The following is a 54,091-nucleotide window of genomic DNA, read 5'->3' on the forward strand; positions in this document are numbered from 1 at the left end:
GGGCAAAAGGGAGGGGGGGGGGGGGGGGGGAAGGGGGGGGCGGGGGGGGAAAACCCCCCCCCCCCCCCCCCCCGACGCGTCCGCCGAAAGAAGAGGTTTATGCCCCCTGCCGCATCCCGTCCCGTCGACAACCTCGACGACGACAACTACCCGGCTTACACCATGGGCCGGGCAGCCGAGATACTCGGCACCACCCCCGCCTTCCTCCGCTCCCTCGGTGAACACCGCCTGATCACCCCCCTGCGCTCCGAAGGCGGCCACCGCCGCTACTCCCGCTACCAACTGCGCATCGCGGCCCGCGCCCGCGAACTCGTCGACCAGGGCACCCCCATCGAGGCCGCCTGCCGCATCGTCGTCCTTGAAGACCAGCTCGAAGAAGCCCAGCGCATCAACGAGCAACTGCGCGCACAAAGCCGCGAGAGCCAATCGAAGACCTCAACCTGACAGGACGCCTTGTCCGAGTTGGACACCGACCGCCAGCGGACGAGGCCGCCATTACAGGTCGCAGGCCCGGACCGGGCGCGCGTTCAGAACGTGCCGGGTCTGACCGCGACCGACCAGCAGGACGGCACCCACGAGTTCTTCTTCCACGAGGGCCCCGGCCACCCGCGCAGCGATCCTGCCGTGCGCAAGGCCCTGCTCGCGGCAACCTGACTGACCTGGGCGCCGTGGTGACAAGCGGCACCGGACGGCCGCCCACCGGACTGGTCACCCAGCCCCGGCCCTGCCGCGGCGACACCGTCACCGGCCACTTGCCCCGCTACGACCCCCACGCGGCCGCCGAGCAGCTCGACGCCGCCGGTTGGAAGCAGCCCTCGCCGGGTGCGACCCGGGTCAAGGACGGAATGAAGCTGACGATCCGCTTCATCTACTCCTCCTCCGGGGGCGAGACCATGGCGGCCGCGGCCGAGTACCTGGCACACGCCTGGAAGCAGGTCGGTGTGGACGTGAGGCTGCGCGCCGTCTCCGACGCCGCCTACTTCCAGGTCGAGGACGTCGAACAGAACCGGGACCTGAACTGGGCCCCGCTCGGTGTCACCCTGCCCTCTCCGCTGACCGGTCTGATCGCCGGCCCCTTCACACCCGACGGCAACAACTTCGCCCACCTCAGGTACACGGCCTACAACCGCCTGACGGCGAAGGCCGCCGCCCTTCCGGGTGCGGCCGGCTGCCCCCTGTGGAACAACGCCGAGACCGCCCTGTTCGACAACGCCGACCTCGTCCCGGTCGTGGACAAGACAAAGACCGTGGCCGCCTACAGCGCCACATTCAGGATCTCCCTCGGCATGTTCTCCCCGAACACGATCCGCATGACGGGAGGCTCCAGATGACCCTGAGCGCCTGGGACTAGCGGAGAGAGCGGGTCGGGGAAGGGCTGGCATTCAGCTTCGCCTGGTGAATACATGGATCCTCCCGGCGAGTGCAATCGCAAAGTAGGCGCACCCTGGAAGCGAGACAGGACACGGACCGCATGAGGTGCCGGCCGCATCGTGCGGCCAGCGCAGCTGATCTCACGACAAAGCCGCACCGGAGCATTCCGATGCGGCTTCGTCGCCTCACGGCTCCGCGCAGAGGTCCCGTCAGGAGGGGGCCCGGCGGGGCCTCGCCGTATCACTCGCCTATCACGCCGCGATCACCAACTGGGCAGCCCCTTACGGACCAGGAGGCGCTGACCTGCCATTTCATGCCCGCGCTGCACTGATGTAGACGCCCCTGGACGGTCTCTACAACCTGTGCCATGTGGTACCCAGGGAGGGACCGAGCATCAGGACAGGGGCGTCCTCTGGCCCGTCAAAGCGGTATTGCAGGGTGTTCGGTGGTGTCTCGCTCACCCGTCAGACCCTCTCATCTCTCACGGACGCCCCTATGACTGGGGCGCTGGATACCGGCCTGACCAGGTTGAAGACCTCCCGGGCGGCATATCGCCCGAGGCATCGAATGATCTCACGTCGGGTCTTGCCCTCCTGAGTGCGGCGTTGGTAGTACGCCTGGGTAAGGGAATTGAAGCGCAGCCGGGTGAACACGATGCGGTACAGGGTGGCGTCGGCCTGGCGGTCGCCGCCATGGTTGAGCCGACGCGAGCTCCGGCGGCCCGAGGAGTACTCGATGGGACTGACTCCGCACAAAGCGGCGCAGGACACCTCGGTGTTCAGCCGCTCGGGGTTGTCTCCCATGGTGATCAGGAGAGTGACGGCGCTGTCCCGGCCGATGCCCACACCGGTATGGGCAGTGGCGGGGCGTGGCGTTCGACGAGCCGGGTCAGGCGCTGATTCAGCTCATCGAGCAGGAAACGCCGCCGTCCGCGCTCTCGGCCTCAGCGGAGGCCGCGCCCTCGCCACCTCCTCCGCCATCAACGCCGTCGTGGGAGCCGGATTCTCCTGGGCCGTCAACGAAGCACACTGCCAGCCCACCACCCCGTGGGACCTGCTGTTCGGCGCTGCCGGGGGCGCCGGCAGCAACCTCGCCGGTCCGGCCTTCAACTGGCTGCGGGGGGAAGCTGGGCAGGACGACGCCTCCTCCGCGGTTCGGCCCCGGGGCAGCGCACGCCGATGACCCCGCTGTTGCCCCGGTCGAAGAGCCCGGACCGCACCTGGCCCGCGGCATCCGCGACATCCGTGGTGGTGAGCGAGGCATCCTGCAGAAGTTCGCCCAGGAAATGGGAGCGATTGTCCACACCGACCCGCTGTTCAACCTCCCGGGCGGCGGGGCCACTACGACTCCGAAACACATCGACCGCAGACTCACCCGGCTACGAGACGTCCACGCCACCATGCAGCCCCACCTCGGCACCGGCGGCTACACCAACGGCATGGACCCCGAACTCACCGGTAGCCCTGTTGCAGGTCTACGAAGACGGTAACGGGGAGGCCGGCGGCGCAGGCGATCACCACGCCAGGGCAGAGGAGACGGCTCACACGGAGCGCGCGGCGTCCAGCGGCTCCTGCATGCCGGCCACCACGCAGGCGAAGCCGGTGCCCCGCCAACCGGCACACCGCGTCACTCCGAAGGGATGCGAAACTCGAATTCGGGACGGTCCCACGGCACGGCGGGCGGGTTCGCGAACGCGGTCCCGGTCCGCACCGCACCGACGCGGTGGTAGAAGTCCTCGGCGGGAAGGTGCGACACGACCCTGAGACGGTCGATCCCGGCGGCACGGGCCTCGGACTGCATGTGCGCGACGAGTAGCCGTCCAATACCCCGTCCTTGCACTTCGTCGGCGACGAACAGCAGGTCGAGCTCCGGTGGCGCGAGGACGAGCGAGTAGAACCCGAGGACCCGGCCTCCGTGCTCGTCGGCATCGACGGCCACGAAGGCGCGGTGGGCCTCGATGTAATCAGGGCCGACCCGGTAGCCCGCGACTGCGGCTGCGTACTTGCCCTCGTAGGCGCCTGAGCCACGCACGAGCCGCGTAAGCCGTTTGGCATCCCGCGCGACGGCCCTCCGTATCGTGATCCGCTGGCTGATCGGGGAAGTGCGTGAACTCATCGGGAGAGTATTTCGCACCGGGGAGTGCCCTCGTGCGGCGGGTCGGCTGCTCGGGCAGGCGTTCTGCACCGCTCCCGGAAACCGCTCGCCCGGGCCCCGATCGGCCACAGCACGACCTGTTCGACGTCGTCGTTCTCTCGGAGCGGGAAGGCGTGCGCAAGCCCGACCCGGAGATCTACCGCCGCACCGTCGGCCGCACCGGACTCGCCGCGCGGCGCTGCGTGTTCGTGGACGACCGCGCGATCAACCTGCCGCCCGCCGAGTCTCTCGGCATCCACCCCCTTGCTGCACACCGACCCCACCCGCACCGCGTCCCTGCTCTCCGAGTGGTTCGGCTCGGAGACAGGATGAGAACGTGCCGGCCGCGGCCCTTGCTCAGAGGTCGTCGGGCGTGCCCAGTCCCGTCAGCGCGCCCACCGGGTCCAGGTCCGGTGTGCCCCGCGGCCACCAGTCGTCGTGGCCCGGCTCCGACTCGTAGGCGTACCACAGGCCGTCGCGGCCCAGGCGCAGCTGGACGTGGCCGCGGGGATGGGTGAGGTGGTTGCGCCAGGGGCGGAACGCCGGGAGGTCGGCGGCGAGCAGCAGCGGGCGGGCCCGGTCGAAACGGCCGGCCGGCGGGTCCCACGGCTCCTCCAGCACGGCCAGCCCCTCGAGTCCCCCCTGCCGCCAGGCGGCCACCGCGCGGGCCAGATCGGCCGGGCTGCGGCCGGCGGCCTCGGCGAGCGTGGCGTACAGGGCGCGGGTGGTCGCGGTCAGTCCGGAGCCGGGCCGGGCGGCGGCGAGGCGTACGGCGTCCTGCCAGAGGGTCAGTTCGCCGACCGGGTCACGGCCGGTGGCGAGCATCGCGTGCGCGCGGGCGGCCGCGTCGGTCGCCAGCTGGTCCAGCGCGAAGGGGTCGGGACCGCCGGGCGCCGCCGGGTACACCGGGGGCTGCTCGGGATGCGGCGGCACCGCCAAGGGGGACGGCAGCGGCGGGAGTCGGCGTGGGGCGAGCGCGGTCGCGGCGCGCACGCCGGGCAGGGTCCGCGGTGTTCCCTCCTGGGCGGCGCGCGCCGCGCGGGCGGCGCTGCGCCGGGACAGCGCGTCGAGCAGGTCCTTCTCGCCCCGGCCGCGCAGCAGGAGCAGTACGAACGGGTCGGCGTCGAGCAGGCGTGCCGTCTGGTAGCAGAGGGCGGCCGCGTGCTTGCAGGGGTAGCCGGAGTCGGGGCAGCTGCAGCGCGGGGCGAGGTCCCCCGGCCCGGGCAGCAGGGGGACACCGCAGTCGGCGAGGGACTGGGGCAGCTCCTTGTCCAGCAGTGCCGCGATGTGCCCCGGCCGGTCGGCCGCGCTGTCCAGGAACCGCTCCCAGTCCTCGTCCTCCAGCGTGCGCAGCCGCACCTGGACCCGGTACGGGCGCGGTCGGCTGCCGCGCACGTACGCCAGCACCGTCCCCGGGGTCACGGTGATCGCGTCCACGTTCCCCTGGTCCGCGTAACCCCGGCCGCGGGCCAGCCGCTTGATGTCCAGCGCGCCCCGCTCCAGCGCGTCGATCCAGGCGTTGCCCCACCAGGTCTCGGCGAACGCCGGGTCTTGCGGAGACGCCGGCCGGGGCGGGAACGCCGGGAAGGTGCGGCGCAGTTCGGTGTCGCGGTGCGGGGTGGCCATGGTGACGGGGAGCAGCGCGGGTGCCGGGGCCGAGGGGCGGGGCTCGGGGGCACCGTGGTGGGCGCCCGGGGTCGGCCGCTCGGGCTCCGGCGTGGGATCGGCCGCGGACGGGTGCCCGGCGACGCCGGTGTCGCCATCGGGGGCGTCCGTGCCGGTGTCGTCCGTGCCGGTGTCGTCCGTGCCGGTGTCGTCCGTCTCCTCCGGGGCGTCGGCCCAGGAGGGCATGCGGAAGGCGTTCGTCAGGAACTGCCGCATGTCGTGAGCGGCCTGGACACGTACGGTCCGCGCCTCGTCTCCGGTGCGCTCGGGGCCGGGCCGGGTGACGGCGGGCCGCCCCGGTGTCCGCGGCCCGCGCCGGGAGCCCGCCTCCACGGCCTCGGCACGCAGCGCCTCACGGCGGGCGGAGCGGAGCGCTTCTCTGGCCGCGTCGGCCGGTCGCCCCGCGGGCCGCGCGGTGCGGGCGGCCTCCGGCACGTCCCGGTCACCGCGGCCGCCGGACTCCTCCCCGACAGCGGCTCCGTGGGAGTCGCCGGTCCCGCCGCCGACACCGCTCCTGCCGCCGTCGCTGCACTCGCCGCTCCTGCCGCCCCCAATGCCCTCGCCGAACTCGCCAGTCCTGCCGCCGTCACCGGTACCGCCGTACCTGCCGCCGTCACCGCCCTCGCCGAAGTCTCCGCGCCTGCCGGCTTCGCCGACATCGCCGCTCCTGCCGCCGTCGCCGCTCCCGTCCGTCGTGGTGCCCTCGTCCCGCCGGGCGGGCACGGCCGACCGGAGGGCGGCGCGCACGGCATCCGCCGGCCTCGGTCCCCCGGTGCCGGTCTCCCCGGACGCCCGCTCGGGCGCCTCCCAGGGCTCTCCCCGCTCGGTCCCCTCCCGCTCGGCCTCCGCCCGCTCGCGTGCCGCGCGCAAGGCACGCCGGGCGGCGTCGCCCGGCCGCTGTTCCCCGGCGGTCACGACGTCCTCCGCAGCGAGACCAGGTCGGACAGTTCACGGTCGGTCAGTTCGGTCAGTGCCGCCTCGCCGGACCCCAGAATGGCGTCGGCCAGGGCGCGCTTGGACTCCAGCATCTCGGCGATGCGGTCCTCGACCGTGCCCTCGGTGACCAGGCGGTGGACCTGGACGGGCTGGGTCTGGCCGATGCGGTAGGCGCGGTCGGTGGCCTGTTCCTCGACGGCCGGGTTCCACCAGCGGTCGAAGTGGACGACATGGCCCGCGCGGGTGAGGTTCAGTCCCGTGCCGGCCGCCTTCAGCGAGAGCACCAGGACGGGGGTCTCGCCGTTCTGGAAGCGGTCGACCATGCGCTCGCGCTCCGGCACCGGTGTGCCGCCGTGCAGGAGGTCGACGGGGATCGCCCGGGTGGACAGGTGGGCGGTGATGAGGCGGGCCATGCCGACGTACTGCGTGAAGACGAGGGCGGAGCCGTCCTCGGCGAGCAGGGTGTCCAACAGCTCGTCCAGGAGGGCGAGTTTGCCGGAGCGGGCGGCGAGCCGGTCGGCCCGCGGGTCCTCCTTCAGATACAGCGCCGGGTGGTCGCAGATCTGCTTCAGGGCGCCGAGCAGCTTCAGGACCAGACCCCGGCGGGCGATGCCCCCCGCGGTCTCGATGGCCAGCATCGACTCGCGCACCACGGCTTCGTACAACGCGGCCTGTTCCCGGGTGAGCGGGACCGGGTGGTCGGTCTCCGTCTTGGGGGGCAGCTCGGGGACGATGCCGGGGTCGGACTTCTTGCGGCGCAGCAGGAACGGCCGTACCAGCCGGGCCAGGCGCTCCACCGCCTGTTGGTCCTCGCCGTTCTCCACCGCGCGCGCGTGCCGGGCGCGGAAGGACTTCAGGGGACCGAGGAGTCCGGGGGTGGTCCAGTCGAGCAGGGCCCACAGTTCGGAGAGGTTGTTCTCCACCGGGGTTCCGGTGAGGGCGACGCGCGCGGGGGCCGGGATGGTGCGCAGAGCCTTGGCGGTCGCGGAGTACGGGTTCTTCACGTGCTGGGCCTCGTCGGCGACGACCATGCCCCAGGGCCGCTCGGCGAGCAGGCCCGCCGTGGAGCGCATCGTGCCGTACGTGGTGAGGACGAAGCCCCCTGCGGACAGGTCCTCCAGGGTGCGGTCGGGGCCGTGGAAGCGGCGGACCGGGACCCCGGGTGCGAACCGGGTGATCTCCCGCTGCCAGTTGCCCAGCAGCGACGCCGGACACACCACGAGCGTGGGCTCGGTGCGGGCTCGCTTCAGGTGCAGCGCGATGAGGGTGATCGTCTTGCCGAGGCCCATGTCGTCGGCGAGGCAGCCGCCGAGTCCGAGGGATGTCATCAGGTCGAGCCAGGCCAGGCCGCGGAGCTGGTAGTCGCGGAGGGTGGCGGCGAGGCCGGCGGGCGGCTCGGCCGGACGCGGGCCGTCCGTCAGGCGGTCGCGCAGCGCGGCCAGCGCGCCGACGGGGACGGCCTCGACGGTCTCGCCGTCGACCTCGGCGGTGCCGGTGAGCGCGACGGACAGGGCGTCGACCGGGTCGAGCAGGCCCAGTTCCCGCTTGCGGGCCTTGCGGACCAGGGCCGGGTCGACCAGCACCCAGCGGTCGCGGAGCCGTACGACCGGCCGGTGGGCCTCGGCGAGCGTGTCCATCTCGGCCTCGCTGAGCGGGTCCCCGCCGAGCGCCAGCTGCCAGCGGAACCGCAGCAGGTCCTCGCTCTCGAAGAACCCGGTGCCGTCGGTCGCCGAGCCGGGCGCGGGCCGGACCACCGCGGCGGCGGTGAGGTCGCGCGCCAGGTCCCGGGGCCAGTGCACGGCCACCCCGGCGGCGGCGAGCCGGCCGGCCGCCACGCCGAGCAGGTCCCCCAGCTCCTCCTCGGTGAGCGCGAGGACGTCCGGGACCTCCTGCTCGGCGAGCCGGTCCAGGGGCGGCCACACCCGGGCCGCGCGCCGTACGGCGAGGGCGGCGTCCACGCGCGCGCGTGGCCCGAAGGCCGCGTCCGCCTCCCCCGCCCACAGCGCGGCCGCGTCGGCCACCAGGGTCGGGTCGGCGAGGCTGTGCACCTGGACGATCGCCGCCCCCGCGGCGCGCGCGCCTTCGGCGGCGCCGGCGTCGAAGACGTCGTAGGCGGACAGGTCGAGGCGCAGTGAGATCCGGACGCCCGCGTCCATGCCGGCGGCGACCTCCGCGGCCCAGTCGTGGGCGGCTGGCAGCGCCTGGGCCTGGCGGGCGGCGAAGGGACGGCCGGAGGTGAGGGGGGCGGCCGGGGTGCGGGGCAGGGTGTCGGCGACCGCGTCCAGGAAGGAGCGGATCAGGGCCTCCGGCTCGGGCAGTTGGAGCGGGCCGGGGTCCGGCAGCGGCACGGCGTGGCCCTCCGGGGGCAGGGCGGCGGCCACCGCGCGCAGATGGGCGATGTCGTCGGGTTCCAGCGGGCCGGCCCGCCAGGCGTCGTGGCCGCTCGGGGTCAGTCCGGGCAGCAGGCGGCCGCGGGCGACGAGCCGCAGCGCGTGCAGCGCGGCGGCGCCCCAGCAGGCCGTGGACGGGTGGGCGGCCGGGTCGCGGCGGGCGCCGACCAGCAGCGGCAGGGCCTCGGCGAGCGGCAGGGTCAGCGCGGGCACCTGCCGGCGGCGCACGCCCGCCCCATGGCGTCGTACGACGGTCAGCTCGTCGGTGCCGCGGCCGTCCGGCAGCGGGCCGCCGTCGGGATCCCAGAAGGCGATACGGCCCTCGCGCGGGAGTGGCGCGGGCAGGTAGACGGACGCGAGGCGCACCGGAACCGGGCTACCGGCCTCCGGGGAACCTCCCGTGCGCTCGGCCACCGCCGCCGTGCCGCCGCTCATACGTCCTGCCACCTCCCGCCCGTCGCCTCGGATCAGACGTCTTCGACTCTACGGGCGGGGTCTGACAATCGGCTCCGGCGACCGGCCGCGGCCCCGGTCACGGAACCGTGCGGGAGACGACGTACACCATCGGATAGTTCGGGTCGGACATGTTGACGACCACGTCCTGGGTGGGCGCCGGGTTCTTCTGCTTGTGGGTGAGCCCGGACCAGGGGCCGGGGCCGGTGAAGTTCCAGCCGGAGACCTTCCGGTCGCGGGCGCCGATGGTGATGTCGTCCTTCTTCAGCTCGTCCCGGCGCAGGCCAATGGCGCCGAGGAAGCTGTCCAGACCGGCGCTGTTGGTGCGGAACTGCACGTACAGGCGGCTGGTCTTCCAGTTGTTGGTCTCGTAGTAGGCGATGTAGTCGGCGGGGTGCGGGACGGCCACCCGGTAGAGGCGCCGCTGCACCTTGGACGGCCAGCCCGGGGCGAGGCCGGTCGCCGAGTACTTCGCCTCCTTGTCCTTGCCGCTGTTGCGGCTCTGGTTGGCGGAGATCACCAGGTAGCCCGCCGGGACGCCGATGAGCAGCCCGATGAGCAGCAGGGTCAGCGCCCTGCGCTTGGCCTTGTGGCGCGGGTCCTCGGCCGGCCGGCGCGGCTCGTCCGGGGGCGCGGCCTGATGGGGAAGCGACGCGGTCATGCGGTGTCCCGGTCTCGGCGGGCCTGGGCGTACCGCTCGTAGCGCTCGTACCGCTCCACCCGGCGCCGCTTGGCGCGCCGGAACCGCCGGGCGACCAGCCGGGCCAGATCTGCGGCGCCGACCATGCCGGCCTCGGGGCCGAGCTGGGCGCGGGTGATGCGGGCCTCGGGGCGGTAGCCGCGGCCGGTGAGGTGGCGCTTGAAGGCGTCCCGGGCGGGGCCGATGAGCAGGTCGTCAGCGGCGCTGACGCCGCCGCCGATGACGAAGCAGGACGGGTCGAGGGCGGCGGCCAGGTTCGCGATGCCGACGCCGAGCCACTGGCCGATGTCCTGGAGCAGCTCCACGCACATGGCGTCGCCCTCGCGGGCCAGCTCGGTGATCATCGGGCCGGTGATGTCATTGATGCTGCCCTTGACGTGCTCGATGATCCCGTAGGCGACGGGCGAGTCGGCCGCGGCCAGCTCCTTGGCCTCGCGCACCAGCGCGTTGCCGGAGCTGTACTGCTCCCAGCAGCCGCGATTGCCGCAGGGGCAGCGGTGGCCGCCGGGCACGACCTGCATATGACCGAACTCACCCGCGACGCCGAACTTGCCGCGCTTGACCTGGCCGTCCTCCAGGATCGCGCCACCGATGCCGGTGCCCAGCGTGATCATGACCAGGTGGTCCTCGCCACGGCCCGCACCGAACCGCCACTCCGCCCAGGCGGCGGTGTTGGCGTCGTTGTCCACGAGGACCGGCACGGACAGCCGGCCGGCGAGGCGGTCGCGGAGCGGCTCGTTGCGCCAGGACAGGTGGGGTGCGAACAGGACGCGGTTGCGGTCGGCGTCGACCCAGCCGGCGGCGCCGATGCCGACCGCGTGCACGTCGTGCCGGTCGGAGAGGTCCAGGACCAGTTCGACGATGGTGTCCTCGACGACCTTGGGGCTCTTGGACTTGTCCGGGGTCTCCGCGCGGAGCTTCTCCAGGATGTTGCCGTCCGCGTCCACGACGCCGGCCATGACCTTGGTGCCGCCGATGTCGATGCCGACGGTGGGGACACGGGGGGCGGTCAGATGTGACCGGCGCTCCCTGGTGCCGACCGTACGGAGCACTGGGGCTCGGCGGGAGCCGATGGGTGCGGTGAGGTCGCGATAGGTGCTCATCGTTTGTCGATTCTGCCTCACCGCGGGGGTGGGTGCGGTGCGGGGCAGGAGAGGAGGGTGTGCGATCCGTGCCGGGTGCGGGCGCCCAGTGGCTTGTCGCGCCCACGCGGTGGAGCCGCGGGCCGACACGGCCCGGCGTCCCTCAGGTTCGCTCCAGTTCGTGGACCAGAGCGTCCAGGTCGGCTCCGCCCGCCATCTGCTTCGTCAGCTCGTCCAGGGTGATGTCGTCCCGTGTGTGATTGCCCACCATCGTGCCGCGGCGCAGGAGTACGAATCTGTCGCCGACCAGGTACGCGTGGTGCGGGTTGTGGGTGATCAGGACGACACCCAGGCCCTCGTCGCGGGCTGCCGCCACGTACTTCAGGACCACGCCGGACTGCTTCACGCCCAGTGCCGCCGTCGGCTCGTCCAGGACCAGGACCTTGGCGCCGAAGTGGACCGCCCTGGCGATCGCCACGCACTGGCGTTCGCCGCCGGAGAGGGTGCCGATGGGCTGGTCGACGTCGCGGAGGTCGATGCCCATGCGCAGGAGTCCGGCCCGGGTCGTCTCGCGCATGAAGTCGATGTCCAGGCGCTTGAAGGGTCCCTTGCCCTTGCGGGGCTCGGAGCCGAGGAAGAAGTTGCGCCACACCGGCATGAGGGGGACCACCGCCAGGTCCTGGTAGACCGTGGCGATACCGCGGTCCAGGGCCTCCCGCGGGGACGCCAGGGTCGTCTCCTCACCCTCGATGCTCAGGGTGCCGCCGTCGTGCCGGTGCAGGCCCGCGATGATCTTGATCAGGGTGGACTTGCCGGCTCCGTTGTCACCGAGGACGCAGGTGATCCTGCCGGGGTCGACCTCCAGCGAGACGCCTTCGAGGGCGCGGACGCTGCCGTAGTGCTTGCTGACGTCGGCCAGCTTCACGAGAGTCACTTGTTCGCCTCCGCGCGCTTGCGGACCCAGGCGTTGAGCAGGGTCGCGAGGAGCAGCATCGCTCCGAGGAAGAACTTGAACCAGTCGGGGTTCCACTCGGCGAAGACGATGCCCTTGCTGGTCATGCCGAACAGGAGCGCGCCGACGGCCGAGCCGACCGCGCTGCCGTAGCCGCCGGTGATCAGGCAGCCGCCGATGACGGCCGCGATGATGTAGATCAGCTCGTTGCCGACGCCCTCGCCGGACTGGACGGCGTCGAAGGAGAAGAGCAGGTGCTGGCCGGAGATCCAGGCACCGAACGCCACGCCCGTGTAGAGGCCGATCTTGGTCCTGGTGACCGGGACGCCGACCGCGCGGGCCGCGTCCTGGTTGCCGCCGACCGCGAAGATCCAGTTGCCGGCGCGGGTGCGCAGCAGGATCCAGGAGGCCAGGGCGACCAGGGCGAGCCACCACAGGACGGTGACCTTGAGGTCGACGCCGCGGACGGTGAGGGTCGAGGCGAAGACGGCGTGGGCGCTCGGGAAGCCCTCCATGTCGGCGATGGTCTTGGTGGAGACCGTGCCGTCGATCAGCTTGGTGAAGCCGAGGTTCATGCCGGTCAGCATCAGGAAGGTGCCCAGGGTGACGATGAAGCTGGGCAGTTTCGTGCGGGTGAGCACGAAGCCGTTGAAGGCGCCGACGGCGAGGGTGACCAGCAGCGAGACACCCACGCCGACCCAGGTGTTGGCCGTCATCTGGTAGCTGAACATCGAGGAGACCAGCGCGGAGGACGTCACGAGGACTCCGGCCGACAGGTCGAACTCGCCGCCGATCATCAGCAACGCGACCGGTACGGCCATGATGCCGATGGTCGAGGAGGCGTACAGGACCGTGCTGAGGCTGGCGGCGCGCAGGAAGCCGTCGGCGGCCACGGCGAAGACGACGAAGACGGCCAGCGCGCCGACCACCGAGCCCAGCTCGGGCCGGGCGAGCAGCTTCCGCAGCGGCGAGGTCTGCAGAATCCTTTCATCGAGCGGTTTCTCGTCCGTGATCGCGGTCATCGGGTGCCCCGCTCGGTGTAGTCCGCCAGCGCGGCCGCCTGGTCCTTGGTGATGATCTGCGGGCCGGTGAGGACCGGCTTGCCGCCGCCGAGGACATCGCCGTTGTACTTGTACAGCCACAGCAGATCGACGGCCTGGTAGCCCTGGAGGTACGGCTGCTGGTCCACGGCGAAGCCGAGGGTGCCGTTCTTCAGCGAGGCCGCGACCTTGGCGTTGAGGTCGAAGGTGTCGATCTCGGCCCCGCTGCCCGCGTCCCCCTTGGCCTTCACGGCGGTGTCGGCGTAGGGCGCACCGAGGGTGACGACGGCGTCGACGGACTTGTCGGCCTGCAGCTTCGCCTCGATCGCGGACTGGACGTCGGGCATGTTGGTGCCGTTGACGTAGAGCTTCTGCAGCGTGCCGTGGAAGGTCCTGGCGACGCCGTCGCAGCGCTGCTCGTGGCCGACGTTGCCCTGTTCGTGCAGCACGCACAGGGCCTTCTTCTTCCCGCGCCTGTTCAGCTCGTCGCCGACGGCCTCGCCGGCGATCGTCTCGTCCTGGCCGATGTGGGTGAGGGCGCCGAAGGCCTTGGACTCCTCGGAGCCGGAGTTCACCGTGACCACCGGGATGCCGGCCTTCTCGGCGCGGGCCACGGCGGCCTTGAGGGCGTCGGGCTTGGCGAGGGTGACGATGATCCCGTCGACCTTCTTGTCGACCGCCGCGTCCACCAGCTGCGCCTGCTGCTGGGCCTCGTCGTCGTGCGAGTAGAGGAAGTTGATGTTGTCCTTGACGGCGGCCTGCTTGGCGCCGCTCTGCACGATGTCCCAGAAGGTGTCGCCGTCTCCCGAGTGAGTGATCATCGCGAAGGTCCAGCGGGGGGTGTTCACCGCCGCCCTGCCCTGGGCGGCGGCGGCCTCGCGGGCGTCCTCGGCCCGCTTGCCGCCGGTGCTGCTGCAGGCGGCGAGGGAGACGCTCAGCGCCCCCGCCACCGCGATGCCTACCCAGGTCCGAAACCGTGCCACGAGGCCGTGCCCTTCTTGCCGTGTTGCCGACTGTGCTCCGACGTGCGCGAGGGGCGGGCGATCTCACCGTCGGTGTGTCCCGGCGGCGGTCTCACCAGCCCCAAACACTTCAGTATCGAACACAGGGAACACGCATGACATGACCGGGGAGCGGCCGGCGGTCGCATTGTCCGGACATTGCGACGAACCGGCGGCGATCCTCAGGGGCGCACGAGCAGCTGGAACTCGAAGGAGTAGCGCGTCGGGCGGTAGGTGTGGTCGCCGAACTCCACCGCGCGGCCGGTGTCGTCGAAGGTGGTGCGCTGCATGGTGAGCAGCGGGGCGCCCTCCGCCTCGGCGAGCCGCTCGGCCTCGGCGGCCGTGGCGCCACGGGCGCCGATGGACTGGCGCGCGCTGTGCAGGGTGATCCCGGCGGAGCGCATCAGCCGGTACAGGCCGGTGGCCTCCAGCTGGCGGGTGTCCAGGTCGAGCAGGCCGGGCGGCAGGTGGTTGATCAGGTAGGCCATCGGTTCGCCGTGCGCGAGGCGCAGCCGCTCGATGCGGTGGACGTCACCGTCCTCGGCGACACCGAGCGCGGCGGCGACCTCGGCGGAGGCGGGCACGACCGTGTTGACGAGGACCTTGGTGGCGGGGCGCTGGCCGGCCGCCTCCAGGTCGTCGTAGAGGCTGCTCAGCTCCAGGGGGCGCTTGACCTGGCTGTGCACGACCTGGGTGCCCACACCGCGGCGGCGGACGAGAAGACCCTTGTCCACGAGGGACTGGATGGCCTGGCGGACCGTGGGCCGGGACAGGCCGAGCCGCGCGGCCAGCTCGATCTCGTTGCCCAGCAGGCTGCCGGGCGTGAGACTGCCGTGCTCGATGGCGGCCTCCAACTGCTGGGAGAGCTGGAAGTACAACGGCACCGGGGAGCTACGGTCCACACGGAGGTCGAGTGACACGGTCGGGTCCACATCTGGTTTCGGCACGGGCCCGAGCGTAGCCGCGTGCATGGTTGACGGGAAGTTGTGTAGACAGGTTGTCCGGACATTTGCATTGACAGCGTACGGGGTCGGCCCTCACTTTGTTTCCATGCGCATCGGGGTCATCGGTACGGGCCGCATCGGCACCATTCATGCGAACACTCTGAGCCGCCACCGTGAGGTCGGATCGCTGATCCTGACGGACGCGGAACCGGCGCGGGCCCAGGAGCTGGCACACCGCCTGGGCGAGACGGCGGCACCGGGAGTGGACGAGATCTTCAAGTGGGGCGTGGACGCCGTGGTGATCACCACGGCGACGGCGGCGCACGCCGAACTGATCGGTCGGGCAGCACGCTCGGGCCTGCCGGTCTTCTGCGAGAAGCCGATCGCCCTCGACCTGCCGGGCACGCTTCAGGCGCTCGCCGAGGTGGAAGCCGCCGGAACGGTTCTCCAGATGGGCTTCCAGCGGCGCTTCGACACCGGCTACGCGGGTGCCCGGGAGGCGGTGCGCTCGGGACGGCTCGGGCGGCTGCACACCGTGCGGGCGACCACCTCCGACCAGTCCCCTCCCCCGCCGGAGTGGCTGCCGCTGTCGGGCGGGCTGTTCCGGGACACCCTGATCCACGACTTCGACGTGCTGCGCTGGGTGACGGGCCGTGAGGTGGTGGACGTGTACGCGACCGGCTCGGACGCCGGGCCCGCCATGTTCCGCGAGGCGGGCGACGTCGACACCGGCGCCGCCCTGCTCACGCTGGACGACGGCACGCTTGCCACGGCGACGGCGACCCGGCTGAACGGCGCGGGCTACGACGTCCGCATGGAGCTGGCCGGGGAGCGGGACACCGTCGTGGTGGGCCTGGACGACCGGACGCCGGTGGCGTCCACCGAGCCGACCGGGCCGCCCGCGGCGGACAAGCCGTGGACCAGCTTCCTGGAGCGGTTCGGACCCGCCTACGAGGCCGAGCTGTGCGCCTTCGTCGAGGTGCTGAACGGTGGGCGGCCCAACCCGTGCGACGGCCGCGAGGCCCTGCAGGCGCTGCGGATCGCCGAGGCCTGCGAGGTGTCCCGCCGCGAGCGACGGCCGGTACGGCTGGCGGAGATCCAGGGCCGGATCCAGCCGTCGTAGACGGAGCGCCGGGGCCGGATCCAGCCGTCGTGGAGGGACGGCCGGAGCCGGATCCAGCCGTCGTGGAGGGAGAGCCGAGGTCGGATCCAGCCGTCGCAGGAGAGGCCCGGGCGGTGTTCAGCCGCCATAGGCGGAGGCCTCGGATGCGGTCCAGCCTTCATAGGGGAAGGCCGCGGACAGCGGCCAGCCTCCTTAGGCGGTGGTCCCGGGCGGTGTCCAGCCGCAGTAGGCGCAGGCCTCGGACGGGGTCCAGCCTTCCTAGGGGAAGGCCGCGGACAGGGTTCAGCCGTCGTAGGCGGTGGTCCCGGGCGGTGACCAGCCGTCGCAGGCGCAGGCCCCGGACAGGGATCAGCCGTGGCAGGGGCAGGCCCCGGCGGGGTCCAGCCTCCGTAGGCGCAGGCCCCGGACGGGGTCCAGCCTGTGCGGGGCTGGACCCGTGCCGCTTACCAGCGCACCGGAAGGCTGCGCATCCCCCGCATCAGCAGGCCCGGCAGCCACTCGCCCGGTGAGCCGTCGAGCGCCAGGCCGGGGGCGCGCTCCAGGAGGGTGCCGACGGCGATACGGCCCTCCAGACGGGCCAGGGGTGCGCCCAGGCAGAAGTGGATGCCGTGGCCGAAGGCGAGGTGGCCGCGGGTGTCGCGGCGGATGTCGAACCGGTGCGGATCGCTGTAACGGTCGCCGTCGCGCTGGGCGGCGGTGAGGCCGATCACCACGTGCTCGCCCTGCTCGATGGCCGTGCCGCCGATCTCCAGGGGCTCGGCGGCGTACCGGAACGTGGCGCTCTCCACCGGGCCGTCGTAGCGCAGCATCTCCTCCACGGCGCCGTCCAGGAGGCTCGGGTCGGCCCGCAGCGCGGCCAGTTGCCCGGGGTGGGTCAGGAGGGCGAGGACGCCGTTGCCGACGAGGTTGACCGTGGTCTCGTGGCCGGCGATGAGCAGCAGGAAGGCCATGCCGCGCAGTTCCTGCGGGGAGAGCCGGTCGCCGTCCTCGGCGGTGGTGCGGATCAGGTCGCTGAGCAGGTCGTCGGTCGGTCCGGCGCACCGCTTGTCCTCGATCAGCTCGGTGAGGTACCCGCCCAGGCGGACGACCGCCTCGTACTCCGTGTCCGCGTCGGTGGGTGCGACCACCTCGGTGGACATCTTCCGGAACTCCGCGCGGTCCATGTCCGGGACGCCGAGGAGTTCGCAGATGACGGTGAGGGGCAGCGGGTAGGCGAGCGACTCGATGAGGTCGGCGTGGCCGCGCGGCAGCATCTCGTCCAGCAGTGCGTCGGTGATCTGCTGGATCCGCGGGCGCAGCTGTTCCACCCGGCGCATCGTGAACGCGCGGGTCACGAGACCGCGCAGGCGGGTGTGCTGGGGCGGGTCGGTGGCCAGCAGATGCTTGCCGATCATGTCCTGGTCCAGGAACGTCACGCCGATCTTGTCGCCGTCCTTGGCCAACCGGGGGTCGGCGAGGGCCGCGCGCGCCTCCTCGTACCCGACGACCAGCCAGGTCTCGTAGTTCTCGTCCGCTCCCGGCAGCCGGACCCGGTGCACGGGGCCCCGCTCGCGCAGGCGTGCGTACACCGGATGCGGATCCCGGCGGAACGCGTCCCCGAACTCCCCCAGATCGACCACGTGTTGCCTGTCCATCGCACCCCTTCCGGACTCCCCCGAGGCCGCCGGGCTTCTCCCGGTACCCGGATCAACGCGCGGGGTCCCCGCTCAGTGCCCGTCGTCCAGAAGTCCCGCGTCGTACGCCAGCAACGCGACCTGGACCCGGTTGTTCAGGTCCAGTTTGGCGAGGATGCGGGAGACGTGCGTCTTGACGGTGGCCACGCTCATGAACAGCTCGGTGGCGATCCGGGCGTTGGCGAGGCCCCGGCCGACGGCGACGGCGACCTCCCGCTCGCGGTCGTTGAGCTCGGCGAGCCGCTCACGCGCGCGTGCCCGGCGGGAGTCGGCGGCGGTGCCGGCCGCGTGCCGCATCAACTGGCGGGTGACGGCGGGCGACAGCACCGGTTCCCCGGCGGCGACCCGGCGCACCGCGTCGACGATCGCGGCGGGCGGGGTGTCCTTCAGGACGAACCCGGCGGCACCCGCGCGCAGGGCGTGCAGCACCTGCTCGTCGGCGTGGAAGGTGGTGAGCACCACGACCTCCGGTGCGTTGGCCCGGGCCCTCAGCCGCCGGGTGGCCGTCAGTCCGTCCACCGACGGCATCCGGATGTCCATGAGCACGACGTCCGGCCGGGTCCGCTCGACCGCGTCCTCGACCTCGTCCCCGTCGGCGGCCTCACCGACGATCTCGATGTCCCCGGCCCCACCCATCATCAGCGCGAGCCCGGCACGCACCAGAGGGTCGTCGTCGACGAGGAGGAGCCTGATCGCAGTCGCAGTCATGGAGTCACGTAATCACGTGGAGGCGCGGCGACGGGCGGCCGTCGGCCACAGCGGACGGCACCCGGCCGTCCCGCCCGGCCGTTCAGTTCCCGGCCCACGGCAGCCACGCCCGCACCTCGAACCCGCCGTCCGCCGTCGCCCCGTGCTCCAGGTGGCCGCCGGCCAGGGTCGCGCGTTCGGTCAGGCCGATCAGGCCCTGGCCGGACCCGGGCATGTGCGGGGCCTCGGCCTCGGGAGCCGGGTTGCGGGCCGTGACCGTCAGGCCGGCTCCGGGGCCGCCGGTGACCCGGAGGGCGACCTCCGCGCCCGGAGCGTGTTTGCGGGCGTTGGTCAGGGCCTCCTGGGCGATGCGGTAGGCGGTGCGTCCGACGGAGGCGGGGACGGCGGCCGGGTCGGCGAGGCGGTGGTCGAGGGTGACCTTCATGCCCGCCTCGCGGCACTCGGTGACGAGCGCGTCCAGGGCGACCAGTGTCGGCTGCGGCCGGCCCCCGGCCGCGTCGTCGGGCTCCCCGGTCCGCAGCACGCCGATGATCTCCCGCAGGTCCTGCAGCGCCTCGTGGGCGCTCTCCCGGATGATCCCGGCCGCCCGCGCGATCTCCTCCCCGGGCGCGTCCGGCCGGAACTCCAGGGCTCCGGCGTGCACGCTGAGCAGGGTGAGCCGGTGGGCGAGCACGTCGTGCATCTCCCGGGCGATGGCCTCTCGGGCGAGCCGCTGGGCCTGCTCGGCGCGCAGCCGAGCCTCGGTCTCAGCGCGCCGGGCGCGGTCGCGCAGGCTCAGCATGAGCTGCCGCTTGGAGCGGACGAACATGCCCCAGCCGATGACGGAGACGGTGAGCAGCGCGGTGAACGCGACGACTCCGGCGTACGGCAGGTCGGGGTCGGGCCGGAGCCAGTAGAAGAGCGGGAGCAGGGCGAGGTCGATGCCGCCGATCCACGCCACGTACCGGAAGGGCCGGTGCACGGCGAGGGTGAAGACGACGATCAGCGCCGCGCCGCCCGAGGTGTTGGACAGGAGCCCGACCGGGACCATCGCCCAGGCGAGCCCGACCGGCCACCGGCGGCGCAGCCAGAGCGCCGCGCAGGAGAGGGCGCCCAGGACCTGGTCGAGGACGGCCAGGGAGTGCGGCAGGCCGGGTTCGTCGGTCAGGGACCGCGCGGCCGCCAGGCCGAGGACGACGGCCGGCAGGAAACACGAGAAGTCGACGACCCAGTCGCGCGCGGTGCGCCGCGGCCGTCGGCCCGGGGGACCCGCGTCCGGGTCCAGCTCGTGCAGGAGGGCGGAGGGGAACAGCCACCGGCGGCCCGGCGGCTCCTGCGGCGCCCGCGTGGGCTCGTCACTGCTCACGGTCGACAAATCTACGCAGGAACGGCTCAGGCGTCGGCCTCGCGCCCGGGATCCTCGACCAAAGTCGCACCGCCGTGGACTTTCGGCGCTCCTGCTCGGGGCCGGCGTCAGTCGTCAGGCGCACGGAACTCGCCCCGCGGCCGATGCGTGGGGGGAAGCCGCGGGGCGAGAGTCGTGCCATGAAACAGGTGCTGGAGGTTCTCGGGTTCGTCGCACTGGTGCAGGGTGTGCTGGGCCTGGTGCACGAGTTCACCCACTGGAACGTGGGTCGCGTGCAGCGGCTCGGCTTCCTCGACGGCTACGAGGTCTACGCGAGCGTCGCGCTCGTGGTGCTCGCGTTCGCGCTGTTCGCCGCCGCGGAGAGCCGGAGGTCCGGATGAGCGCGGACCGGACCTCCGGCGGGTCGCACCGTCCCCTCGGACCCGTCCGGCCGGATCAGCAGCCGAAGTCGATCAGGTCGAACGTGGCGTAGTGGTCGGCGGTGTAGTAGTCCTCCTCGTACTCCTTGCCCGTCACGATGCGCCGGGCACCGCGCGTGGAGGAGCCGGGGGTCTTCACCGTGTACTCGTGGTAGTAGCCGGACGACTGCTTGGGCAGGACGCCTTCACGGTTCGAGAAGACGGTGCCGTCCTGCGAGTACGGGAAGGGGCCGCCCTGGTCGATGAGGTCCAGGGTGTCGTACGCCTGTGAGGGCAGGTCGCCGTAGCAGATGCTGCCGACCGACGCGGCCGCGGCGTCCGCCGTGCCGGCGGAGACGGTGCCGCCCACGAGCAGGGCGGACAGGAGGGCGCCCGCGGCGCCGATACGAGTGATGCGTGGGGGGAATCTCATGGCCCCCATGATGACGCGCGTAGACGTTGGCATGTCAACGACAAAGTTGAAGATTTTCCCGTCAAGTCCGATGAGTTTTCGGGAAGTTAACCTGCCGCCCGGCGTCCCCACGCGGTGCCCACAAGGACCAGTGCGCCGCCCGCGAGGCCGAGCGCGCCGAGCCGTTCCCCGCCCAGCGCTATGCCGGCCGCCGCGGCCCACAGCGGTTCGGTGCCGAGCAGCAGGCCGACCCGGGAGGGTGAGGTACGGCGCACCGCCCACATCTGTACGAAGAAGGCGAACAGGGTGCACAGGACCGACAGGAAGAGCAGCCCTGCCCACTCCCGCGCTCCGAAGTCCACCGCGGTCGCCCATGGCGTCGCTCCGGTCCCGCTCGACAGGGCCGCGAAGACGGCGACCGCGGTGCCCAGTTGGACGGTGGTGAGCGGCAGCGCGTCGGCGCCCCGCACGGACCGTAGCCGGGACATGACGAGGACGTGCAGGGTGCGCGCCAGGGCGGCGAGCAGCATCAGCAGGTCACCGAGGGAGGGACGGGTGAAGCCGCCGCCCTGGGTGAGCAGGGCGACACCGAGCACCGATAGGGCCGCCGCGCCGAGGAAGGGGAACGTGGGCCGGGTGCGGGTGACCGCCGCCTCGGCGAGCGGCGTGAAGATCATGGTGAGGCTGATGACGAGGCCCGCGTTCGTCGCCGAGGTGTGCACCACGCCGTACGTCTCCAGCAGGAAGACGCCGCTCAGGATCAGCCCCAGCAGGGCCGCGCCACGCCACTGGGCGCCGGTCAGGGCGCGCAGGGACCGCCGGCCGGCGACGGCCAGCGCGGGCAGCACGAGCGCGAACCGCAGCACCAGGACGGCGAGCACCGTGCGGGCGGTGGTGATGTCCTTCGCGGCGAGGTAGCTGGCGCCCCAGCACACCGCGACGAGCAGGACGGGCAGGTCGGTGTGCCAGGCGCGGCGGGACGCGACGGTCGCACCCGGTACGGCGATCGACGACATGGGGGCGGCTCTCCCGGTCTCCGAAGGGGGTGCGGAGACGTCGGCGGCTCGCGCGGGGAGCGATCACCGTACCGGCGGCGACGATCTTCGGCCAGGCTCGTCCCGGAGGGTGGGACCGGGCGCCGCCCGGGCGTCAGTACGAGCCGTACTCGGGGCGGCCCGCCAGGTCGTACGTCTGGATGGAGACGCCCGAGCCGGTCACGCGTCCGGACCGGTGGGCGAAGCGGGTGGGGACCGCGCCCTCCACGAAGAGACGGCGGCCGGAGCCGAGGACTACCGGGAAGGTCACCAGGTGCAGGGTGTCCAGGAGCCGCAGGTCTACGAGCGAGCGGAGCAGGGCGCCGCTGCCGTGGATCTGGAGTTCGCCGTCCGTGCGCTCCTTCAGGGCCGCCACCTCCTTGGCGAGGTCGCCCGAGACGACGGTGGTGCCGGACCACTCCGGGATTCCGAGGGTGGAGGAGACGACGTACTTCGGGAGCGCGTTCAGCCTGGACGCGATCGGGTCTGCCGGGTCGGTCTTCTTCGGCCAGTAGGAGGCGAAGATCTCGTACGTACGGCGGCCGAGCAGGAAGGCGCCCGCGCCGTCGAAGACCTCGGTGACGAACCGGCCGAAGTCGTCGTCGCCGAACGGGAAGCTCCAGCCGCCCTGCTCGAAGCCGCCGCTGGTGTCCTCCTGGGGGCCGCCGGGCGCCTGGTACACGCCGTCGAGGCTGACGAAGATGGTGGAGACGAGCTTGCCCATGACGGGTGCCTTCTTCCGGGTGCGGGATTCTGCTGTCCTCACCTCAGACCCCGCCCGGCCCCGGAACTCATCGGTTCAGCCGACGTTCGTCGAGAACAGTCCGCCGGTCGGGCCCTGCTTGTCGCCGCCCTGGGCCTTCTTCAGAGCGTTGGCGAGGCTCTCGATGGTGAGGGACTGCAGGATGACGCGGCCGTTTCCCTCCAGGGTGGCCAGGGACAGGCCCTCGCCCCCGAACACGGCGTTCATGATGCCCTGCCGGTTGAGGCCGCCGACGCGCTGGACGCCGTACTGGATGCCCTCCTCGAAGGCGACCACACAGCCGGTGTCCACCTCGATACGGCCGCCGAAGTCCGCCGGGTTCAGGTCGATGAAGTTGCCCGCGCCCGCGATGATCACCGTGCCGTGCCCGGTGAACTTCTCCAGGACGAAGCCCTCGCCGCCGCTCATGCCGGTGCGGCCGCCCTGGAAGGCGATGCCGAAGTCGACGGTGGACTCGGCGGCCACGAAGGCGTCCTTCTCGGCGAACCACGCGCGTGTGCCGTCCAGTTCCAGGGCGCGCATCTCGCCGGGCAGCACGCCCGCGAAACCGACCGTGCCCTGGCCGCCCTGGGCGCTGAAGTACTGGAACGCCAGCGACTCGCCGGCCAGCATGCGCTGGCCGACCTGCATGGCGGTGCCCATGGCCTGGCGCAGCATGCCGCCCATGCCGCCACCGCCGCTCTGCTGACCTCCGTTGCCGTTGCCGTTGCCCGACGGGCCGGACAGGCGGGTCTCCATGGTCACGTTCGTCGTCTTGAACAGGAACTTCCCCGCCTCGCAGTACACGGTCTGGCCGGGGTGCAGGTTGACGACCGCCATCTGCATGGCGTTGCCGACGATCTCTTGCTGAAGGGTCACGGGGGGAGAACGCGGGAGGTGGAGCGAAGAGTTCCGGCCGCGGCCGGATTCGGTGTCCGTTCGCCGCCGGCGGACGGCCTTCGCGGCCGCTGGGATGGAGGCATGACAGCTCACGGAACTCTTGACGGCAGGACGGCTCTGGTGACCGGCGGCAGCCGGGGCATCGGCGCGGCGGTGGCCCTGCGGCTCGCGCGCGCGGGTGCGGATGTGGCGGTGACGTATGTGCGAGGCAAGGAGGCGGCCGAGGAGGTCGTACGGGCCGTGGAGGCACTGGGACGCCGGGCGGTGGCCCTGCGCGCCGACTCCGCGGATCCCGGGGAGGCGGCGGGCGCGGTGGAGCGTACGGCGGAACTGTACGGCGGGCTCGACGTGCTGGTGAACAACGCGGGCGTGGGTCTGCTGGGCCCGCTGCCCTCGCTCACCCTGGAGGACGTCGACCGGGTGCTCGCGGTGAACGTGCGCGGGGTGTTCCTGGCCTCCCGGGCGGCGGCCGCGCGGATGGGGGCCGGCGGGCGGATCGTCACGATCGGTACGTGTATGACGCAGCGGGTGCCGGCGGCGGGCGGGACGCTGTACGCGATGAGCAAGGCGGCACTGGTGGGGCTGACCAAGGCGCTGGCGCGGGAGCTGGGGGAAAGGGGGGTCACCGCGAACATCGTGCATCCCGGGCCGACGGACACGGACATGAATCCGGCCGACGGCCCCTACGCGGCCGCGCAGGCGGCGATGACGGCGCTCGGGCGCTTCGGGGCCGCCGACGAAGTGGCCGCGATGGTGGCGTACCTCGCGGGTCCCGACGCGGCGTACGTCACGGGCGCGGAGTTCGCGGTCGACGGAGGCCACGCCGCGTAACGGTCAGGTGAGCGACTCGCGGACTCGGTGCAGGTAGCTGAAGTCGTGGCCCTCACGGACTCGCGCCAGCGGGCGGATCTCGCGGGTGGCCACGTTCAGCGCGTATCCGCCCACCACCCCCAGGGCCCAGGTGAGACCGGGCTGCACCACGCTTCCGGCGGCCGCCGCGAGGGCTACTGTCACCATCACCGACCGTTCCACCCAGGCCATACGGCTGCCCTTCGCGGCCGCGCGGTAGTCCGCGACGGACTGATCGATCTCGCGGCGCAGCTGGGCGAGGACGTCGGCGGGGTGCTCGTAGTCGCGACGCAGGTCGCCGAGCAAGCGGTGGAGGGCGCGCATGAGGCGGTGGCGTTCGTCGGCGTACCGCTCGCGGAAGGCGAGGACGTCGGCGGTGGCAGTGCCTGGGGCGGGAATCGGCAGGAGCCCGCCGAGTTCCGCCTCGTACCCGAGAAGCCGACGTTCGGCAGGGGCGCGCAGGCCCCACGCATACGCGTCCTGATGGTCGGTGTACGGAACATAGGAGACGGGACCGCCGACGGCGAGGTCCCGAGCCAGGACGCCGATGATCAACTGCTGGATCTGCTTCGGAACGGCGAGGCTCGAGTAGCCCGTTCCGCATGGCCGGGCGAGACGGAGACTCAGCAGTTCCCGCTCCAACCAGTAACTCAGCTTCGATCCATAGATGAAGGCGTCCGGCGGCCACGACAGCTCGGACCTCGCCGGGTACCGGGCCAGGCGCCGCAGTTCCTCACGCAGCACCTCGGACGTGAGGGAGCCGCGGGAGACCCGGCCATGATCCGGGTCTCCCAGCAGGTCCATGGAGTTCCGGTCTAAGCGGAGCGGCGTGTAGAGGGCCCGGTCCCTCAGTTCCCTCAGCTCGGGGGAAACGGCGGCCTCGTAGACCTCGGGTGCGCGGGGCACGACCGTGGCGATGCCGTCCCAGTACAGCAGAGCCTGATGCAGGATCTCCGTCGGTGGTTTCACCAACGGGTAGTAGAGCAGTACCGCCATCACGCCTCCCCGTGAACACCCCGTTGCCGGCGGGGTGTTCACGGTAGCGGAGCTCAGGCGCCCAGTTCCTGGTGGCGGGAGGACAGTCGCGTCGCGCCCTGGTCCGTCAGGGTGCCGTGGAGGCGGAGGCGGGAGATGCCGCCGTCGGGGTAGATGTCCACGCGCGCGTGCGTGCCGACGGCCGGCTGCGGCAGCACGAAGCGGTGGTTGGTGTCGGGCTGGAGGCGGGTGCGCGGGAGGATCTCGACCCAGTCGCCCTCGTCCCCATCCCGCACCGACACCGACGCCCAGCCGGCGCTGTTCCCCTTCAGGTAGGCCGTGTCGATCTCGATCGCGCGGATCTGGGACTGGGCGGCGAGCCGGTAGCGGATCCAGTCGTTGCCCCGGTCGCGGCGGCGGCGCGTCTCCCAGCCGTCGTCCATCTTGCGGGACCGGCCGGGCTGGATGGTGTTGGTGGCCGGGGAGTAGAAGAGGTTGGAGGCGTCCTCGACCTGGCCGCCGTTCTCCAGGGCGACCACGTCGAAGGCGCCGAGCGCCGCCAGCCACTCCGGGTCCTGGACGACCTCGCCGTACACCCGCAGCCGGGCGATGCCGCCGTCGGGGTGCTGGTTGAGCCGCAGGTGCGTGAAGCGCTGCTCGACGGAGACGGCGAAGCCGTTCGCCGCGTGGCCGCCGACCGCCGTGCGCGGCACCAGCGGCGTCCACTTCACGTCGTCGCCCAGCAGTTCCTCCGGGGACGGGGAGCCCGGCACCGAGGTGGCCTCGACCGAGACCGCCTGCGGGTAGTTGCCGCGGAAGTGGGCGGTGTCGACGACGATCCCGCGGATCACACCGGGCGCGCCGAGGCGGACCAGTGCCCAGTCGTGGTCCTCCTGCGTCGGCCAGGGGTGCTCGGCGGAGACGCCGCGCCGGCGGCGGGTCTCCCAGCCGTCCATGATCTTGCCCTTGTGGCCGAAGTGCTCGGGGTCGAACTCGGCCCGCTCGGGCACCAGCAGGTTCTCGCGCTCGGCGAAGAACTCGTCGTTGGCGGCGACGACCCCGGCGCCGAGCTGCCGGTCGGCCAGGTTGGCGTACTGGGTGAAGGGGAAGTCGGCGGTGCGGTAGTCCGCGTACGGGTCGCCGCCTCCGTAGGGGTTCGCGTCGCCGGTGAAACTGGCCCAACTGGCGTGTTGCTGCGCCGTCACGGTGATCAGGGGTTCCTTTCGGGAGTCGGCCGGGTGCGGGTGCGGGGAGTGGCTCAGTGGGAGCGGGTGAGCAGGGTGCCCTTCGGGTCGGTGAACTCGCCGTCCGCGACGATGCGCTCACCGCGCAGCCAGGTGGACTTCACGACGCCGTACAGGGTCCTGCCGGCATACGCGGTGACCCGGTTGCGGTGCTGGAGGCCTGCGGGGTCGACGGTGAAGGTCTCGTCGGGGGCGAGGACGGCGAAGTCGGCGTCGCGGCCGGGCGCGATGCCGCCCTTGCGCGCGTCGAGGCCGACCAGCGCGGCCGTCCGCGTGGACATCCAGCGGACGACGTCCTCGAGGCCGTGGCCGCGCTCGCGGGCCTCGGTCCACACGGCCGACAGGCTGAGCTGGAGGCCGGAGATGCCGCCCCAGGCGGTGGCGAAGTCGTCGGTCTTCAGGTCGGCCGTGGAGGGCGAGTGGTCGGTGACGACGCAGTCGATCGTGCCGTCGGCCAGCGCCTGCCAGAGCAGGTCCTGGTTGGCCGCCTCGCGGATCGGCGGGCAGCACTTGAACTCGCTGGCGCCGTCCGGGACTTCCTCGGCGGTCAGGGTGAGGTAGTGCGGGCAGGTCTCCGCGGTGATGCGCACGCCGTCGGCGCGGGCGGCCGCGATGAGCGGCAGCGCGTCGCTGGAGGACAGGTGCAGCACGTGCACGCGCGCGTCGAGCCGCCTGGCCTGCGCTATGAGGTTCGCGATGGCGGTGTCCTCGGCGTCGCGCGGCCGGGACGCGAGGAAGTCGGCGTACCGGGGGCCGCCGTGCTGCGGCGCGGCGGCCAGGTGGTGCGGGTCCTCGGCGTGCACGATCAGCAGGCCGTCGAAGCCGGCGATCTCCGCCAGGGACTGGGCGAGCTGTTCCTGGTCGAGGTGCGGGAACTCGTCCACGCCCGACGGCGACAGGAACGCCTTGAAGCCGAAGACCCCGGAGTCGTGCAGCGGGCGCAGGTCCTTGACGTTGTCGGGCAGGGCGCCGCCCCAGAAGCCGACGTCGATGTGCGCCTTGTCGGCGGCGACCTGCTGCTTGACCCGCAGGTTCGCGACCGTGGTGGTCGGCGGCAGGGAGTTGAGGGGCATGTCGACGAGCGTGGTGATGCCGCCGGCCGCGGCCGCGCGCGTGGCGGTCCAGAAGCCCTCCCACTCGGTGCGGCCCGGGTCGTTGACGTGCACGTGGGTGTCGACCAGGCCGGGCAGCAGGACGTGGTCGCCGAGGTCCTCCAGGCGTGCCGTGGCCGGGACCTCGGCGTCGTACGGCAGTACGGCCGTGATGGTGCCGGCGGACACGGTGACCGTGGCGGCCCGCGTCCCTTCCGGAGTGATGACGCGCCTCGAGCGCAGCACCAGTTCAGCGTCGGACACCCGAACCCCTCTCTCTGCCGCCGTCTTACGTCCAGGAAACGGGATTTACACCCACGTAACGGAATTCAACGTTCTGTTGAAGGAGTCTTCACTCCCGCTCCCCCGCCGTCAAGGGGCACACTTCTGAGCAGTGCGGCATGGGCCGTCACTCTGGACGTTTCCACAAAGTGGAATTAGAATTCCAGCAAGCAGAACGTAGCTACGTACAAGCGGGCAGTCAACCGGCTGCCGGGTAGGCTTCTGCCCTTCCTGCCAGCCCCGAAAGGAACGCGCCGTGCCGACGTCCAGCGCCAGCACCAACGACTCCGCCAAGACCTCTGCCGGCGGCGGGGTCCAGTCCCTGGAGCGCGCCTTCGATCTGCTCGAGCGGATGGCGGACGCGGGAGGCGAGGTCGGCCTGAGCGAGCTGTCCGCCACCAGCGGGCTGCCGCTGCCCACCATCCACCGGCTGATGCGCACCCTGGTGGCCTGCGGCTACGTACGCCAGCAGCCCAATCGGCGATACGCGCTCGGCCCCCGCCTGATCCGGCTCGGGGAGTCGGCTTCCCGGCTGCTCGGCACCTGGGCACGGCCGTACCTGGCCCGGCTGGTCGAGGTGACCGGGGAGACGGCGAACATGGCGCTGCTGGACGGCGACGAGATCGTGTACGTGGCCCAGGTGCCATCCAAGCACTCGATGCGCATGTTCACCGAGGTCGGGCGCCGGGTGCTGCCGCACTCCACGGGTGTGGGCAAGGCGCTGCTGGCGGGCGTGCCCGACGAAGAGGTGCGCGCACTGCTGTCCCGTACCGGCATGCCGGCCGCGACGGAGAAGACCATCACGACGCCCGACGGCTTCCTGGCCGCGCTGGAGGACGTCCGGCGGATGGGATTCGCCGTGGACGACAACGAGCAGGAGATCGGGGTGCGCTGCCTCGCGGTGTCCGTCCCGGACTCCCCCACCGCGGCCGCGATCTCCATCTCCGGACCGGCGGGGCGGGTCACCGAGGCGGCGACGGAGAAGATCGTGCCGGTGCTGCAGCAGGTGGCGGCGGAGCTGTCCCAGGCACTGGCGAGCTCGGGGGCCTGAGCACTCCGCCCGAGCACTCCGCTCGCGCGGGTCAGAGGTCGGTCACCAGCAGCCGGTACCCGAGGTCGATGCTGTCCAGCGCGAGCGGATCGGCGTACCGGGCGTGCCGGCGTCCCGTCTCCAGGTCGTCCGCGAGCCGGGCCGGACCGGGCGCGACGGTCTCGTGGCCGGGCTGGGCGAGCAGGGAGATCCCGGTGCGGACCCGAGGGTCGAGACAGGCGTACGGGCGGCGCCGGCACGCGGCGGCGAAGCCGTCGGCGCAGTCGCGCCGGACCCGCACCGGTTCTGGCGCGCACCGGCGAGCAGCCGGGCGAGCCGGTCGGTGGGCACGGCCCGGGTGCCGTCGAGGGCGGCCGCCTCCGGAAGGAAGTCCCTGACCAGCCAGAACCGCTCGCGGAACACGCGCTTGTCCCAGGTCGGCACCACGGTGCCGCGGCGGGCGACCCCGCGCAGTTCCGCGATTCCGGCCGCCAGGCGGTCCGGTGGTGGACGGTCAGCACCGCCATGACGCCATCGGCGGCGCCGTCCCGCAGCCGGAGCCGTTCCGCGACCGCCCGCACGGCGAGCGGGGAGCCCGGCGGGCGCCGGGCGATCACGACCTGGCTCGGTTCGACCGCAAGGACGGTTCCCGGCGGCTCGTACGAGCCGGTGCCGGCTCCGACGTCGATGACGTCCCCACGTCCCCGAGCGCGGCGTGGATGTGTGCGGCGATCCGTGGACCGGGACGGCGGGTGCGGGCGCACGTCGCGCCGAGGGTGTCGTAGGCGGCCGCGGTGGTCAGCCCCCGGGTGACTGCCCGAACAGGTCAACCGCGTCCCGTACCTCCGACAGCCCCCGGGCCAGCGCGCTGACCGAGCCGATCGCCCCGGCGATCAGTAACAGGGACCTGCGCAGCCGCGGGGTCTCCGGCGGGCCGCCGCAGGCCATCGCGGCCAGGGCGGCCAGTTCGTCCTCGGCTATGCCGCGGTCGGGGAACTCCGCAGGATGCGCGGCGAGTTCGCGGCGCAGGCGGGACACCGCGGTCCGCAGTTCCGCCACCCTCGGATCCTCGTCGCTGCCGGTCACTGGCCTCTGCCCCAAGCTCCGCAACACAGCCCTCCCCCTCGCACGCCCTCGTGCGCGGGTCAGTTAACGCCACGCCGTGCGGGAGCGCCACCGCGCGGACCGAAATTCAGCCCAAGGAAACCGTCCGCGGCGGACCGCGTCAGGTATGCAGGACGCATGGACACCCAGGACCATCGAAACCCTCGTGAGGAGATCGCCGGGTTGCTGCTCGCCGCCGGCGGCGGCAGACGGCTCGGCGGGAGGCCCAAGGCGTTGCTGGAGCACCGGGGGCGCCCCCTGGTGGAGCACGCGGTGGGCGTGCTGCGGGCGGCCGGATGCGGACGGATCCACGTCGTCCTGGGAGCCCGGGCGGACGACGTGCGCGAGCGCGCCGACCTGGCCGGCTGCGTGCTGGTCGACAACCCGGTCTGGGCCGACGGCATGGGCTCCTCGCTGCGCGCCGGGCTCGGTTCGCTCGGGGATACGGGGGTGCGCGCGGCCCTGGTGAGCCTGGTCGACCAGCCCGGGATCGGTCCCGCGGCGGTGAGCCGGGTACTCGCCGCGTACGAGGGCGACAGCTCGCTGGCCTCGGCGGCCTACGACGGCGCACGGGGGCATCCGGTGCTCTTCGGCGCGGCCCACTGGCCGGGGATCGCGGCGGCCGCCACCGGGGACCAGGGAGCGCGCGCCTACCTGAAGAGACACGCGGCAGAGGTCAGGCTCGTGGAGTGCGCGGACGTGGCCGAGCCGTACGACATCGACACCGAGGCCGACCTGAGCCACCTTGAGTGAACGGGCGGGGTGGCACCGGGCGCCACCTTGCCTCGACTCAGAGAATCTCGACATCAACAAACCATTGAAGTTCCACGATGAGGAAACTACTATCCACTGCTCAGAAGCGCCTTACCGCACAGTGGGCGCTCACCGTCCTATTCGTGCCACTTGGCACTTGGTGCCACCGCTGAAGGAAGTGACAGCTCATGTCCGCACCAGCGCCGTCCCCGCTGGCCATCGTCGACGCCGAGCCCCTGCCCCGGCAGGAGGAGGTCCTCACCGACGCGGCGCTCGCCTTCGTGGCGGAGCTGCACCAGCGGTTCACCCCGCGCCGTGACGAACTCCTCGCCCGCCGCGCGGAGCGCCGCGCCGAGATCGCCCGCACCTCCACGCTCGACTTCCTCCCGGAAACGGCCGCCGTCCGCGCGGACGACTCCTGGAAGGTCGCCCCGGCCCCGGCCGCGCTGAACGACCGGCGCGTCGAGATCACCGGCCCCACCGACCGCAAGATGACCATCAACGCGCTCAACTCGGGCGCGAAGGTCTGGCTCGCCGACTTCGAGGACGCCTCCGCGCCCACCTGGGAGAACGTCGTTCTCGGCCAGGTCAACCTGGTCGACGCCTACACCCGGAACATCGACTTCACCGACCCGCGGTCGGGCAAGTCGTACGCCCTGCGCCCGGACGAGGAACTGGCCACCGTCGTCATGCGCCCGCGCGGCTGGCACCTGGACGAGCGCCACCTCGTCGACGCCGCCGGCCACACCGTCCCCGGCGCCTTCGTCGACTTCGGCCTGTACTTCTTCCACAACGCCCAGCGGCTTCTGGACCTCGGCAAGGGCCCGTACTTCTACCTGCCCAAGACCGAGTCGCACCTCGAGGCCCGTCTGTGGAACGAGGTGTTCGTCTTCGCGCAGGACTACGTCGGCGTCCCGCAGGGCACCATCCGCGCCACCGTCCTGATCGAGACCATCACGGCCGCGTACGAGATGGAGGAGATCCTCTACGAACTGCGCGACCACGCCTCGGGGTTGAACGCCGGCCGCTGGGACTACCTGTTCTCCATCGTGAAGAACTTCCGTGACGGCGGCCCGAAGTTCGTCCTGCCGGACCGCAACGCGGTGACGATGACGGCCCCGTTCATGCGCGCGTACACCGAACTCCTCGTGCGCACCTGCCACAAGCGGGGCGCGCACGCCATCGGCGGCATGGCGGCGTTCATCCCGTCCCGCCGGGACGCCGAGGTGAACAAGGTCGCCTTCGAGAAGGTCCGAGCCGACAAGGACCGCGAGGCGAACGACGGCTTCGACGGCTCCTGGGTCGCCCACCCGGACCTGGTCCCGATCGCCCTGGAGTCCTTCGACCGGATCCTCGGTGACAAGCCGAACCAGAAGGACCGCCTGCGCGAGGACGTACACGTCGAGGCGGCCGACCTCATCGCGATCGACTCGCTGCACGCGAAGCCGACGTACAACGGGCTCGTCAACGCCGTCCAGGTCGGCATCCGGTACATCGAGGCCTGGCTGCAGGGCCTCGGCGCGGTCGCCATCTTCAACCTGATGGAGGACGCGGCCACCGCCGAGATCTCCCGCTCCCAGATCTGGCAGTGGATCAACGCGGGCGTCGAGTTCGAGAACGGCGACCGGGCCACCCCCGAGCTGGCCCGCAAGGTGGCCGCCGAGGAACTGGACGCCATCCGCAAGGAGATCGGCGAGGAGGCCTTCGCGGCCGGCCACTGGCAGGAGGCCCACGACCTGCTGCTCCGGGTGGCCCTCGACGAGAACTACGCCGACTTCCTCACCCTGCCGGCGTACGAGCAGCTCAGGGGCTGAGCGTCACGAGCGTCACGCGGGCTTGTCCGAGTGGCCCAGGGACCTTCCCGGGGCCACTCGGTCGCGTACGAGCCGCTTGACCGCCGTGGGCTCCGGGAAGCCCTGCTCGCGGCGGTCCCAGACCACCTCGTCGTCCACCCGGACGACGAAGACGCCTCCGGTGCCCGGCTTGAGCGACAGTTCGGTCAGCTCGGTCTCGAAGGTGGTGAGCAACTCCTGCGCCAGCCAGGTCGCGCGGGGCAGCCAGCGGCACTGGGTGCAGTACTCGATCTGCACGGCATGGGTCATCCGAGGTGCACCGACCAATCCTGTTCCGCCGCCGGCTTGCCGTGCAGGTCCGGGACCCGCTTCAGCCAGTCCGGGCGGCCCTGTTGGCTCCTCGCCGCCCGGGCGGCCTCCTCGGCGGCGAGTTCCTCGCGGCTCGGGAAGTCGGTGGGCAGCCACTGCTCGGACAGCCGGACGCGTTCGAGCAGGTAGTCGACGTAGGCGGCCCGGACGTCGTCGGGGGCCGCGAATCCCGCGTCCTCGGCCAGCCAGGCGTCCGGCACCTCGGCGACGACCGCCCGGAGCAGTTCCTCGGTCACCCGGGGGGCGAGTTCGGCGTCCGCGGCCCGGACGTCGGGGCCGTAGTGGCCGAGGGCGTGGTGGCGGAAGTCGTACTTCTTGCCCGGGGTCGTGGTGTCCCAGCGGTGGTGGAAGACGAGGGCGGCTCCGTGGTCGATGAGCCACAGCCGCGGGGGCACCGTGCCGGACGTGGGCCAGACCACCAGGTTGGAGCTGTGCACCGTTCGGTCCACGTTGACGGTCAGGGCGTCGAGCCAGACGATCCGGCCGGCCTCCAGGGGATCCACGGGGAACACCCTCGCGATCTCCGGGGTGAAGTCGGCCGCGCCCGGCAGGTAGTCCATACCGAGGTTGACGCCCGCGCTTGCGCCGTGCAGCTCGCGGACCTCCTGGTGCGGCTCGGCCTCGGCGATCGCCGGGTCGAAGTGCACGAGGACCAGTTCCGGGAAGCGCAGGCCGAGGGCGCGGGCGAGTTCACCGACGATCACCTCGGCGACCAGCGCCTTGTGTCCCTGCGCCGAGCCGGTGAACTTCACGACGTACGTGCCGAGATCGTCGGCCTCGACGACGCCGGGGACCGAGCCGCCGGACCTCAGGGGTGCAATGTAGCGGTTAGCGGCGACCTTTCTTAGCATTTTACAAGGTCCCATCGCTCTTGCCCTTATGTTCCACGGTCAGCTACAAGTCGGTGCGATCCGGGGACACGTCCACGACGAGTTTAGACTGGCAGGCTTGCCCCCCCTGCCCCCTTGCCTCTGCCCCCCTTGCCTCCACTCGGATCCTGCGCCCCGTTCGCGACGACCTTCCGGCGAGCGACGCTCGCCGGAACCGTGCACACTCGAATCAGCGTCCGTCCGCGCAGACCCAAGTGTGCGAGCCGGGAAACAACCGGCCCACGTACCCGACAGCCGGCTCCGGGAACGAGCCGCTATGTCGTGAGTGGGCCCTGATTCCGACCCGAATGACCCGCCGGCGGCCGCTCTCCGATCACAGGATGCGACACCCCTCGACCAACCGGCCGTCATCGCCGGCGGAACCTCTTGAGCACACCACCAGGAGGCGCACCATGGATAAGATCATTTTCCGTTCTCTCATCCTGGTAGGCGTGGCCGTAGCAGGACTCAACGGCGCTCCGTCGGCATCGGCCGACACCGTCAGCACACACGGTGCGTACCAGCACGCGGAGACCATCCAGCTGGTCGCCAGGCAGACTCAGTCCCAACCCGTCGACGTGGGCAAGAAGGGGCACAGCCTCGGCGATCAGCTCGTCATCGCCGAAGACCTGTACCAGAACGACAAGAAGATCGGCGACCATGCCGTGGTGTGCAGCTACGTGCACATCGGCCCGGACGAGCTGCAGTGCCTGGGCACCTTCGCGCTGCCTCGGGGACAGATCACCGGACAGGCGCTTCTCCACCTGCCGTCCGACTCCGCTGTCGACGTTTCCGTCACCGGCGGCTCGGGGGCCTACAGCGGCGCCGGGGGGTACGTCCACACCGTGCCCGCCGGCACGACGAAGCGGGCCCTCACCTTCCACATCACCCGTTGAATCGCTTGTCTGTTTTATGGCAAATGAGAGGTTGTGCCATGGATGGAATTGCCGATATGGGAGGCACCCAGGGCTGGGGACGCGTTCATCCACCGGATCGCGAGGAGCCCGTCTTCGCGGAAGGCTGGCAGCGCAAGGCATTCGCGCTGGCGATCATCTCCAGCCGCGTCGCCTGCGGCGGCGTCAACGTGGACGCCTTTCGGCACGCACTGGAGCGCCTGGACCGCGCCGCCTACCTGGACGACGGCTACTTCGGACGGTGGCTCAACGCCGGAGAACTGATGCTCACCGAACACTCCGTCCTGGCGTCCGGAGCGGTCGAGGCCCGCGCCCGCAACCTGCACGGCGAACACGTGGCGGAGCCACCGGTCCCGGAACCCGACCTGCCCCGGTACACCCCCACCGCCGAGGGCTCACTGCGGTCCGTGCAGGCCTCACCGGCCTTCGACGTCGGCGAGCGTGTACGCGCCAGGAACATGTCCATACCCGGGCACACGCGACTGCCGCGCTATGTCCGGGGGCACAGCGGAGTCGTCGAGATCATTCAGCCCGCCCATGTGCTGCCGGACACCAACGCACACTTCATGGGCGAGAACCCCCAACACGTCTACTCGGTGCGGTTCGACTCACGCGAACTGTGGGGCGCCGGCGCCGAACCCTTCACGGTCACGGTGGACATGTACGAGAGTTATCTGGAGACCACCGCATGACCACCACCGGCGGCTCTGCCGAGAGCCCTTCCGTGGAGCTGCGCACCGAGGCGCTCGAACAACTGCTCACCGAGCGCGGCCTGCTCGATCCAAAGGCCATGGACGCGATCATCACCCGCTACGAGACGAGCGTGGGCCCACTCAACGGTGCCAAGGTCATCGCCAAGGCGTGGACGGACCCCGACTACCGGCGGCGCCTGCTCGAAGACGGCACCGCCTCCATCAAGGAACTCGGCTTCTCGGGACAGCAGGGCGAGCACATCGTCGTGGTCGAGAACACCCCGACCACCCACAACGTCGTGGTGTGCACGCTGTGCTCGTGCTACCCCTGGCCGGTCCTCGGCCTGCCGCCGAGCTGGTACAAGGACCCCGCCTACCGCGCGCGCGTAGTCAGAGAGCCGCGCACGGTGCTGGCCGAGATGGGACTCACGCTCGACGACGACGTGCGGATCATCGTCCGGGACTCCACCAGCGAGGTGCGCTGGCTCGTACTGCCCGAGCGCCCACCCGGCACCGAGCACCTCACGGAAGGAGAACTCGTGCCGCTGATCACCAGGGACGCGATGGTCGGCGTGGCCAAGGTGGCGACGCCGTGAGCGCGCCGCTGGACATCGCGGGCCCGGCAGCACCGCCCCGCTCCAACGGTGAGCTGGTGTTCGCCGCGCCGTGGGAAAGTCGCGCCTTCGGCATGGCCGTCACCCTGCACGAGGCGGGCGCCTTCACTTGGCCGGAATTCCGGACCGCGCTGATCGCCCGGATCACCGCCTGGACAACTTCACGGGAGCACGGCGAGCCGTACGACTACTACCGGCTGTGGCTGGGCGCCCTGGAGGACGTGCTCGCCGGCCATCGCGCCGTGTCCACGGACGAGGTCGTCACACGCGCCCAGGCCCTGGCACAGCGCTCCCCGCATCGCGCAGCACACCGGCCGGGGTGAGGCAGCTCAACCGGCGGCCAGCGGGTTCGGCAGGGGCAGGTAGCGGGCGTCCGCTCCGTCCGCGCCGGTCCAGCGCAGCAGCAGGTTGGTCTTGCCGGGCAGGGTGGGCGAGCCGAGCAGGGCGGGGATCTCGGGCAGGCCGTGCCGGGCGAGTTCCCGGCGGGCGGCGGGCCAGGGCTCGAGGCCCGGGTGGTGTTCGACGAGGGCGCCGGCGATCTCGACGAGGTGGTTGACCACCAGGCAGTACACGAGCCGTTCCCAGCCGGCCGCGCGGGAGACGTCCGGCAGCAGCTTGGCGCCCTCGGCGTCCCGGAACAGCGCCTGCACGGGCGTTCCGGCCCCGTCCACGGCGACCAGGGTGTTCTGCAGGTGCGCCTCGACGACGACCCCGTGCTCGTCGAACGCCCGGAGCGCGGGTGGGACGACCTGCCGCAGGTACGCCTCCCACCAGGCGTCCGGAGCGGCCGTGGCGGCCAGCGGGCTGCCCTCGAAGCCCTCCGCGAGCCCGGCCGCGAGCAGCGGGGTGGCACCCGGCAGGAGGTGGCCGCGCAGCCCGTCCCGGACGAGCACTGCCAGCTCCTCGAAGGCGAAGGCGGCGGTGCGGTAGCCGCGGTCACTCAGCCAGGCCGCGGTCGGGCCCAGGGCGGCGAACGCCTCGCCGGCCGCCGTGTCGGTGCGGCGCAGCCTGAGCAGGTCGTGACGCCACAGCCGGCGGATGTCGTTGGTGATGCGCACGTCGAGGCTGAACTTCAGGAACAGGTCGCGCCGGGGCTCGTACACCGTGCGGACCGCGGCGGTCGGCCAGGTGCCGAAGGCCGTGGTGCCGAGCCGGAGAAGACGGCCGTCGGCGAGGGCGGGGTCGAGAACGCCGCCGAGGAGGTCGAGCTGCCAGGGGTGGGCGGGCAGCAGCCGGTAGCCGGGCGGGGCCGTCCCGAGGGCGTCCAGGGCGCGGGTGTCGCCCTCCTCGGCCACCTGGTCCTCGCGAACGCCGAGCAGCACCAGCGGGAAGTGCGCGTGGGCCTCGGGTGCGTACGGCAGCCAGGCCGCGGCAGGGCCGCCGCCGCGTGCCTTCGGGGCCGGGTGACAGGGGTGGCCGGTGATCAGGGACTGCTCGGAGCGCAGGTAGGGGTCCTCGGGTGCCGTCGCCCGGGCGCGGGCGGTGAGCAGGGCGGCGACCGTGTCCCGGCTGTCGATCATCTCGGCGGGCAGGTCGTCGCCGGACAGCCCGGTGTGCCGGCGCAGCTCCTCGGCGACGAGCTTGACCAGCTCGGGGTGGCCGAGCCGGTGCCAGGACCCGTCGCTGTGCAGCTCGGGGTCGGCGGGCCGCCGGCCGGGGCGCACCCGCAGCAGGCGGCCGGTGCCGGGCAGCCGGTAGACCGGCCGTGCCCCGGACCGCGGGAGTGGTACGGCGACCTCCCTCAGCAGGCAGTTGAGCAGGGGGGCGGCCGCGTAGGCGTCGGCACGCTGTCCGACGGCGTCGGCGGGAGGCTTGAGGTCCACGCGATCCATTCGTTCTTCGTCCGGGCCCGAACGCGATCAGTATGTCTGTCGTCCCTGACCATCGTGCCCCGTGCCGCCCGTCTTCGAGGAGCCGACCGTGTCCCAGTCCCCCGCCGCCGAGGCCGAGGTCGCCGAGGAGCTGGCCGCCGTCCGGCCCGGTCTGCTGCCCCGGTACACGGCCGAGCTGCCGGGCGCCCGCGCGGCGGTGCTGACCCGCCTGTGGCGGGCGCTCGCCCACGAGCCCCTGCCGTGGATCACCGGCCGGGTGCGCGGGGCGTACAGCCTCGCCCTGCGGCTGGCGGACGGCCGGAGCCTGCACGGCCCGCACGCGGACCCGTACGCGACCGGCGAGTACGTCACCGCCGTCCGCCTGGACCGGGAGCGCCACGACGATCCGGCCCGTCTGATGACGGACCTCGCGGTGCCGCACGCGGCCGGCCTCGCGGTCGAACTCGGGCACAGTGTGGCCTCCTTGGCGCTGTCGCGGGCCGACGCGCATCACCCGAAGGAGTGGCCCGAGCGGGACTGGGAGTGGGAGCAGCGGGTGGTGGACGGGCATCCGTTCCACCCCAACTGCCGTTCCCGGCCGGGTTTCACGGTGGCGGAGCAGCTGGCGTACGGACCCGAGCACCGGCCGGTGGTGGAGCTGGGCACGGTGGCCGTACCGGCCGCCGGATGCCTGGTGACCGGGGACTGGCCGGAGGAACTGCGCTCCGGGGACCGGCTGTTGCTGCCGGTGCACCCCTGGCAGGCGGCCCATGTGCTCAAGCGGTCCTGCGACCCATGGCGTTCCGCGCATCCGCTGATGTCCCTGCGCACGCTCGCCCTGCCCGGCGGCCCGCACGTGAAGACCGCGCTGAGCGCGCGGCTGACCTCCTCGGTGCGGGACATCTCCGCGTACTCGGTCGAGGCGTCCGCCGAACTCACCTCCCTCGCCTCGGAGCTGGCCGCGCGCACGGACGGGCTGCTGCACATCACCCGTACGCTGGGCGCGGCCACCGCCCGCTCCCCCGATCTCGCCGCGCTGCTGCGGGAGTCCCCGCAGGTGTACGCCGGTCCGGGCGAGCGTGTACTGCCGGTGGCCGCGCTGGCCACCACGCCCCTTGCGGACTCCCCGGACTGGCTGGCCGACTTCGCCCGCCTGGCCCTGACGGTCGGGTTGCGGCTGCTGGACCTCGGCGTCGCCCTGGAGGCCCACGGCCAGAACCTGCTGGTGATCCTCTCGCCCGACGGCGCCCCCCGCCGCCTCGTCTACCGCGACCTCGCCGACATCCGCGTCAGTCCCGCCCGCCTGTCCCGTCACGGCATCGCCCCGCCCGCCCTGACGGGCCGGCTGATCACGGACGACGAGACGGCCCTGCGCCGCAAGCTGTTCGGCTCGCTGGTGGCGGGCGCGCTCGCCGGTACGGCGGGCTCGGGTCCCGTACTCGGGGCGGCGCTGGCGGCCGCGGTACCCGGTCTGCCGCGCACGCCCGACCTGGCGGCCCTGCGCGAAGGCCCGGTGCCCGCGAAGGCGTTGACGCTGATGCGGCTGTCCCCGGACACCCCCGGTGACCTGTGGACCTCGCTGCCGAACCCACTCGTTTTGGAGCCCGGCGCCTGAGATCAATAAGATCCGCCGATGATCAGAAGACAACGGCTGGCGGCGGGCGTGTGTGCTCTGCTCGCCGCCCTGACGGCCGGGCTGGCGTTCCCCGCCGCGGCTGTGGCCGACGAGACGGAACAGGCCGCCCCGAAGGTCGAACTCGTGCTGGACGTCAGCGGTTCCATGCGGACCCGGGACATCGACGGCGGCACCCGGATGGCCGCCGCGAAGCAGGCGTTCAACGAGGTGCTCGACGCGACGCCGGAGGAGGTCCAGCTCGGCATCCGCACCCTGGGTGCCAACTACCGCGGCAACGACCGCAAGACGGGGTGCAAGGACACCGCGCAGCTCTATCCGGTCAGCACGCTCGACCGCACCGAGGCGAAGACGGCGGTCGCCACGCTGTCGCCGACCGGCTGGACCCCCATCGGTCCCGCGCTGCTGAAGGCGGCCGACGACCTGAACGACGGCGACGGCACCCGCCGTATCGTCCTGATCAGCGACGGCGAGGACACCTGCCAGCCGCTCGACCCGTGCGAGGTGGCCCGCGAGATAGCGGCCAAGGGCATCGGGCTGACCATCGACACCCTCGGCCTGGTGCCGGACGCCAAGACCCGCGACCAGCTCAGCTGCATCGCGGACGCGACCGGCGGCACCTACACCTCCGTACAGCACAAGGAGGAACTGACGGACCGGGTCGGTCAGTTGGTGGACCGGGCGGCCGATCCGGTGGTGACGCCCGTGGCGACCGAGGGCGCGACCGAATGCGCGAAGGCGCCGTCGCTCAAGTCCGGTCTGTACACGGACCGCGAGGAGTTCGGGCAGCAGCGCTGGTACAAGGTGGACGTCGAACCGGGCCAGGAGCTGCGCGCCTCGGTGAGCGTGGCGGACGACCGGGCGGTGAACCCCGACTACGGGGTGCTGCTGCGGGCGGTGACGGTGCACGGCCGGGAGATCGTGCGCGGTGAGGCAGCGGACAACGGCCGTACGGATGTGATCTCCACCGGTCTTCGCTATCCGAGGCCGGAGAGCGACGACGACAGCGCGACCGCGGAGACGGTGTGCCTGCAGGTCACCAACTCCTTCTCGGCGGCCGCCGGGGTGAAGACCACGCCCGGTCTGCCGCTGGAGCTGACCGTGGACGTCGTGGACGGCCCGTCGGGACACCACGACGTGGCCTCCTTCGGCCTCGGGCGCGGCTGGTGGCTGCTCGGAGCGCTGGTGCTGGCCGGCTTCCTGGCCGGTGTGCTGTGGGGCTGGCTGTCGCGCTGGCGGGTCGCGGTCTGGAGGACGAACTGATGCGTATCACGCGAGTACTGGGCTCGGCGCTGCTGGCGCTCGGGCTGGCCGCGGGACCGGCGGCGGCCGACACCTCCCCGTCGCCCAGCGCCTCGGCCGACGGGAAGGCGCCCACCCGGGCGGGCACGTCCTTCCGTACGGCGACCGAGATCGAGCAGGGGCAGCAGGCGACCGCGTCCGGGTCCACCGGCGACTACCTGTACTGGTCGTTCGCGGCGGACGCCGGGCAGCGCCCGACCGTCGAGGCGAGCGTGAAGCTGCCCGGGGCGCACGGGACGCACACCTGGCGGATCGATGTGTACGACGGTCTGCGGCGCCGCCAGTCCTGCCAGTACGGCGCCGCCACGCGCACCGTCGCGCAGGGCGCCTCCTCGGTCGAGCTGGCCTGTGTGCTGCGCACGGTGCGCGCCTGGTCGGAGCCGTGGGCCAACGACCTGCTGCCGGGCACGTACTACGTCCGGCTGACGGTGGTCGACCTCGGGTCCGCCGACCTCGGTCTGCCGGTGAGCACCGAGGTGCGTGTCGACTCCAAGGACATCGGCGGCGCGGCGGCGGTGGACGGCTCGCTTGCGAAGCCGCTCGTCCCCGGGGTCGCCGTGAAGTCGGCCGCGGAGAAGGACGGTTCGAAGTCGGCGGTGCTGTCAAGCATCGAGCCCGACGACGGCTGGTCCTCCGGCTGGTGGTCCGACCGCTGGGTGTGGACCGCGCTCGGCGGGGTGCTGGCCGCGCTCGCCGGCATCGGCGGATACGCGCTCACGCGCGGCTCGGGGCGCCCCTCCCGGGTGCCGCCGAACGCCTGACCCGTCCGTGAAGGCCCGCCCCGGTGGCGGGCCTTCACCGTCGGCCCCGCGGCCCTGTTTCCAGGCCCCTGGGCGAGTGCTCACCCCTCCCGCAGGGCCTTGGCGAGGGTGCCCTCGCCGGTCACGGTGACGCGTCCGGCCCGGACGGCTTCGGGCAGGGTCGACTCGCCCCGGGCGACGGCCGCGCAGGTACCGGCGTCCATCACGAGCCGGGCGTCCGCCTCGTCGGGCGCGGCCCCGTCGCCGTACACCGGGCCCTCCTCGGCGCCGACGCGGAGGTGGAACTCCCCCTCTTCCAGAGCGACTTCGACGAGACCCTCGACCTCCAGGCCTCTGAGCACCGGCAGCGCGAACCAGTGGGCGCGCACGGCGTCGGTGGGCCGCCGCTCGCCCAGCTCTGCCTCGCCCCACTGCCCGAGCGCCTGCAGCACGGGGAGCAAGGCCCGGCCCCGCGCGGTGAGTTCGTACACGTAGGCCGCGCCCGGCGGGGGCAGCCGCCGCCGGGTGGTGAGGCCGTCCCGTTCCATGTCCTTCAGCCGTGAGGCGAGTACGTCCGTGCTCACGCCGGGCAGGTCCGCGTGCAGGTCCGTGTAGCGGCGGGGGCCGGCGAGCAGCTCCCGGACGATCAGCAGGGTCCAGCGGTCGCCGACGAGGTCGAGGGCGCGGGCTGCGGAGCAGTACTGGTCGTAGCTTCGGCGAGGTGACATGCGGCGCAGTCTAGACGGGTTGTTGGACTTTCCAAGCTCCCACTTGGTAAAACCAAGCAACACAAGTTTCCGGAGGGGCGCATGGAGTTCCGGCAGTCGAACAAGCTGAGCGAGGTCTGTTACGAGATCCGCGGCCCGGTGATCGAGCACGCCAACGCGCTGGAGGAGGCGGGTCACAGCGTGCTGCGCCTGAACACCGGAAACCCCGCCCTGTTCGGTTTCGAGGCGCCGGAGGAGATCCTCCAGGACATGATCCGGATGCTGCCGCAGGCGCACGGCTACACGGACTCGCGCGGCATCCTCTCCGCCCGCCGCGCGGTCGCCCAGCGCTACCAGACCCTGGGCCTCGAGGTGGACGTCGACGACGTGTTCCTCGGCAACGGCGTCTCGGAGCTGGTCTCCATGGCCGTACAGGCCCTGGTCGAGGACGGCGACGAAATCCTCATCCCCGCCCCGGACTTCCCGCTCTGGACGGCCGTCACCACCCTGGCCGGCGGCAAGGCGGTCCACTACCTGTGCGACGAACAGGCCGACTGGAACCCGGACCTGGCCGACATGGCCTCCAAGATCACGGACCGCACCAAGGCCGTCGTCATCATCAACCCGAACAACCCCACCGGAGCGGTGTACCCCAAGGAGGTCGTGGAGGGCATCCTCGACCTGGCCCGCCGGCACGGCCTGATGGTCTTCGCCGACGAGATCTACGACCAGATCCTCTACGACGACGCCGTCCACCACTCGGCCGCCTCCCTCGCCCCCGACCTGGTGGTCCTCACCTTCTGCGGCCTGTCGAAGACCTACCGGGTGGCGGGCTTCCGCTCCGGCTGGCTCGTGGTCACCGGCCCCCGGCAGCACGCGAAGGACTATCTGGAGGGCCTGACCATGCTGGCCTCCATGCGGCTGTGCGCCAACGCGCCGGCACAGTACGCGATCCAGGCCGCGCTCGGTGGCCGCCAGTCCATCCGCGAACTCGCCGCTCCCGGCGGGCGGCTGTACGAACAGCGCAACGTGGCCTGGGAGAAGCTGAACGAGATCCCCGGGGTGTCCTGCGTGAAGCCCAAGGGCGCGCTGTACGCCTTCCCGCGCCTCGACCCCAAGGTGCACCGGATCCACGACGACGAGAGGTTCGTCCTGGACCTGCTGCTGCGCGAGAAGATCCAGGTCGTCCAGGGCACGGGCTTCAACTGGCCCGCCCCCGACCACTTCCGCATCCTCACGCTGCCCCACGCTGACGACCTGGAGGCGGCGATCGGGCGGATCGGGCGGTTCCTCGGCGGGTACCGGCAGTGACCGGGAGGCCCGCGCCGGGCCGCCGTCCGCACGGCCGGCGGCCCTGAAGGCCTCACTCCGCGAGCCGGTCCAGTTCCCCGGCGACGGCCGCACGCAGGGCGTCGTGGCGCGGACCGAGGGCATGCCGGCCGTCCCGCCACGTCTCCTCCGGGTACAGCCACACCGGAAGGCCCACGAGATCGGCCGGCTCCCACTCGTACCGGGGCCACACGTGCGCGTGCAGGAATCCGTCGGTGTTGCCGAGGATCTCCAGGTTCACCCGCCGGAAACCCGGATCCAGCCGCCGGCAGGCACGCTCGACGGCCTCGCCGAGGCGGTCCATGCCGTCCAGGAAGCTGAGGCGTCGCGCCTTCGGCAGGTCCGACAGCCGCCCCACGGCGGGGTCGTCCGCCAGCAGCACCGAGTACCCGGGCAGGAACTGGATGTCCCCGATCACCGCGAACCCGGCGTCCAGTCGCCGCAGCACCGTGGGATTCTCCCCCCGCAGCGCGCTGCCGATCCGGTCCTTGCGCCAATCTTCAGTCATGACCTGGGACTTTAGCGGTCCGCGTGCCGCCCGGAGCGGGCGGCCGCCGCGGGGAGGGTCGAGGGGTGGTCCGGTGGCGAGGACGGGATCGGCGGTGGGCCCTCCGGCGGTCGCGGGAGCGGTGGACTGCCACCGTGTCCCCCGAACGGGTGCGGGCCCCAGCCCCGGTCGTCCGTGGCCTGACGGGTTGGAGGCCCTGCGTCGGGACCCGCGGCCCGGCTCGGGTGGGTTCGTGGCTTCCTCTTCCGTGCGGGTGCGGTGCCGCCGTGCGGAGCGGCCGTCTGGCCCAGTCCGCCCTGCGGGTGGCCTCCGGGCTGTGCCACCGTGCTGGGAGGCGAGCGGGAAGGGCGCTGACGTGGGTGACCTCTTTCTCGTCCGGCACGGTGAGACCGAGTGGTCGCGGTCCGGACGGCACACCGGCTGGACCGACGTACCCCTCACCGAGCACGGGCGGGAGGAGGCGCGCCGGCTGGTGCCGCTGATCCGCTCGCACCGGATCGGCGCCGCCTTCGTCAGCCCCCTGCAGCGTGCCCGGGAGACCGCCGAACTCATCGGCGTCCATGACGCGCGGGTCGACGCCGACCTGCACGAATGGGACTACGGCGGGTACGAGGGCGTGACCACCGTCGAGATCCGGCGCACCCGGCCCGGCTGGTTCCTGTTCACGGACGGGGTCGCCCCGGGCCCGCCCGAGCACCCCGGGGAGAGCCCGGAACAGGTCGGGGAACGCGCCGACCGGATGCTCGGCAAGGTGGACGCGGCGCTCGCCAACACCGAGGGAGTCGTCGTCCTGATCGCCCACGGCCACTTCCTGCGCGTCCTCACCGCCCGCCGCCTCGGACTTCCCCCACGGCACGGAGCCCTGTTCCAGCTGGCGACCGGCACACTGTGCCGCCTCGGCACCGAACACGGACGCCCGGTGGTGGCGGGCTGGAACATCCGCCCGGCCGATTGATCCCACCGACAGGGCTCGGCCCGCTCACCCGACCCGCACCGCAGCCCGGCCCGAACCCCGGCCCGAACCCGTTGTCAGACCCCGGTCGTACGCTTCGAATGGGCCGCTCGTCCGGCGGCTTCCCAGGGCTCGGGGTGCTGGAGGGAGGATGTCGTGGCCCCAACACCGACCACCGCGCAGCGGCGGGTGATCGAGGGTGCCGATCCGGTCACCGGCCGGCTGCGCGGGACGGAGGCGCAACTGGCCGCGCTGGTCAAGCGGGGGCTCGCCTTCCGCCATCCGCGGCCGCCGCACGACCACTTCCTCACTCCGGCGGGGCACCGCATACGGGAGGCGGTGCCCGAGCCACCGGAGGAGGAACCGGCTCCGTCCGCCGGGGTGTTCGCGGCGCGCGTGGGCGGGGAGGAGGAGCCACCCGCGTCCGGCCCGGCCCGGCTCCGGGAGGTCCACAGCGCCTGGCAGGGGCTGCTCGAGCTGCGCCGGATGACCAACCCCGGCGGTGCCACCGACCGCCCGTGCGGCTGGGAGCGGACGCATCTGGTGCGGGCCGCGGCGCTCGCCCTGGAGGCGGCCGGGCACCGGCCGGCGGGTCCGGCCGGCGACGAGGGGTACCGGGTGCGCGCGACCCCGCAGCCGGAGGCGGTCGCCGTGCACGCGCCGGCCGAGGAGACCCTGCGGGCGTGTGCGGCCACGCTGGAGCGGGCGGGCTGGCAGGCCGGCGAGTACACCGAGCCGTGCACGAGAGTGCGCTATCTGCTGGCCTCCCCGCGCCGGGTGTGAACGGCGTGTCAGGATCAGGGGGATCAGTGCGTCGTACACGAGAAGGGGAGATCGTGAGCGAACCGTTTTCCGTGCGCGTGACCGTCCGCGGCTACGAGACCGATGTACAGGGACATCTGAACCAGGCGGTGTATCTCAACTACGCGGAGCACGCCCGCTGGTCGCTGCTCCAGGCCGCCGGGGTGAGCCAGGTCCGGCTCGTCGGCGGTGGCGTGGGCCCGGTGGCGCTGGAGACGACGATCCGCTACCGGCGCGAGCTGCTCGCCGGTGACGAGGTCGACGTGACCTGCGAGTTCGAGTGGGGCGGCGGCAAGACCTTCCGGATCGTGCAGGAGGTGCGCAAGACCGACGGCACGGTCGCCGCCGAGATCACCGCGGTGGGCGGCCTGCTGGACCTGAAGGAGCGCAAGCTGATCGCCGATCCCCGCGAGGTGTTCAAGGAACTGGCGACGGACCTGGGCCTCTTCGGCCTGTAGCCGCCGTCAAGCATCGCGCGGCCCGCGCCCCGCCTACGTGTCGAGCGACTCGGGCCGGTGCTCGGTGTCGTAGGCCGCGCGCGCCTCGGCGATGTACACCCGGTTGTGCTCGGCCCAGTCGGTCAGCCGCTGCAGCGTCTCGTGCAACTCGCGGGCGACCGGCGTGAGTTCGTACTCCACCTTCGGCGGCACCGTCGGATACACGGTGCGCTTCACCAGGCCGTCGCGCTCCAGGTTGCGCAGGGTCAGCGTGAGCATGCGGCGGCTGATGCCCTCGATGCCGCGCTCCAGCTCCGTGAAGCGGATGGGCCCGTGGGCGGCCGCCACCAGGATCTGCACGCTCCATTTGCCGGCCACCCTGTCAAGAACTTCGCGGATGGGGCACGCGTGCGCGTTCACTGCCTGGACGGTAACACCGGTGTTCCTCTGGGACATCCGACTGCCTCCTTACGCCCGACCTCCATGGTCACCCACGATGAGCCCCGTTACAAGTCGTGCACCAAGGTGCGTAGGAAGAACGGGGAGCCATGTCGGCCGCGATCGAGAACAGCCCGTCACCGGCAACGGTGGCACCTTCACGAACGTACTCCCGCTGGACGTCCCTCGCCGTCCTGTGCGCGGGCACGCTGATGACGGTGCTGGACGGCAACATCGTCACCGTGGCGATGCCCGCCATCCAGAGCGACCTCGGCTTCGGCGGGCCGGGCCTCGCCTGGGTCGTCAACGCGTATCTGATCGCCTTCGGCGGGCTGCTCCTGCTGGTGGGGCGGCTCGGGGACCTGGTGGGCCGCAAGCGGATGTTCACCTCGGGGCTCGCCGTGTTCACCGCGGCCTCCGTGCTGTGCGGGACGGCGACCGGGCAGGGCCTGCTGATCGCGGCGCGGGCGCTGCAGGGTGCCGGCGGGGCGATGGCCTCGGCCGTGGTCCTCGGCATGCTGGTCGCGCTCTTCCCCGAGCCCCGGGAACAGGCCCGTGCCATCGCGGTGTTCAGCGCGGTCGGCGCCGCCGGCGGGGCACTGGGAACCTTTCTCGGCGGCGCCCTGACCCAGGCCCTGGACTGGCACTGGATCTTCCTGATCAACCTGCCGATCGGCGTGGCCGCCTGGCTGGTGGCGGTGCGTGTCCTCACCCCCGAGCGCGGGGCCGGTCTCGGCAAGGGCGCCGACTATCCGGGGGCCGCGCTCGTCACCGGCGCGCTGATGCTCACGGTGTACGTCATCGTCGGCGCCGGGAACCGGTCCCTGACCCTCACCCTGCTGCTCGCCGCCCTGGCGCTCGGCCTGTTCGCGGCGTTCACCCTGCACCAGGCCTGGGCGGCACACCCGCTGCTGCGTCTGCGTCTGTTCCGCTCCCGGTTGCTGACCGGCGCGAACGCCGTCCAGGTGCTGATGATCGGCACGATGTACGGCTTCCAGTTCATCGGCGCGCTGTACCTGCAACGTGTTCTCGGCTACGGCGAGTTGGCGACCGGTACCGCCTTCCTGCCCGCGCCGGTCGCGATCGGTCTGCTGATGCTCGGCCTGTCCGCGCGCACCGTCGCCCGGTTCGGCGGCTACCGGGTGCTGCTCGCCGGGCTGGTCCTGATCGTCGCCGGGATGGCTCTGCTCGGCCACGCACCGGCCGACGGCTCGTACGCCGCCGACGTCCTGCCCCCGCTGCTGCTCCTGTCCACCGGGTTCGCCGCGGCCATGCCCGCGCTGACCGGGCTCGCCATGTCCGGGGCACGGGAGGAGGACGCGGGGCTGGCCTCCGGGCTGTTCAACACCACGCAGGTGGTGGGGGGTTCGCTGGGCCTGGCCGCCCTGTCCACCCTCGCGGCGAGCCGCACCGACTCGCTGCTCACCGACGGCGCGGAGCTGCTCCCGGCCACGGCGGAGGGATACCGGCTGGCGTTCCGGGTGGGGACGGGAATGGCACTGGCGGCCCTGACGCTGGCGGGGACGGTGCTGCGGCCTCGGGTGAAGTGAGGCCGCCGACCGCCACCGCGCCCCCGCGGTCCAGCCCGCTCACTCCCCCATGAACGCCCCCCTGTTGTCCTCGGCCCACTCCCGGTACGTCCGGGCCGGCCTTCCCAGCAGTCCTGGTACGTCCTCCGTGACCACCGCGTTGCCGCCCGCGCGTACGAAGGCCGTGCCGGTCAGGATGCCCTCCGCCTGGGCCTCGTCGAAGCCCCAGGCGGTGAGCAGGTGGTCGCGCGTCTCCTCCGGCGAGAGGTCCCGGGTGGTGACCGGGCGGCCGAGGACCGAAGCGAGTTCGGCGGCCTGGGCGGGGACGCTGATCGCCGCGGGACCGGTCAGTGTGTACGTCCGCCCCGCGTGCCCGCCGTCCAGCAGGGCCCGTACCGCAGCCTCGGCCACGTCGCGCGGGTCGATCACACCTGACGTCCCGTCGCCGGTCATGTTGGGCACGGGCTCGCCCCTCCCGATCGCCTGCGCCCAGCCGAGCGTGTTCGAGGCGAACGACGACGGCCGCAGGATCGTCCACTCGGCCCCGCTCTCCCGCACGGCACGCTCACCGGCGACGTGCCAGGCGCCGGACGGGCCGACTTCCGGACCGCCGGTCCCGATGGCGGAGAGCTTCACCAGCCGGTGCGCACCCGCCGCACGCGCCGCCGACACGAGAGCCGAGTCGTGCCCCTCGTCCGGGCCGGGCGGACGGAGCAGGAACACGGCCGTCACCCCGCCCATCGCGCCCTCCAGGGAGCCCGGGTCGAGGTAGTCCCCGCGCGCCACCTCCACCCCCGAGGGCACCCGGGCCTTCGCCGGGTCGCGGGTCAGGGCGCGCACCTTCGTGCCGCGCTCCGCGAGCTGTCGTACCACGTCGCTGCCGATGGTGCCCGTGGCACCCGTCACCAGAATCATGGGGTCCACCGTGCGCCGTAGGAGGCACCGGTCTCTTGGAAATTCCGGCACGGTTCGCCCGCCCGGAAGGCCGTGCGCCGCCCTTACGGTGGAGGGGTGCCGAACGCCATGGCCGAGCAGGCCCTGACCACGCCCGAGGCCCTGCGCCCCTGGTTCGCCGGGGTGCGGGCAGTAACTCTCGCCGACCCGCCCGAGGATGCCTTCGTCCACCTTCCCGACGCGCTCACCCAGGTGGTGCTCCGGGTGCGGCCGGGCGGACGGCGCGACGTGCTGGCCGTCGGGGCACGGGTGCGAGCCTCGTACCACGAGGGCAAGGCCCACGTGTCCTGTGTGGAGCTGCGGCTCGCGCCCGGCACGGCCCGTCCCCTGCTGGGCGTCCCGGCCGCCGACCTGGTCGGCAGGGTCGTACCGCTGGAGCAGCTGCCGGGCGAGACGGCGCGGCGGCTCGCGGACGAGTTGCGGTGGCTGGACCCGCTCGAGGCGGTACCGCACCTCGCCGAGGCGCTGCCCGAGGTGCTGTCCGCCGCCGCGGACCCCGCCCGCACGGCGCTCGTGCGGGCAGGGGTGGACGCGCTGTCGGTCCGGACGGACCGGGTGCCCGCGCACGTCCGTGACGTGGCTCGTGAACTCGCCGTAAGCGAGCGCCAGTTGCGCAACCTGTTCGCGGAGGGCGTCGGCGTCTCACCCAAGCACTACGCCCGCATCCACCGCGTGCGCACCGTCATCACCCGGGCCACGAGCGCGCCCTGGTCCCAACTCGCCGCCGCCACCGGCTACTACGACCAGTCGCACATGACGTCCGACTTCCGCGCCCTGATGGGCGTCCCGCCCCGCTCCTACTTCACCGGCCGGCTGCCCGCCGCCGGCCCGTGCCAGGCGGCGTTCCGCGCCTGACCCGCGGACGGCGCGGGAGACGGGCAGTCGGCACGGGATCCCGAGCCGGAGCCTCCGTTTCCGCTTACCCTCGACGTATGGGGTGATCATCCAGGAAAAGGGACACCATGGACCTCCAGCTCAAGGACAAGGTCGCCGTCGTCACCGGGGCCAGCAAGGGGATCGGCCTCGCCATCGCCGACGCGTTCGCCCGGGAGGGCGCACACGTCGTCGCCGGCAGCCGGAGCGTCACTCCGGAACTCCAAGCGCTCCAGGAGAACCACGGCGTCGTCGCGGTCCCGGTCGACCTGTCCACCGCGGACGGGCCGGACACGCTCGTCCGGCGCGCGGTGGAGCAGTGCGGCAGGGTCGACATCCTGGTCAACAACCTGGGCACCGCGACGTCCCGTCCGAGCTTCCTGGACATCGACGACGCCGAGTGGCAGCGGATCTTCGACCTGACCCTGTTCAGCGCGGTCCGCACCAGCCGCGCGGCACTGCCTCGTCTGCTGGACGCGGACGGAGGTTGCATCATCAACATCAGCTCCATCAACGCGCGTCTGCCCTTCCCCATGGTGGTGGACTACTCCGCGGCCAAGGCCGGGCTGACCAGCCTGACCAAGTCGCTGTCCGAGGAGTTCGCACCGCGAGGCGTACGGGTCAACGCGATCGCCCCGGGACCGGTCCGCACCCCCTTCTGGACCGCTCCGGGAGGCTTCGCCGACGCCACGGCGGCCCAGGCCGGCACCACGGCGCAGGAGGCCATCGACGTGGTCGTACCGCAGAGCATGGGCATCTCCACCGGTCGGGTCACCGAGGCCCGCGAAGTCGCCGACCTGGCTCTCTTCCTCGCCTCGCCACTCGCCGGCAACATCACGGGAGCCGAGTTCACCATCGACGGTGGCCAGGTCAAGACGGTGTGAGCCTCCCCTGCCTCAGGGCGTGGCCGGGTCCCGGTGGGTCGGCACCGGGACCTGGTTGAAGCCGTAGTAGAGGGCGAGCAGGCCGTGGGCGACCAGGGTCAGGGGCGCGGAGACGAAGGCCAGACCCACCGTCAGCGGGTAGCCGAGCGAGCCCAGCGCGAAGCGCGCCCGGGTGGCCCGGGCCGCGGGGACGTCCACCCGGGAGTCGAAGAGGTGGCCGGTGCGGGTGAGGTGCCACCACAGGGCCTGGAAGGTGAGTGCCATCGCGACCATGACCAGGCTGTACACGGCGGCGGCCACGTGCGAGGCCCGGTCCTCGCGCAGGTACTCCGCGAGCATCGCCGTCGGCCAGGGCACCGCGGCCACGACCATCAGCACCAGCAGGTTCAGGAACACCAGCGTCCGGTCGACCCGGGCGACGTAGCCGAACACCTGGTGGTGGTTGACCCACATGATGCCGATGACCAGGAAGCTCACCACATAGGCGGCGTACGACGGCCACTGCGCGCCGAGCGCCTGCCACAGGTCGCCCTCCTCGCCCACCTTCGGCACCTTGATGTCCAGGATGAGCAGGGTGATGGCGATGGCGAACACCCCGTCGCTGAAGGCCTCCACGCGGCCGGACTCGTTCATGCGGCCAAGCCTGCCGTACCCGGGGGCGCCGGGTACGGCAGGTGTCAGAACCCGGCGCCCGGGTTCAGTGGGCCGGTGCGAGTTCCTCGCCCGACTCCATGGGGTGGGTGACGTCCTCGGCCTCGTGGTCCCTGCCCAGGTGGTTGAAGACCAGGTTGAGCAGGACCGCCGTGACGCAGCCGGTGGAGATGCCGGAGTCGAGGACGATCTTCGCGGTGTCCGGGAAGGCGTGGTAGAACTCCGGCGCGGTGATCGGGATGATGCCGACCGCGAGGGAGACGGCCACGATCAGGACGTTGTTGTCCTTCTCCAGGCCGGCCCGGACCAGGGTCTGGATGCCGCTCGCGGCGACCGAGCCGAAGAGGACCACTCCGGCGCCGCCGAGGACCGGGCGGGGTACGACCGCGATGAGCGAGGCGGCCATCGGGCACAGGCCCATCAGGACCAGGAACCCGCCGCCGAAGGCGACGACGAAGCGGCTGCGGATGCGGGTCATCGCCACGAGGCCGATGTTCTGCGCGAAGGCGCTGCACATGAAGCCGTTGAAGAGGGGGCTGAGGGCGGAGCCGAGGGTGTCGGCGCGCAGACCGGCGGCGATGGTCCGCTCGTCGGCCGGGCGTTCGACGATCTCGCCCAACGCCAGCATGTCGGCGGTGGATTCGGTCATCGAGACCACCATCACCACGCACATCGACAGGATCGCCGCGATGTGGAACTGCGGGGCGCCGAAGTGGAACGGGGCCGGGAAGCCGATCAGTTTCGCGTCCGCCACGGGGGCGAAGTCCGTGACGCCGAACGGGATCGCGATCAGCGTGCCGGCGATCAGGCCGAGCAGGACCGCGATCTGCTTGACGAAGCCGCGCGTGAACCGGCGCAGCAGCAGGACGATCAGCAGGGTGACGCCGGCCAGGGTGAGGTTGGTGGTCGAACCGTAGTCGTGCGCGGCGGGGTTGGGGCCCTGCGCCCAGTTGAAGGCGACCGGAAGGAGGGAGACGCCTATCAGGGTGATGACCGTACCGGTGACGACCGGCGGGAAGAAGCGGACCGCCTTGCAGAAGACGGGGGCCGCGAGGAAGCCCAGGAGGCCGGCGACGATGACCGCGCCGAAGATCATCGGCAGGGCGTCGGCCTTGTCCTCGGCGGAGGCGACGATCGCCGTCATCGGGGCGACCCCGGCGAACGTGACGCCGTTGACGAAGGGCAGGCGGGCGCCGATCTTCCAGATGCCGAGGGTCTGCAGGAAGGTCGCGAGGCCCGCGGTGAACAGGCACGCTCCGGTGAGGAAGGTGAGGTCGGTGCCGGACAGGCCTGCGGCCGCTCCGACGATCAGGGGTGGGGCGACGACTCCCGCGTACATGGCGGCCACGTGCTGCAGGCCGCTGGTCGCCATCTTCAGGGCGGGGAGTTTCTCGTCCACGGGGTGGACGAGCTTGTCGTCTACGGGGTGGGCGGACACGGCGGCTCCTCCGGTCGGTTATACACGTCGGCTCTGACGTGGGTTTCAGGGAGGTGGTGCGCGGCGGTCGTGCGGGACCGGGGACCCAGTTCCAGGAGCGGAAGCGGAGGTGGGTCGGGGAACGGTGACCGTTCCGGGGCGCGCGCCTTCACGCGCGCCCCGGAGACGGCCGCCATGGACCCCGCTCGGGTCCACGGCTGCCGGCCGGGAGCCGTCCCTCCCGGCCGGAGTCCAGCTCCGGCTCAGCCCTGGGCGGCGATCCGCGCCAGGCGCTGGGCCTCGTCCCGCGTGGAGCGGGCGATGGCGTCCTCGTCGACGGTCAGCAGGCGGCCGTCCTCGACGATCTGACGTCCGTCGACGAAGGAGGCGGTGACCGGGGCCGCCGCACCGAAGACCAGGGCGGTCACCGGGTCGGCGATGGAGGCGTGGGCGAGGGTGTCCAGCTTCCACAGCACCAGGTCGGCCAGCTTGCCGGCCTCCAGCGAGCCGGTCTCGGCCGCGCGGCCGAGGACCTGGGCGCCGCCGTGGGTGCCGAGGCGCAGCGCCTGCCGGGCGTTCAGCGCGGCCTCCCGGTGCGCGCCGAGGCGGTTGATCAGCAGGGCGTTGCGCAGCTCGGTGTGGAGTTCGCCGGACTCGTTGGACGCGGTGCCGTCGACGCCGAGGCCGACCGGGACACCGGCGCGGAGCATGTCGGGGACGCGGGCGATGCCGGCCGCGAGGCGGGCGTTGGAAGAGGGGCAGTGGGCGACACCGGTCTTCGTCCGGCCGAAGGCGGCGATGTCGGAGTCGTTCATGTGGACGCAGTGCGCCATCCACACGTCCTCGCCCAGCCAGCCGGTGGACTCGAAGTAGTCGGTCGGGCCCATGCCGAACAGCTCGTGGCAGAACTTCTCCTCCTCCACGGTCTCGGAACCGTGGGTGTGCAGCCGTACCCCGAGGCGGCGGGCCAGCTCGGCGCCCTGCTTGAGGAGTTCGGTGGAGACGGAGAAGGGGGAGCAGGGGGCGACGGCGACCTGGGTCATCGCGTCGAAGGAGGCGTCGTGGTGCTCCTTGACGGTGGCCTCGGTCGCGGTGAGGGCGCCCTCCAGGGTCTCGACGGCGAAGTCCGGGGGCAGGCCGCCGTCCTTCTCGCTGCGGTCCATGGAACCGCGGGCGAGGGTGAAGCGGACGCCCGTCTCGCGGGCGGCGCGGATGATCGCGCCGGACAGGTCGCCGGAGCCCTGCGGGTAGACGTAGTGGTGGTCCATGGCGGTGGTGACGCCGCCGCGGGCCATCATGGCCAGCGATCCCTGGGCCGCCGAGTAGGCCATCTGCTCGTCGATGCGCGCCCAGGTCGGGTAGAGCGCGACCAGCCAGTTGAAGAGGTTGTGGTCCGTGGCCAGGCCCCGGGTGATCCACTGGTAGAAGTGGTGGTGGGTGTTGATCAGGCCGGGGGTCACGAGGTGCCCGGTGGCGTCGATACGGCGTACGACGTTCTCCAGGCCCTCGGGGGCCTTGCCCGCGCCGACCGCCTCGATACGGTT

58 protein-coding genes and 1 pseudogene (1 of these 59 only partly in view) are annotated in these 54,091 nt (G+C 72.2%); 27 read left to right on the forward strand and 32 right to left on the reverse strand.

What is annotated here, in order from left to right:
- The first annotated feature begins 99 nt into the window (after positions 1 to 99).
- The 3 genes from AC07CM_RS01510 to AC07CM_RS01520 are packed head-to-tail and all read left to right on the forward strand — an operon-like array spanning position 100 to position 1,331.
- Complete coding sequence (locus AC07CM_RS01510; protein ID WP_478874267.1) at positions 100 to 444, forward strand: MerR family transcriptional regulator; 345 nt, start codon at positions 100 to 102, stop codon at positions 442 to 444.
- Between the two features lie 9 nt (positions 445 to 453).
- Entirely contained in the window at positions 454 to 654 is a 201-nt protein-coding gene (locus AC07CM_RS01515; protein WP_478874268.1) for a hypothetical protein, read from the forward strand.
- Positions 655 to 668: 14 nt separating this feature from the next.
- A complete protein-coding gene (locus AC07CM_RS01520) occupies positions 669 to 1,331 on the forward strand; it encodes an ABC transporter substrate-binding protein (RefSeq protein ID WP_478874269.1) in 663 nt (220 codons plus the stop codon).
- A gap of 504 nt (positions 1,332 to 1,835) precedes the next feature.
- On the opposite strand, the gene AC07CM_RS01525 is transcribed toward AC07CM_RS01520, so the two are convergent.
- On the reverse strand, positions 1,836 to 2,174 hold the full coding sequence (locus AC07CM_RS01525; RefSeq protein WP_478874270.1) for a transposase: 339 nt from the start codon (positions 2,172 to 2,174) through the stop codon (positions 1,836 to 1,838).
- 187 nt (positions 2,175 to 2,361) lie between these two features.
- On the opposite strand from AC07CM_RS01525, the gene AC07CM_RS01530 reads away from it, so the two are divergent.
- Both AC07CM_RS01530 and AC07CM_RS01535 read left to right on the forward strand, forming a co-directional pair.
- Complete coding sequence (locus AC07CM_RS01530) at positions 2,362 to 2,553, forward strand: hypothetical protein (RefSeq protein WP_478874271.1); 192 nt, start codon at positions 2,362 to 2,364, stop codon at positions 2,551 to 2,553.
- A 103-nt stretch (positions 2,554 to 2,656) separates the two neighbouring features.
- Complete coding sequence (locus AC07CM_RS01535; protein ID WP_478874272.1) at positions 2,657 to 2,860, forward strand: hypothetical protein; 204 nt, start codon at positions 2,657 to 2,659, stop codon at positions 2,858 to 2,860.
- Between the two features lie 137 nt (positions 2,861 to 2,997).
- Here the strand turns inward: AC07CM_RS01535 and AC07CM_RS01540 are convergent, their stop codons facing one another.
- Positions 2,998 to 3,486, reverse strand: coding sequence for a GNAT family N-acetyltransferase (locus AC07CM_RS01540; RefSeq protein ID WP_478874273.1), 489 nt, complete (start codon positions 3,484 to 3,486; stop codon positions 2,998 to 3,000).
- A 152-nt stretch (positions 3,487 to 3,638) separates the two neighbouring features.
- On the opposite strand from AC07CM_RS01540, the pseudogene AC07CM_RS01545 reads away from it, so the two are divergent.
- Positions 3,639 to 3,704 (forward strand): annotated as a pseudogene (locus tag AC07CM_RS01545) (hypothetical protein); the annotation flags it as partial.
- Positions 3,705 to 3,861: 157 nt separating this feature from the next.
- On the opposite strand, the gene AC07CM_RS01550 reads toward AC07CM_RS01545, so the two are convergent.
- From AC07CM_RS01550 to AC07CM_RS01585, 8 genes are all read right to left on the reverse strand, one after another.
- Positions 3,862 to 6,084, reverse strand: coding sequence for an SWIM zinc finger family protein (locus tag AC07CM_RS01550; protein WP_478874274.1), 2,223 nt, complete (start codon positions 6,082 to 6,084; stop codon positions 3,862 to 3,864).
- Positions 6,081 to 8,930, reverse strand: a complete 2,850-nt coding sequence (locus tag AC07CM_RS01555; RefSeq protein WP_478874275.1) for a DEAD/DEAH box helicase — start codon at positions 8,928 to 8,930, stop codon at positions 6,081 to 6,083. The genes AC07CM_RS01550 and AC07CM_RS01555 overlap by 4 nt, the downstream gene beginning before the upstream one ends.
- 97 nt (positions 8,931 to 9,027) lie before the next feature.
- Positions 9,028 to 9,609: a sugar kinase gene (locus tag AC07CM_RS01560; protein WP_478874276.1), complete on the reverse strand. Its 582-nt coding sequence runs from the start codon at positions 9,607 to 9,609 to the stop codon at positions 9,028 to 9,030.
- Positions 9,606 to 10,751, reverse strand: a complete 1,146-nt coding sequence (locus AC07CM_RS01565) for an ROK family glucokinase (RefSeq protein ID WP_478874277.1) — start codon at positions 10,749 to 10,751, stop codon at positions 9,606 to 9,608. The genes AC07CM_RS01560 and AC07CM_RS01565 overlap by 4 nt, the downstream gene beginning before the upstream one ends.
- A gap of 142 nt (positions 10,752 to 10,893) precedes the next feature.
- A complete protein-coding gene (locus AC07CM_RS01570; RefSeq protein ID WP_478874278.1) occupies positions 10,894 to 11,664 on the reverse strand; it encodes an ATP-binding cassette domain-containing protein in 771 nt (256 codons plus the stop codon).
- A complete protein-coding gene (locus AC07CM_RS01575; RefSeq protein WP_478874279.1) occupies positions 11,661 to 12,704 on the reverse strand; it encodes an ABC transporter permease in 1,044 nt (347 codons plus the stop codon). The genes AC07CM_RS01570 and AC07CM_RS01575 overlap by 4 nt, the downstream gene beginning before the upstream one ends.
- Complete coding sequence (locus tag AC07CM_RS01580) at positions 12,701 to 13,705, reverse strand: sugar ABC transporter substrate-binding protein (RefSeq protein ID WP_478874280.1); 1,005 nt, start codon at positions 13,703 to 13,705, stop codon at positions 12,701 to 12,703. Before AC07CM_RS01580 ends, AC07CM_RS01575 begins: the two co-directional genes overlap by 4 nt.
- A 200-nt stretch (positions 13,706 to 13,905) precedes the next feature.
- Complete coding sequence (locus AC07CM_RS01585; protein WP_478874453.1) at positions 13,906 to 14,643, reverse strand: GntR family transcriptional regulator; 738 nt, start codon at positions 14,641 to 14,643, stop codon at positions 13,906 to 13,908.
- A gap of 130 nt (positions 14,644 to 14,773) precedes the next feature.
- Here AC07CM_RS01585 and AC07CM_RS01590 point away from each other — a divergent pair, with 130 nt between their 5' ends.
- Complete coding sequence (locus AC07CM_RS01590; protein ID WP_478874281.1) at positions 14,774 to 15,790, forward strand: Gfo/Idh/MocA family protein; 1,017 nt, start codon at positions 14,774 to 14,776, stop codon at positions 15,788 to 15,790.
- 443 nt (positions 15,791 to 16,233) lie between these two features.
- On the opposite strand, the gene AC07CM_RS01595 is transcribed toward AC07CM_RS01590, so the two are convergent.
- The 3 genes from AC07CM_RS01595 to AC07CM_RS01605 form a co-directional block, all read right to left on the reverse strand.
- Positions 16,234 to 17,424 (reverse strand): cytochrome P450 family protein, encoded by a 1,191-nt coding sequence (locus tag AC07CM_RS01595; protein WP_478874282.1) that lies wholly within the window; start codon positions 17,422 to 17,424, stop codon positions 16,234 to 16,236.
- Between the two features lie 72 nt (positions 17,425 to 17,496).
- Positions 17,497 to 18,171 (reverse strand): response regulator transcription factor, encoded by a 675-nt coding sequence (locus AC07CM_RS01600; protein ID WP_478874283.1) that lies wholly within the window; start codon positions 18,169 to 18,171, stop codon positions 17,497 to 17,499.
- Between the two features lie 82 nt (positions 18,172 to 18,253).
- Entirely contained in the window at positions 18,254 to 19,525 is a 1,272-nt protein-coding gene (locus AC07CM_RS01605) for a sensor histidine kinase (RefSeq protein ID WP_478874284.1), read from the reverse strand.
- Between the two features lie 170 nt (positions 19,526 to 19,695).
- Here AC07CM_RS01605 and AC07CM_RS01610 point away from each other — a divergent pair, with 170 nt between their 5' ends.
- Positions 19,696 to 19,896, forward strand: coding sequence for a hypothetical protein (locus AC07CM_RS01610; protein WP_478874285.1), 201 nt, complete (start codon positions 19,696 to 19,698; stop codon positions 19,894 to 19,896).
- A gap of 55 nt (positions 19,897 to 19,951) precedes the next feature.
- Here the strand turns inward: AC07CM_RS01610 and AC07CM_RS01615 are convergent, their stop codons facing one another.
- From AC07CM_RS01615 to AC07CM_RS01630, 4 genes are all read right to left on the reverse strand, one after another.
- Positions 19,952 to 20,347 (reverse strand): guanyl-specific ribonuclease, encoded by a 396-nt coding sequence (locus AC07CM_RS01615; RefSeq protein WP_478874286.1) that lies wholly within the window; start codon positions 20,345 to 20,347, stop codon positions 19,952 to 19,954.
- A gap of 86 nt (positions 20,348 to 20,433) precedes the next feature.
- Positions 20,434 to 21,342 (reverse strand): DMT family transporter, encoded by a 909-nt coding sequence (locus AC07CM_RS01620; RefSeq protein ID WP_478874287.1) that lies wholly within the window; start codon positions 21,340 to 21,342, stop codon positions 20,434 to 20,436.
- A gap of 133 nt (positions 21,343 to 21,475) precedes the next feature.
- Positions 21,476 to 22,084, reverse strand: coding sequence for a dihydrofolate reductase family protein (locus AC07CM_RS01625; RefSeq protein WP_478874288.1), 609 nt, complete (start codon positions 22,082 to 22,084; stop codon positions 21,476 to 21,478).
- A 75-nt stretch (positions 22,085 to 22,159) separates the two neighbouring features.
- Positions 22,160 to 22,981: an AIM24 family protein gene (locus AC07CM_RS01630; protein ID WP_478874289.1), complete on the reverse strand. Its 822-nt coding sequence runs from the start codon at positions 22,979 to 22,981 to the stop codon at positions 22,160 to 22,162.
- Positions 22,982 to 23,083: 102 nt separating this feature from the next.
- Here AC07CM_RS01630 and AC07CM_RS01635 point away from each other — a divergent pair, with 102 nt between their 5' ends.
- Positions 23,084 to 23,833 (forward strand): SDR family oxidoreductase, encoded by a 750-nt coding sequence (locus tag AC07CM_RS01635; protein WP_478874290.1) that lies wholly within the window; start codon positions 23,084 to 23,086, stop codon positions 23,831 to 23,833.
- A 3-nt stretch (positions 23,834 to 23,836) separates the two neighbouring features.
- On the opposite strand, the gene AC07CM_RS01640 is transcribed toward AC07CM_RS01635, so the two are convergent.
- Genes AC07CM_RS01640 through allB form a run of 3 tightly spaced genes read right to left on the reverse strand, consistent with a single transcriptional unit; the run spans position 23,837 to position 27,425 of the window.
- Positions 23,837 to 24,847 (reverse strand): hypothetical protein, encoded by a 1,011-nt coding sequence (locus AC07CM_RS01640; protein ID WP_478874291.1) that lies wholly within the window; start codon positions 24,845 to 24,847, stop codon positions 23,837 to 23,839.
- 53 nt (positions 24,848 to 24,900) lie between these two features.
- Positions 24,901 to 26,031: an allantoicase gene (gene alc / locus AC07CM_RS01645; RefSeq protein ID WP_478874292.1), complete on the reverse strand. Its 1,131-nt coding sequence runs from the start codon at positions 26,029 to 26,031 to the stop codon at positions 24,901 to 24,903.
- 53 nt (positions 26,032 to 26,084) lie between these two features.
- The gene (gene allB / locus AC07CM_RS01650; protein ID WP_478874293.1) at positions 26,085 to 27,425 is read right to left on the reverse strand and encodes an allantoinase AllB; all 1,341 of its coding nucleotides are present in this window, start codon (positions 27,423 to 27,425) and stop codon (positions 26,085 to 26,087) included.
- 274 nt (positions 27,426 to 27,699) lie between these two features.
- Here allB and AC07CM_RS01655 point away from each other — a divergent pair, with 274 nt between their 5' ends.
- Positions 27,700 to 28,494 carry an IclR family transcriptional regulator gene (locus AC07CM_RS01655; RefSeq protein WP_478874294.1) on the forward strand — a complete coding sequence of 265 codons (795 nt, stop codon included), beginning with the start codon at positions 27,700 to 27,702 and terminating at the stop codon, positions 28,492 to 28,494.
- A 31-nt stretch (positions 28,495 to 28,525) separates the two neighbouring features.
- On the opposite strand, the gene AC07CM_RS01660 is transcribed toward AC07CM_RS01655, so the two are convergent.
- Positions 28,526 to 28,774: a hypothetical protein gene (locus AC07CM_RS01660; protein ID WP_478874295.1), complete on the reverse strand. Its 249-nt coding sequence runs from the start codon at positions 28,772 to 28,774 to the stop codon at positions 28,526 to 28,528.
- Between the two features lie 205 nt (positions 28,775 to 28,979).
- On the opposite strand from AC07CM_RS01660, the gene AC07CM_RS01665 reads away from it, so the two are divergent.
- Positions 28,980 to 29,258, forward strand: a complete 279-nt coding sequence (locus tag AC07CM_RS01665) for a hypothetical protein (protein ID WP_478874296.1) — start codon at positions 28,980 to 28,982, stop codon at positions 29,256 to 29,258.
- Between the two features lie 13 nt (positions 29,259 to 29,271).
- Here AC07CM_RS01665 and AC07CM_RS01670 read toward each other — a convergent pair whose 3' ends face one another.
- Positions 29,272 to 29,586 (reverse strand): DUF5955 family protein, encoded by a 315-nt coding sequence (locus AC07CM_RS01670; protein WP_478874297.1) that lies wholly within the window; start codon positions 29,584 to 29,586, stop codon positions 29,272 to 29,274.
- A gap of 129 nt (positions 29,587 to 29,715) precedes the next feature.
- Between AC07CM_RS01670 and AC07CM_RS01675 the strand changes: the two genes are divergently transcribed.
- Positions 29,716 to 30,330, forward strand: coding sequence for a nucleotidyltransferase family protein (locus tag AC07CM_RS01675; protein WP_478874298.1), 615 nt, complete (start codon positions 29,716 to 29,718; stop codon positions 30,328 to 30,330).
- Between the two features lie 188 nt (positions 30,331 to 30,518).
- Positions 30,519 to 32,144, forward strand: a complete 1,626-nt coding sequence (aceB, locus tag AC07CM_RS01680; RefSeq protein ID WP_478874299.1) for a malate synthase A — start codon at positions 30,519 to 30,521, stop codon at positions 32,142 to 32,144.
- A 12-nt stretch (positions 32,145 to 32,156) separates the two neighbouring features.
- Here the strand turns inward: aceB and AC07CM_RS01685 are convergent, their stop codons facing one another.
- Both AC07CM_RS01685 and AC07CM_RS01690 read right to left on the reverse strand, forming a co-directional pair.
- Entirely contained in the window at positions 32,157 to 32,432 is a 276-nt protein-coding gene (locus AC07CM_RS01685; protein WP_478874300.1) for an Rdx family protein, read from the reverse strand.
- Positions 32,429 to 33,343, reverse strand: a complete 915-nt coding sequence (locus AC07CM_RS01690) for a HipA family kinase (RefSeq protein WP_478874301.1) — start codon at positions 33,341 to 33,343, stop codon at positions 32,429 to 32,431. The genes AC07CM_RS01685 and AC07CM_RS01690 overlap by 4 nt, the downstream gene beginning before the upstream one ends.
- Before the next feature lie 470 nt (positions 33,344 to 33,813).
- Here AC07CM_RS01690 and AC07CM_RS01695 point away from each other — a divergent pair, with 470 nt between their 5' ends.
- The 4 genes from AC07CM_RS01695 to AC07CM_RS01710 are packed head-to-tail and all read left to right on the forward strand — an operon-like array spanning position 33,814 to position 35,904.
- Positions 33,814 to 34,257 carry an allene oxide cyclase barrel-like domain-containing protein gene (locus AC07CM_RS01695; protein WP_478874302.1) on the forward strand — a complete coding sequence of 148 codons (444 nt, stop codon included), beginning with the start codon at positions 33,814 to 33,816 and terminating at the stop codon, positions 34,255 to 34,257.
- Between the two features lie 38 nt (positions 34,258 to 34,295).
- On the forward strand, positions 34,296 to 34,967 hold the full coding sequence (gene nthB / locus AC07CM_RS01700) for a nitrile hydratase subunit beta (protein ID WP_478874303.1): 672 nt from the start codon (positions 34,296 to 34,298) through the stop codon (positions 34,965 to 34,967).
- On the forward strand, positions 34,964 to 35,563 hold the full coding sequence (nthA, locus tag AC07CM_RS01705; protein WP_478874304.1) for a nitrile hydratase subunit alpha: 600 nt from the start codon (positions 34,964 to 34,966) through the stop codon (positions 35,561 to 35,563). The genes nthB and nthA overlap by 4 nt, the downstream gene beginning before the upstream one ends.
- The gene (locus AC07CM_RS01710) at positions 35,560 to 35,904 is read left to right on the forward strand and encodes a nitrile hydratase accessory protein (protein WP_478874305.1); all 345 of its coding nucleotides are present in this window, start codon (positions 35,560 to 35,562) and stop codon (positions 35,902 to 35,904) included. Before nthA ends, AC07CM_RS01710 begins: the two co-directional genes overlap by 4 nt.
- Positions 35,905 to 35,910: 6 nt before the next feature.
- On the opposite strand, the gene AC07CM_RS01715 is transcribed toward AC07CM_RS01710, so the two are convergent.
- The gene (locus tag AC07CM_RS01715) at positions 35,911 to 37,413 is read right to left on the reverse strand and encodes an IucA/IucC family protein (RefSeq protein WP_478874306.1); all 1,503 of its coding nucleotides are present in this window, start codon (positions 37,411 to 37,413) and stop codon (positions 35,911 to 35,913) included.
- 88 nt (positions 37,414 to 37,501) lie between these two features.
- Between AC07CM_RS01715 and AC07CM_RS01720 the strand changes: the two genes are divergently transcribed.
- The 3 genes from AC07CM_RS01720 to AC07CM_RS01730 are packed head-to-tail and all read left to right on the forward strand — an operon-like array spanning position 37,502 to position 41,088.
- Entirely contained in the window at positions 37,502 to 39,007 is a 1,506-nt protein-coding gene (locus AC07CM_RS01720) for an IucA/IucC family protein (protein WP_478874307.1), read from the forward strand.
- An 18-nt stretch (positions 39,008 to 39,025) separates the two neighbouring features.
- The gene (locus AC07CM_RS01725) at positions 39,026 to 40,288 is read left to right on the forward strand and encodes a VWA domain-containing protein (protein WP_478874308.1); all 1,263 of its coding nucleotides are present in this window, start codon (positions 39,026 to 39,028) and stop codon (positions 40,286 to 40,288) included.
- Positions 40,288 to 41,088, forward strand: coding sequence for a hypothetical protein (locus tag AC07CM_RS01730; protein WP_478874309.1), 801 nt, complete (start codon positions 40,288 to 40,290; stop codon positions 41,086 to 41,088). The genes AC07CM_RS01725 and AC07CM_RS01730 overlap by 1 nt, the downstream gene beginning before the upstream one ends.
- Before the next feature lie 80 nt (positions 41,089 to 41,168).
- Here the strand turns inward: AC07CM_RS01730 and AC07CM_RS01735 are convergent, their stop codons facing one another.
- Positions 41,169 to 41,795, reverse strand: coding sequence for a winged helix-turn-helix transcriptional regulator (locus tag AC07CM_RS01735; protein WP_478874310.1), 627 nt, complete (start codon positions 41,793 to 41,795; stop codon positions 41,169 to 41,171).
- 81 nt (positions 41,796 to 41,876) lie between these two features.
- Here AC07CM_RS01735 and AC07CM_RS01740 point away from each other — a divergent pair, with 81 nt between their 5' ends.
- A complete protein-coding gene (locus AC07CM_RS01740) occupies positions 41,877 to 43,085 on the forward strand; it encodes a pyridoxal phosphate-dependent aminotransferase (RefSeq protein WP_478874311.1) in 1,209 nt (402 codons plus the stop codon).
- A gap of 52 nt (positions 43,086 to 43,137) precedes the next feature.
- On the opposite strand, the gene AC07CM_RS01745 is transcribed toward AC07CM_RS01740, so the two are convergent.
- Complete coding sequence (locus tag AC07CM_RS01745) at positions 43,138 to 43,611, reverse strand: HIT family protein (RefSeq protein WP_478874312.1); 474 nt, start codon at positions 43,609 to 43,611, stop codon at positions 43,138 to 43,140.
- Positions 43,612 to 43,966: 355 nt separating this feature from the next.
- Between AC07CM_RS01745 and AC07CM_RS01750 the strand changes: the two genes are divergently transcribed.
- The 3 genes from AC07CM_RS01750 (at position 43,967) to AC07CM_RS01760 (ending at position 45,822) form a co-directional block, all read left to right on the forward strand.
- Positions 43,967 to 44,566: a histidine phosphatase family protein gene (locus tag AC07CM_RS01750; protein WP_478874313.1), complete on the forward strand. Its 600-nt coding sequence runs from the start codon at positions 43,967 to 43,969 to the stop codon at positions 44,564 to 44,566.
- A gap of 153 nt (positions 44,567 to 44,719) precedes the next feature.
- Positions 44,720 to 45,346, forward strand: a complete 627-nt coding sequence (locus AC07CM_RS01755) for a hypothetical protein (protein WP_478874314.1) — start codon at positions 44,720 to 44,722, stop codon at positions 45,344 to 45,346.
- A 53-nt stretch (positions 45,347 to 45,399) separates the two neighbouring features.
- Positions 45,400 to 45,822 (forward strand): acyl-CoA thioesterase, encoded by a 423-nt coding sequence (locus tag AC07CM_RS01760; RefSeq protein WP_478874315.1) that lies wholly within the window; start codon positions 45,400 to 45,402, stop codon positions 45,820 to 45,822.
- Between the two features lie 33 nt (positions 45,823 to 45,855).
- Here the strand turns inward: AC07CM_RS01760 and AC07CM_RS01765 are convergent, their stop codons facing one another.
- Entirely contained in the window at positions 45,856 to 46,257 is a 402-nt protein-coding gene (locus AC07CM_RS01765) for a winged helix-turn-helix transcriptional regulator (protein ID WP_478874316.1), read from the reverse strand.
- A 92-nt stretch (positions 46,258 to 46,349) separates the two neighbouring features.
- Between AC07CM_RS01765 and AC07CM_RS01770 the strand changes: the two genes are divergently transcribed.
- Positions 46,350 to 47,789, forward strand: coding sequence for an MFS transporter (locus AC07CM_RS01770; protein WP_478874317.1), 1,440 nt, complete (start codon positions 46,350 to 46,352; stop codon positions 47,787 to 47,789).
- A 39-nt stretch (positions 47,790 to 47,828) separates the two neighbouring features.
- On the opposite strand, the gene AC07CM_RS01775 is transcribed toward AC07CM_RS01770, so the two are convergent.
- Entirely contained in the window at positions 47,829 to 48,683 is an 855-nt protein-coding gene (locus AC07CM_RS01775) for an SDR family oxidoreductase (RefSeq protein WP_478874318.1), read from the reverse strand.
- Positions 48,684 to 48,779: 96 nt separating this feature from the next.
- On the opposite strand from AC07CM_RS01775, the gene AC07CM_RS01780 reads away from it, so the two are divergent.
- Positions 48,780 to 49,577, forward strand: a complete 798-nt coding sequence (locus AC07CM_RS01780; RefSeq protein WP_478874319.1) for an AraC family transcriptional regulator — start codon at positions 48,780 to 48,782, stop codon at positions 49,575 to 49,577.
- A 107-nt stretch (positions 49,578 to 49,684) separates the two neighbouring features.
- The gene (locus AC07CM_RS01785; RefSeq protein WP_478874320.1) at positions 49,685 to 50,479 is read left to right on the forward strand and encodes an SDR family NAD(P)-dependent oxidoreductase; all 795 of its coding nucleotides are present in this window, start codon (positions 49,685 to 49,687) and stop codon (positions 50,477 to 50,479) included.
- A gap of 12 nt (positions 50,480 to 50,491) precedes the next feature.
- Here AC07CM_RS01785 and AC07CM_RS01790 read toward each other — a convergent pair whose 3' ends face one another.
- From AC07CM_RS01790 to AC07CM_RS01800, 3 genes are all read right to left on the reverse strand, one after another.
- Positions 50,492 to 51,112 (reverse strand): TMEM175 family protein, encoded by a 621-nt coding sequence (locus AC07CM_RS01790; RefSeq protein ID WP_478874321.1) that lies wholly within the window; start codon positions 51,110 to 51,112, stop codon positions 50,492 to 50,494.
- Between the two features lie 64 nt (positions 51,113 to 51,176).
- Positions 51,177 to 52,568 carry a nucleobase:cation symporter-2 family protein gene (locus AC07CM_RS01795; protein ID WP_478874322.1) on the reverse strand — a complete coding sequence of 464 codons (1,392 nt, stop codon included), beginning with the start codon at positions 52,566 to 52,568 and terminating at the stop codon, positions 51,177 to 51,179.
- A 242-nt stretch (positions 52,569 to 52,810) separates the two neighbouring features.
- Positions 52,811 to 54,091: the 3' portion of an 8-oxoguanine deaminase gene (locus AC07CM_RS01800; RefSeq protein WP_478874323.1), read on the reverse strand. 99 nt of this gene lie beyond the right edge of the window; the window shows 1,281 of its 1,380 coding nt (coding positions 100-1,380); its start codon lies beyond the right edge, outside the window — the gene reads right to left on this strand; it ends in the stop codon at positions 52,811 to 52,813.

The organism is Streptomyces sp. NPDC044061 (genome assembly GCF_056434305.1).

What these genes read in the sequence shown, in the direction of transcription:
- AC07CM_RS01675 (WP_478874298.1), top strand. Translation starts at nt 29,716, where the DNA reads ATGGACACCCAGGACCATCGAAACCCTCGTGAGGAGATCGCCGGGTTG.
- AC07CM_RS01785 (WP_478874320.1), top strand. Translation starts at nt 49,685, where the DNA reads ATGGACCTCCAGCTCAAGGACAAGGTCGCCGTCGTCACCGGGGCCAGC.
- AC07CM_RS01540 (WP_478874273.1), bottom strand. Translation starts at nt 3,486, where the DNA reads ATGAGTTCACGCACTTCCCCGATCAGCCAGCGGATCACGATACGGAGG.
- AC07CM_RS01535 (WP_478874272.1), top strand. Translation starts at nt 2,657, where the DNA reads ATGGGAGCGATTGTCCACACCGACCCGCTGTTCAACCTCCCGGGCGGC.
- aceB (WP_478874299.1), top strand. Translation starts at nt 30,519, where the DNA reads ATGTCCGCACCAGCGCCGTCCCCGCTGGCCATCGTCGACGCCGAGCCC.
- AC07CM_RS01715 (WP_478874306.1), bottom strand. Translation starts at nt 37,413, where the DNA reads ATGGATCGCGTGGACCTCAAGCCTCCCGCCGACGCCGTCGGACAGCGT.
- AC07CM_RS01635 (WP_478874290.1), top strand. Translation starts at nt 23,084, where the DNA reads ATGACAGCTCACGGAACTCTTGACGGCAGGACGGCTCTGGTGACCGGC.
- AC07CM_RS01625 (WP_478874288.1), bottom strand. Translation starts at nt 22,084, where the DNA reads ATGGGCAAGCTCGTCTCCACCATCTTCGTCAGCCTCGACGGCGTGTAC.
- AC07CM_RS01510 (WP_478874267.1), top strand. Translation starts at nt 100, where the DNA reads ATGCCCCCTGCCGCATCCCGTCCCGTCGACAACCTCGACGACGACAAC.
- AC07CM_RS01600 (WP_478874283.1), bottom strand. Translation starts at nt 18,171, where the DNA reads ATGACTGCGACTGCGATCAGGCTCCTCCTCGTCGACGACGACCCTCTG.
- AC07CM_RS01735 (WP_478874310.1), bottom strand. Translation starts at nt 41,795, where the DNA reads ATGTCACCTCGCCGAAGCTACGACCAGTACTGCTCCGCAGCCCGCGCC.
- AC07CM_RS01565 (WP_478874277.1), bottom strand. Translation starts at nt 10,751, where the DNA reads ATGAGCACCTATCGCGACCTCACCGCACCCATCGGCTCCCGCCGAGCC.
- AC07CM_RS01590 (WP_478874281.1), top strand. Translation starts at nt 14,774, where the DNA reads ATGCGCATCGGGGTCATCGGTACGGGCCGCATCGGCACCATTCATGCG.
- AC07CM_RS01745 (WP_478874312.1), bottom strand. Translation starts at nt 43,611, where the DNA reads ATGACTGAAGATTGGCGCAAGGACCGGATCGGCAGCGCGCTGCGGGGG.
- AC07CM_RS01770 (WP_478874317.1), top strand. Translation starts at nt 46,350, where the DNA reads ATGTCGGCCGCGATCGAGAACAGCCCGTCACCGGCAACGGTGGCACCT.
- AC07CM_RS01690 (WP_478874301.1), bottom strand. Translation starts at nt 33,343, where the DNA reads ATGCTAAGAAAGGTCGCCGCTAACCGCTACATTGCACCCCTGAGGTCC.
- nthA (WP_478874304.1), top strand. Translation starts at nt 34,964, where the DNA reads ATGACCACCACCGGCGGCTCTGCCGAGAGCCCTTCCGTGGAGCTGCGC.
- AC07CM_RS01620 (WP_478874287.1), bottom strand. Translation starts at nt 21,342, where the DNA reads ATGTCGTCGATCGCCGTACCGGGTGCGACCGTCGCGTCCCGCCGCGCC.
- AC07CM_RS01615 (WP_478874286.1), bottom strand. Translation starts at nt 20,347, where the DNA reads ATGAGATTCCCCCCACGCATCACTCGTATCGGCGCCGCGGGCGCCCTC.
- nthB (WP_478874303.1), top strand. Translation starts at nt 34,296, where the DNA reads ATGGATGGAATTGCCGATATGGGAGGCACCCAGGGCTGGGGACGCGTT.
- AC07CM_RS01525 (WP_478874270.1), bottom strand. Translation starts at nt 2,174, where the DNA reads ATGGGAGACAACCCCGAGCGGCTGAACACCGAGGTGTCCTGCGCCGCT.
- AC07CM_RS01575 (WP_478874279.1), bottom strand. Translation starts at nt 12,704, where the DNA reads ATGACCGCGATCACGGACGAGAAACCGCTCGATGAAAGGATTCTGCAG.
- AC07CM_RS01730 (WP_478874309.1), top strand. Translation starts at nt 40,288, where the DNA reads ATGCGTATCACGCGAGTACTGGGCTCGGCGCTGCTGGCGCTCGGGCTG.
- AC07CM_RS01775 (WP_478874318.1), bottom strand. Translation starts at nt 48,683, where the DNA reads ATGATTCTGGTGACGGGTGCCACGGGCACCATCGGCAGCGACGTGGTA.
- AC07CM_RS01740 (WP_478874311.1), top strand. Translation starts at nt 41,877, where the DNA reads ATGGAGTTCCGGCAGTCGAACAAGCTGAGCGAGGTCTGTTACGAGATC.
- AC07CM_RS01725 (WP_478874308.1), top strand. Translation starts at nt 39,026, where the DNA reads ATGATCAGAAGACAACGGCTGGCGGCGGGCGTGTGTGCTCTGCTCGCC.
- AC07CM_RS01610 (WP_478874285.1), top strand. Translation starts at nt 19,696, where the DNA reads ATGAAACAGGTGCTGGAGGTTCTCGGGTTCGTCGCACTGGTGCAGGGT.
- AC07CM_RS01595 (WP_478874282.1), bottom strand. Translation starts at nt 17,424, where the DNA reads ATGGACAGGCAACACGTGGTCGATCTGGGGGAGTTCGGGGACGCGTTC.
- AC07CM_RS01555 (WP_478874275.1), bottom strand. Translation starts at nt 8,930, where the DNA reads ATGAGCGGCGGCACGGCGGCGGTGGCCGAGCGCACGGGAGGTTCCCCG.
- AC07CM_RS01560 (WP_478874276.1), bottom strand. Translation starts at nt 9,609, where the DNA reads ATGACCGCGTCGCTTCCCCATCAGGCCGCGCCCCCGGACGAGCCGCGC.
- AC07CM_RS01765 (WP_478874316.1), bottom strand. Translation starts at nt 46,257, where the DNA reads ATGTCCCAGAGGAACACCGGTGTTACCGTCCAGGCAGTGAACGCGCAC.
- AC07CM_RS01790 (WP_478874321.1), bottom strand. Translation starts at nt 51,112, where the DNA reads ATGAACGAGTCCGGCCGCGTGGAGGCCTTCAGCGACGGGGTGTTCGCC.
- AC07CM_RS01685 (WP_478874300.1), bottom strand. Translation starts at nt 32,432, where the DNA reads ATGACCCATGCCGTGCAGATCGAGTACTGCACCCAGTGCCGCTGGCTG.
- AC07CM_RS01640 (WP_478874291.1), bottom strand. Translation starts at nt 24,847, where the DNA reads ATGGCGGTACTGCTCTACTACCCGTTGGTGAAACCACCGACGGAGATC.